Origin of the sequence: Nesterenkonia ebinurensis, from assembly GCF_008711175.1 — a bacterium.
Classification (GTDB): domain Bacteria; phylum Actinomycetota; class Actinomycetes; order Actinomycetales; family Micrococcaceae; genus Nesterenkonia; species Nesterenkonia ebinurensis.
This window is the reverse complement of the sequence record NZ_VWNF01000011.1, coordinates 230,687-287,505: the sequence shown is the minus strand read 5'-3', so window position 1 is coordinate 287,505 and position 56,819 is coordinate 230,687. Positions and strand designations below refer to the sequence as shown.

Below are 56,819 nucleotides of genomic sequence, written 5' to 3'. Positions count from 1 at the left end.
GCAACGATATTCAACAGGATCATTCCCATCACCACGCCGAAGACCAGGCCGAATGTTGCTGATCCAAGTGCGATCGAGCTCCCGTCGGCCCACCCCAGAGCGGTGTAGGCCTCTTCCATCCCTGCAGCAGTGCCATGCCCACCAGACCACGATGCCTCGAAGATCGTTGAGAAGAGCGGGTTGGTATTGAAGAAAGGCTCGAAGATGAAGAACAGCAGGAGCGCCGGTACACCCACCTGAGCAAAGCTGCTGAAGTAGGACATGAAGATATGCGGGCCGGCTTCTTGAGCAGCCTGTTTGAAACTGGGCAGTTCCTGGCCCAGCAGCAGAGGCGCGAAGACGATGGCGATCAGCACCCCTGCCAGAGCGGACCAGGTTCCCATCATGTCCTCGGGAACAACTCCGATGAAATGCGGACCGGCAATGAGTCCAATAATGCCGCCGATGAGAGAAGCGGGGATGAAAAACCTACGCAACAGGGGGATAGCCATTCTCAGAATGACTCCCAGTAGAAGGAGGATGCTCAGGCCACCTAACGCCAGCAGGAGGGAGTTGAGCATTCCACTGTCGATTTCCATGATGTCAGGCATCACAGTCTCCTCATATTAATTCGGTCGAGTGAAAATGGGGCTGTGCTTGCGGAGTGTTCGCCGGTGGTTACCAGCTGTGCGATGCGTTTCGAGGCCGCGGGAAGCAACGCCCAGCCGTGACCAGACCATCCGGTGGCGAAGTACACGCTCTGGGTTCCAGGGACTTTGTCGATGAAGGGAATCTGATCGAACGTTGCTGTTTCAGGGCGACTGGTATCTACGGCAACTCGCTGCAGGTTTCCCAGGCCTGGGAACACGGTTGAAAGCTGTGCGATATTTCCAGCCACGTTCTTTTCGATAGGAGTTCCACGTCCAGTGTGGGGGTCGAGAGCTCCTCGCCATCCGCCGCTGACCATCACCTTGCCTTCATCCACCAGCTTCACGGAGAGGACTCTGCTGTCATGCCCGGTAAGGAATGGGAGAACCGGTTCATGCTCGGCGTCAATAAGAATGGCTTGGGGAAAAACCATCCAGGCTGGTAAGCGGAGGTTAAAGTGTTCCCGGAGCAGAGTGGGTACGGCAGAGTTAGTGGCCAGCAGTACCCCATTCCGAGCTGCAAAGTTCTGCCCATTGGAGGTGGTGACTTCGTTAGGGGAACTGCTAGAGCCGGCTGTGATACCTATAACTTTGGTGTTCTCGTGAAAGTCCGTACCGTGGCAGCGGGCTGCTTCAGCGTAAGCCTGGGTCGTAGCGGAATGAGAAGCAGAGCCGTCCAAGGGCGCATACAAGGCGCCTTTGATGTTGTCTGATGCTTGCGGAACCTGCGCTCGCACCTGTTCTGCATTCCAGGTTTCGGTGGGTACCCCGAGCTGAGTTTGGGCGATGGCATGTGCCTGCATCGCCACGCGTCCCCCACGCATGCCTACCACTTCTTCTTCGACAAGAATGAGTCCACCGGTGCGGGTGTATCCGGTTTCGCTCCCCAGCTCCGCAGCAAGGTGAGGCCAGAGCTCGTATGCCTCAGCCATCAGGGGTAGTTCACGTGCGTCTCGTCGGTTTCCCCGCACACCTCTTTTGCCGTAGCCGCCTGAGGCTCCTTCCCCAATGGAGTCCTGTTCAAGCACAGTGACTGTTGCCCCGGCAGATGAGAGGTGGTAGGCGACAGCGCAGCCGTATGCGCCAGCGCCGACAACGATGAAGTCAGAGACCATGTGGCGTCCTTTCCGTGGTTGCGATTGAAGCAACTGTAAGAAATCCTCCATTTTGTGTCAACAGGAAGGAAATAATTCATCTGGCAGAATCGACTTGTGATGGAACATGAGGAACTGTGGGATTTGGACGCTGCTGGACTCAGTCAACGAGAACGTGCAGTGGCGCTCTATGCTGAGCGGGATCCACTGAGTTTTGCGACCAGCACTGCCGCGGATATTGCCCGCCACAGCTCCACAAGCGAGGCCACTGTGGCGCGGACAGCGCAGAAGTTGGGGTTCTCGGGGATCAAGGCGATGAAGCAAATCTGTGCTGGCCGTGTAGGACAGACCCAGAGCCTAGATGCCGCAATTCGTGACCAATTGGCAAATCTCCCGGGGAAGGAGGGGGAGGGGAGCCCTATTGGCACTGCTGGGGCAGTGCTGGCAGCCTCTGCCGAGTTGGTGCTGAAGCTCAACGAGTCGTTGCATACTCCTGCGTTTCCGGAGGTGCTGCGTGCCATCAGTGAAGCGCCACGGATCATGATCTACGGTCTGGGAACTGGCTTTCACATTGCAGAGTATCTGAGCCTCGGTCTCGAGAGAATCGGATTCGAAGCTCGCCCAGTAACGGGCAGCGGTCACACCATGGCCGATACCCTGCTGAGGCTCCGCTCAGATGATGTGGTTCTGGTGGTCTCACCCCGCGGCATCTTCCCAGACGTGAAAAACTTCCTTGCTCAAGCAATCAGTCGGGCGAAGACGGTAGCGCTGCTATCTCAGGTGCGTGCTCCCGAGCCGCTCAGACAGCGAGTGGTGCAGATCCTGTTTCCTCCCTCTGGCGGATCTGCTGCCTCGGAGCAGGTGTGCGCCTGGGCTTTAGCTGATGTGATCATTGCTGAGCTCGCGCGCGAACGTCCTGCTCTGGCGATCAGCGTCCGTAATCAGGTTCAGGTGCTTCGGGAGAGACTCTCACCCGATGAACAGCTCTCTGACATTGGATCAGATCAGTGAGCGCGTCGTAGCTCAGTCGGCCGCCTTCAGGGCAGCGGTGAGCTTGACCCGCTGGCCCATCTGCAGCAGCACTGTGCATGGACTGTATTCAGGCGTACCACGGACTCAAGGTTGACACCGCACTTCTGGAGAGTATTGAGCATTTGACCACGCTGTTGAACTGATCAGCACGCAGCCCTTTCTCCCCAGGCAGTTTCTACCTCTGCCCAAATCATCGGCGGATCGATGCTTAGCCGCCACATATGACTAGTTCGGAATAACGACTCCTTGACCATCTTCTGCAGCGAAAAAATTCTCCTAATGAAATTATACGAAACGTATAATTGCTCACATCGAGCGAGGAGTGACAGCTGAAACATTGTAATTATTGCTATCAAGGCCATCTTCTTGGAGCTGCTGTTGTCAGTTTACGTAACGGTTACATCTAGCTAACATCAGGCTTACGGCACAGGTCTACGGTAGCTTTCAGGCTATTCACAAGTCTGCTGATGAACTCACTCCACCTTGATCGAGTAAGGATTCTCCGATGTCTGTGTCACTTCGTAAGATGACTCTCACCACGGCCGCTGTTATGGCCACTTTCTCCCTGGTTTCCTGTGGCAACGGTGATAACGGTGATTTTGCCGAAGGTGAAGAGTGGCAGGAGGAACTGGTCACCCCTGGTGTCCTGACCATCGGCACCTCGGGCAACTACGCCCCTTATACGATGATGGACGGCGATGAAGTCGTCGGATATTCCATCGACCAGGCCACCGCCCTTGCGGAGCGACTGGATCTTGAGCCGCATTTCGAAACCCTGGAGTGGAGTGGCATCCTGGCCGGTCTCGCTGGTGGCCAGTATGACGTTACTTTCTCTGGTGAGCTGCTCCACACCGCGGAGCGGCTCGAGGATGACCTCGGCTGGTGGCTGGCTGACCCCACTATGGAGGACGGCACCGGACTGATCAAGCTGGCCGATAACGACGAGGCCGTGGATCATATCGATGACATTCCCGAGGGCGCGACCATCGCCGGGGTGCAGGGCGGTGCCCAGCCTCAGATCATCGATAACCACTTCGGAGACCACATTGAGATGGACCTATATCCGGGACTTGTGGAGGCTATGGAGGGCCTGCGCGCCGGTCGTGCCGACTACGCCACCGGCGGACGCCTGGTGTTAGCCTACTTCGCCCAGGAGAATGACGATCTCGAGGTGCTCGAAGGCGCCATAGAGATCCTGCCTGGCAGCTTCGGCGTGGCCGAGCAGGAGGCACTCTTCGACGTCCTCAACGAGGAGTCCCAGGCGATGGTTGAGGATGGCATCATCGAGGAACTGCAGTTGGAGTGGTTCGGCGAGACCTCTATGCCCGGCGAGTCCGCCGAGTAGGTAGGCTCCACGATCGCTTCTGACATCCCGGCCTTCCCCGTTATGATGAAGGGCGCTTCGTCGTGAACTTCACCGTTATCGTCGACAACGCAGATCTGCTGCTGAACGCCATATGGCTCACCACCCTGCTGACGGTGGTCTCGTTGATCATCTCCACCATCATCGGTGCGCCCCTGGCCGTGCTCGCTGAACGCGGCGGGATTCCTGCGCGGATCATCGCCGTGTTCAGCTGGCTCATGCGGGCGGTACCCGCCCTGGTGCTGCTCTACCTGGTCTTCTACGGCTTGCCTTCATTCGGCGTGACCGTCCCTGCTCTCTGGACCGCCGTTGTGGCGCTCACCGTCCAGGCCGCTGGCTACCAGCTGGAGATCATTCGGGGCGGGCTGCGGGCCGTGAGCAGCAATCAGTACGATGCCATCAAGGCGCTGGGGCTGCCACCAGTGAAGGCCTGGCTGATGGTGGTGGTCCCGCAGGCACTCCCGGCCACCATCCCGCCCTGGTTCTCTAACGCCACCAATCTGCTGAAGGCCACCTCTATCGCCTCCGTGATCACAATCATGGAGGTCACCGGGTCGATGAACAACCTCATCGCCCTGACCTTTGCCACTATCGAGCTGCTGCTGTGGGCGGCTGCAGTGTATATCGTGCTCTCCTCCATCATCATGGGGCTGCAGATTCTGGCAGAGCGGATCTTCGCGCTTCCAGGACAGGTGGGACGATGAACTCCACCCTGGGTGATCAGATGCTTAGCATCCTGAGTGCAGCCACCGGAACTCTTCAGTTGGTCTTCTGGTCCCTGGTGATCTCCACGATTATCGGGGCGCTGCTGACCCCGGTGGCCGTGCGCAAGAACATCTGGGTCCGACTGCCGATCATGGTCTACAGCTGGATCGGACGCGCCCTGCCGCCACTAACGCTGCTCATCGGCTTCTACTTCGGCTTCATCTACGCCGGAATCCGGCTGCCGGGGATGACGGCGGCGATCATCGCCTTCGTCTTTCTCAATGCCGCCTATACGGTGGAGATCTTCCGCGCCGGCTACCTCGCCGTCCCCAAGGGGCAGTTCGAAGGGGTCAAGGCCCTTGGGCTTCCGCCGTGGAGGGCGCAGCTGGGCATCATCGCACCCCAGGTGCTGCGGGTCTCCACCCCGGCGTTGATCACTAATGCCACCACCGTACTGAAGGATTCCGCACTTGCCTCGGTGATCGGCGTGATGGAGATGACTGCCCAGACCCAGCGCATCGTGCAGTCGGCCCCGGGCCACGCGATCATCCTGTACTCATACTTGGCTGTTCTCTACATCGTGCTCTGCTCGGGACTGTTCATCCTGCAGCATTATCTGGAGAAACGGCTCAAAGTGCACCGCAGACCACAAGCCCTGAGGAGAAAACCATGACCCATCCCACTGATGACACGATGCCGCTGGTTGCGCTGCGGAATATTCACAAGTCCTTCGGAGATCTCGAGGTGCTCAAAGGTGTGGAGCTGACCGTTAACCGCGGAGAGGTGGTCTCCCTGATTGGACCGTCCGGCTCAGGGAAGACTACGCTGCTGCGGCTGATCAACTGTCTAGAGATGCCTACCGCCGGCGAGGTGTGGATCGATGGCAAGCGGATCGACGCTGTGGAGAAGAACGGCCGGATCGTGCCAGCCAAGGAGAAGGAGCTTCGGGCCCACCGCGTGGAGACCGGCATGGTCTTCCAGCAGTACAACCTCTTCCCGCATATGACGGCCATGGAGAACCTCATCTACGCCCCGCGCATCGTCCGGGGCGTTTCTAAGGACCAAGCCACTGCGGAGGCCCGCACCCTGCTGACCCGTATCGGCCTGGCTGAGCGCGCCGAGCACTATCCCAATGAACTCTCCGGGGGTCAGCAGCAGCGCGTGGCCGTGGCTCGCGCCCTAGCCATGAAGCCCAAGGTGATTCTCTTTGACGAGGTCACGTCCGCTTTGGATCCCGAGATGGTGGGGGAGGTGCTCGAGGTGCTCGGCGAACTGGCCGAAACTGGCATGACCATGGTTTTAGTCACCCATGAGATGCAGTTCGCCTCCGAGGTTAGCGACCGCGTGATCTTCATGGATCAGGGAGCTGTAGTTGAGGAGGGTCCGCCCTCCCAGATCTTCGATGCTCCCCTGCAGGAGCGCACCCAGCACTTCCTGCGCCGCCTGCACGTCCGCCGCTGAACCGGCACCTGACCTTATCCCTCTTTCCCCGAAGCGACAGAAAGGCTCACTTCTCCATGTCACGTAGAATGCGGGTTTCCGTCGTCCAGCTCGGCCCTATCCCGAAGGACGATTCACGCGAGAAGACCATGCTCCGGCTCCTGAATCTCTTCGAGGACGCCACCGCTGACGACCGTACCGACCTTGTGGTCTTCCCCGAGTTAGCCTTGACCTCCTTCTTCCCGCATTGGGAGATTAGAGACTCTGAGGAGCTGCACGCTTACTACGAGTCCGAGATTCCCAGCCCGGGGATGGCTCCGCTTTTGGAGGCCTCGAAGCGCAAAGGCGTGGCGGTGACTTTCGGCTATGGCGAGCGCACCGCGGAGAACCGCCTGTTCAACACCGCCAGTCTCTTCAAGGGCGAGAAAGAGCTGTTGCGCTTTCGGAAGGTTCACCTGCCCGGCTACAACGAGGTCCAGCCCGATATTCGCCATCAGAACCTTGAGAAGATGTACTTCCGGGTCGGTGACCTGGGCTTCCCTGTTGTGGACTTCAAAAACACCCGTATCGGTCTGCTGATCTGCAATGATCGGCGCTGGCCGGAGTCCTACCGGATGCTCTCACTGCAGGGCGCGGAACTGGTGTGCATCGGCTATAACAGCCCCATTCACACACCCAGCATTGCCGAAGCCGATATCCTCACCGACTTCCACAATGAGCTGTCCATGCAAGCGGGGGCTTATCAGAACTCCATGTGGGTCATCGGCGCGGCCAAAGGCGGTGTGGAGGAGGGCGTGGACCAGATCGGCGGCTCTTGCATCATCGCTCCCAACGGCAAGATCGTGGCCCAAGCGGTCAGCAACAGTGATGAGGTCATCGGCGCCGATATCGACCTGGATATGTCCGCCCGGTTCCGGAAGCATATGTTCAACTTCACCCTCCACCGTCGGCCTGAGCTCTATCGGGCGATCACCGAGCCCATGCCGGAGGGTTGGCCCCGGCCAGCCCTCTCCTCCTAGTCCCGTGCGCGCCAGCCTGCGTAGGCAGAAGGCGGCACTACCCCGTGCGCTGACCAACGTGGGGTCCTGCAGGGGTTGGCCTTTGGCTTCGGTTCCACGCTGCTGACCAGCTCGGGTTTCGAACTGCTGATGGCAGAGGTTCGGGCTCGGGGCAGCAACTACTTCTCGATGGCCTATTCCATCCCGCTGATCTTTGCCCCACCCCTGGCTCTGTTTCTCCACCCAGCACTCCTATGCGCTGAGCTTCACTGTCACCGCAGGCATCGGTGGCTTGGGGCTGCTGCTGGTGTCCCTTATGCACTTCCCCGACCGGAACCCCGGGCCGGGTACTCTGAGCGGTTGGTTCGCCTTCCGGCTGTGGCCGCGCTGTGCTACTGGGCCCGGCCACGGCAGGAGGGCAGGAAAAGGCACGAGGCCGGCAGGCTGAGGACCGTACAGCCGTTTAGCTCAGCCGGAAGCCCGCCTTTTCGAAGACTCGGCGGATCTCGCGCCGCTTGTCATGCGCGAAGGCAGTCTCGCTGACCCGCTGGGACATCTGCGCACTCCACCTGCGATCCTTCCCATACCGGGCGAAATAGCGGGAGATGGCCTCGTCGTACTCTTCGATGGGAGCCACGGCTTCTTTCTCATCATAGGTCTCCCAGTGCAAGAAGCTACTCTGCGGAAGCCGCGGCTTGACCCCGGCCGGCTCGGCGGGATCGGGATGGCCCAGCTCCATACCTAGGAAGGGGATGACATGATCTGGAAGCTGAAGTAGCTGGGCGACTCGCTCAGCGTCATTGCGCAGTGAGCCAAGGAAGACCACGCCCAGTCCCATGGACTCTGCAGCCAGTGCCGCAGTCTGGGCGGCTATGCCTACATCGGAGGCGGCGATCATCGCCTCATTGAGATAGTTCCGCGCGGCGTATTCGGTGCCGTGACGCTGAGCGGAGGCCCGGATGCGGGAGGTGTCGATGAGCCAGACCAGCACCACTGGGGCACTGGCGATATGCCGGGCCTGTTTGGGGCCACCCACCTCAGCCAGTTCCGCCTTAGTCTGTTGATTTCGCACCGCCACCACCGAGGTCATCTGCTTATGCGAGGAGGTGGATCCGGACTGGGCCGCCGCGGCCACAGTTCGAATGGCGGCCTCACTGACCTCCTTCTCCTGCCAGAGCCGCACCGAGCGGTGGCTCAGGATTGTATCCAGCACGGGGTTCCAGGTCTCCGGGGTGAACTCCGGTTCTCGACCCCAGCGAGCTCTGAGCAGATCGTCGGGTGAAGGCCGGTCACATGAGGTGGGCCGCTCGACTGGGAAGGGGTCTGCCGCGGATGCCCTATGGTTCTCCGTCATTGCTCGGTCTCCCCTCAGGTGTTCAGCAGGCCTGCGGCGGCGGAGACGGGCTCGATCACCGGCACACCCAATGCAGCCTCCAGCTCCTGGGCCAGTCCGCCAGCCATGCCCGCGCAGCCCAGCACAACGGCATCCGCACCCTGTTGGACGCAGCGCTCGGCGGCGGTCAAATAGGGGGCGCTATCACGCTGGGGATCTACTCCGTGCAGCACGCTGGTGCCGGAGGCCTCAATAGCCGCGCAGCGATCGGCCAGACCCAGGCGGGTTACCATCTCCCATTTGCGCTGGACCGAGTCCTCCATGAGCGAGACAACCCCGAAGCGATCGGCCACCGCACAGGCGGCCAGCATTGAAGACTCCCCGATCCCGGTGATTCGGACACCTGCGCTGGCCCGCTTTCGGGCCAATGCCAGCCCAGGATCGGCATGGCAGGCCACCACCAGCCGCGCGCCTGGGTGAAGCGCGGCGGCGAACTGCGCCACCAGCGGTGCGGTGCGCTGGACATCCTCAGCACTCTCAATGGCGATCGGTGCCTCATCTAGCTGGGTGACACGGAAGTCTACGCCCAGCGCAGCATCCTGCACTGAGGACTCAATGGCTGCGGTGACGGCGGGGGAGCTGTTGGGGTTCAGCACAGTGATCATCGTATTCCTCTCTTCTGTCCAGGAATCTACCACTTATGCGCACAGGATATGATGCAAAAGATGAACATAAAGCACACTGTAACTCTTATTTATCAGTCATGAAATATGGAAGTTACACATGATAGGTAACGTAAACTTGGAAAGAAGCTCTAAGCTGTGAGGACGGCTGATGACAGTAATTATCCGTGGTGCCCGCCTCTTCGACCATGCCGCAGCAGGTCCCGTCGACCTGATGATCCAAGGTGAGATCATCGTGGGCATCACCTCTGCAGGCGCTGTGGAAGTCCCTGGGGCCGAGGTGCGGGACGCCACCGGCCTGTTGGCGCTGCCCGGTCTCATCGACATCCACACCCATATCCACCCAGCTCCCAGCGACACCGCCGACCAGGTGGGGCAGATGGCTCCACTGGGCGGGGTCACCACCTCCGGGCTGATGATCTACCCCGATCCGGGAGAGTCCTTTGGCGATGCTGTGCGCCGGGTCGAGGCACTGGCAGTCAAGGGTGCCTCCGACTTCTGTGCCCATCTACGCATCGAGGCCGACCGGGCCACTGAGGACTTCACCCCGCTAGCGGAGATCGGCGCCACAGCTGTCAAGCTGTTCATGGCCCACGGCGCACCCGGCATCCAGTCAGGACTCAAGGAGCTCACCGTAGCGGCCGCGCGCTGTGCCACACTGGACATCCCCGTGCTCGTCCACGCAGAACTTGGCGATGTGGTGGACGGTATGCTTCAGGAGGGCATCGTCTCCATGGACGAGAATCTCACCTGGGATGACATTTCCTTCCTCCGCTCCCCTGAAGTGGAGGCCGCCGCCATTGATGCGGTGGCTGCCGTGGGCAGGGCCACTGGGGCGCGGATGTACATCGTCCACGTTTCCTGCGAGGCAGCTCTTGAGGCCGCTCTACGCGCCCGGCGCAGTGGCACCCAGATCCTTATCGAAACTTGCCCCCACTACCTCACCCTGACCGACGAGGATGCGCGCAGGCTCGGCGGCTACGGACGGGTGTTGCCGCCGCTGCGGCAGCCTCGCGATGTGCAGGCGCTGCGCGCGGCCGTCCAGCAGGGCCTGGTGGATACTGTGGCCTCTGATCATTGTGGGCACTCGGATCAAGCCAAGCATGTCGATGACCTCGTCGGCTCCGCCGCCGGACTTCCTGGTGGCCAGGACCTCGGACCGCTGATGATAGACGCCGCACTGGGTGAGGATTCCTGGCTGAAGCCTCAGGATGTCACTAAGGTCCTGGCCAGCGGCCCCGCAGAGGTCTTCCAGCTGCCCGGCAAAGGAAGGCTGCTGCCCGGCTACGATGCCGATGTTACTCTCATCGACCCCGCCGCCACCACGACCGTCTCCGCGGCCACTACCCATACTGCCTCCCCCTATAACCCCTGGGAGGGGTGGCAGCTGCGTGGTGCAGTTCACCAGGTGCTCCGCCGCGGTGAGCTCATCGTCGACTCCGGTCGCCTGCAAGCCGCCGGCGGTCAGCTGATCAGAAAAGCATGATGCGCCGAGTCGTTATCATCGGGGCCGGTGCCATCGGCGCAGGCACCGCCGCTGAGCTGGCCTTGCGCGGCTGTGAGCATCTTCTGGTGGGTCGCGGTGCCCAGATCAGGCATATCGCTGAGCATGGGCTAACCTACCGCCGCCCCGATGGTGTGCAGCAGGTGCCCCTCAGCACCGTCGAAGAGATCGAGGGAGTCCAGCTGCGCGAGGATGATCTGCTCCTGATGGCCACCAAGACCCAGCATGTGGAGGATGCCGCCCAGCGGCTGGCCTTCAAAGCTGCAGGTCAGAAGATGGCCTGTCAGCTGCCGATCCTGACCCTGCAGAACGGGCTGGAGGCCGAGCGAGTGCTGCTGCGTCGCTTCTCCGAGGTCTACGGTGGTTCTATCCTCATTCCCGCCAGCTACACCCAGATCGGTGAGGTGGTCTCTGGGGCAGCCCCCAAGGTGGCCAATTTCGTACTGGGTCGGGCGCCTACCGGTCACGATGAGCGCTGCGAACAGATCGCGCAAGTTCTACGCGATATCAACTGGTCGGTCCAGACCACCGATGATGTGGTGCGCTTTAAAGCCCATAAGCTGCTGCGCAGCGTGAAGAACGGGCTGGATGTGTTGTGCGTTGAAGCGCACGAGGATGAGCGTGCCGTCGAACAGCTGGGTGAACTGCTGGTGAGCGAGGCGCACGCCGTCATCACCGCCGCCGGCATTGAACCGGCCGCCGATGAGGAGCGGGCTGAGACCCTCAGACTGGCTGTTCTGCACCAGGACTCCGAATACCGCCTGGACCAGCAGTCCACCTGGCAGTCTTTCAGCCGCGGAGCCTCTGGGCATGAGGTGGACTACCTCAATGGTGAGATTGTGTTGTTGGGTAGATTGCACGGAGTGCCCACCCCGGCTAATGCCGCCGTGCAGCGGGCACTCGGTGCAGCCTGGCTGCGCGGAGAGAAACCTGGAGCTATCCCCCCGCAGTCGCTCCTTGACGAACTGTGAATCGACTGAATATAGCGTGAAGGTAGACTGACTGCGCATGATTGAGAAAGCATCCGGGGACCAGCAAGAAGCCCAGCGCATCGATGCTGAGCTTTCCACCCCCGCCGCACGGTTCAGCGCCCGCTTCTCTGCCCGCCCCGCCACCACCCAGCTGCAGCAGCGCATCATCCGCCATGAGCGCAATCAGCTTACCGAGTTCCTCGAAGAGCTGGAGGGAACTGAGGCTATAGCTCGGGCGGCTTCCATGATTGTGGCGGCACGCCGCCGTTTCCTCGCCGGCTCCGGCCGATCCCATATCTTCGCCCGGCTGCTGGAGTTCGACCTTTCCGTGGGACTGGGTCAGGTCTCTCTGGTGGACGATACCCATATCCGGATGCTTGACGTGCTCACGGATGTGCGCTCCAGCGATGTGCTTATTGTCTTTTCGCTGCGTCGCTTCCGGTCTGAGGTCACCCGCTTCCTACATGAATACCATGCCCGCGGCGGCAAGATCGTAGTGATCACCAATTCCCAGGACTCGCCAGCGGTCCAGTACGCCGAAGAGGCGATTTTCGTGCCTACCCGCTCGGAGTCGTATACCGATAGCGGCATCGGCGTGGTCGCCGTCAGCCAGCTGCTGGCCGCCTTAGCTACCTCCAGCGCCAAAGGAGCACGACGCCGACTGGCTGAGCGGGAGGAGCTCATTGAGGCGATGGAGATCTACCGCTGAAGCACCCGTTTAGAAATAGGTCGGGCAGGGTGCCCACAATACGGCTCTGTTCGGCCAGCAGCATTGTGGGAATTTATCGAACATCGTGCAGGGATGAGAGAGCCTTAAGTGCAGCACATCTCCCGCATGCAATGTGAATGTGGGGGAATCGGCTCCAGTTCACCCACCAGCGGGAGACGGACGCCCCAGGGGCACCGGAAACCTTGCGTCATATGGCAGACCCCGGCGTCAAGTGTTTGTCCCGGCTCCGGCGCGGAGAGCACTTGCGCATAGAGTGAAGCCGCCGGCTGAAGCTGCGGACCACTGCGCCGGGCCAGGTGCAGCTGAAAGGCATTGGTAACGGTGATCCCCGCACAGCTGGCCGCCAGCTGCCAGTTCCACGCCCCTGGGGCCATCGTGGTCTTTCCGTGTGGGACAGGTCACACCGTACACCAGCTGTGCATCGCCGCCATATTTAGCGCCATCGCCACGGTGTCCAGGACCAAACGGGGTGTGGGAAGCTCCTGGAGTGCGCGCGGGTTAGTAGATCTGTCTCAGTCCCCTGACTTCAGGGCAGCGGTGAGCTTGACCCGCTGGCCCATCTGCAGCAGCGAGCGGCTGTAGATCTTGGCGGCCACCGCCATCACCAGCGCAGTGGTGGCCAGCAGGATGCCCATGGACACCAGCGGCTCCCACCAGGCGGCGTCCCCGTCGAAGAGCCGAAGCGACATCGACACCGGCGCGGTGAACGGAATGTAGGAGGTCACCATCATCGCAAAGTCGTTGTTCATGAAGATCAGCACCACAAAGTAGGGCGCCATCACAAGAATCATCGCCGGGCTCATCACCGAGCCGGAGTCCTCCTGCCGGGAGACCAGGGAGGCTGAGGCGGCGAACACACTGGCGATCAGCACAAAGCCGGGCACGAAGAACAGGACGAACCACAGCATCGGCCAGGAGAGCATCTGCAAGTACTCAGTCTGCCCCGAGACCATCAGGCCCAGCGCCGCTGAGGCACCCATTACCAGGGCCTGGCCGATCGCCACCACCGAGTTGCCCAGAATCTTGCCAGCCAGCAGGGCACGGGCCGGAATCGCCGAAAGCAGGATTTCCACAATCCGGTTCTGCTTCTCCTGGATGGTGTTCTGCAGGATCATCACTCCGGAGCCCATGGCCACTATCATGAAGACCAGGCCGAATCCCAAGGCCGCGAAATAACGCATCATTGAATCCGCGGCGTCGCCCTCCAGCACTTCCATAGTGGGCATCACCGAAAGCTGCTGGCCGGCGTCCATGGGCAGGTTGTCGAGCCCGATCAGGTGCACACCTACCGGGGAGTCCTCATCCAGGGTAAGTATGACCTCCGCCTCGCCCTCGCGCAGCAGCTCCTCGGCCTCATCCATGGAACCGGCATCGATGACCTCGAACCCGTAGGCCTCAATCTCTTCGGTGACATCGGCAGGCACTTCCACGGCCGCTGCCGGGGTCGGATCATCGTCGTCCCCACCGCCGAAGAAGCTCATCGCGAAGATGCCGCCGACAATCAGCACCACGGTGATCAGCGTGGAGATGATGAACGACTTGGACCGCACCTGGGTGGTGATCTCCCGCTCAGCCACCAGGCGGGTGGCGGCCATGGTGCCCAGCCGTGTAGCGGGCGCAGTCTGAGAGGTTGTGCTCAGTGTGCTCATCGTATGGCCTCCTGGGCAGTCTCGGCAGAGCCAGTGGAGTCTGTGGTGAACTCGCGGAAGATCTCGCTCAGGGTCGGCAGCACCGGGCGGAACGTGGTCACCGGGCCGCGCTGCAGTGCACCTTGGAGCAGCTGTTGGGCGGCAGTCTCCTCCGCCTGGAACAGAATCCGGTTCTCATCCTGGGAGTCGAGGACGACGCCGGGCCTGCCGGCTGCCCAGCTGAGGTCGGTCTGAGAGATGAGTTCGTAGCGCAGGGTGCCGTGGCGGCGTCGTAGGTCTTCCCGGTCCCCGGCGGCCAGGATCTTCCCGTCGCCGATGATCACCAGGTCGTCGCAGAGCCGCTCGACCACATCCAGTTGATGCGAGCTGAACAGCACCACTGCGCCGGCCTCGGCACGCTCCACCAGAACGTTGAGCACCAGGTCCACGGCGAAGGGGTCCAGACCAGAGAAGGGCTCGTCCAGGATCAGCACATCCGGGTCGTGGACTAGGGAGGCAGCGATCTGCACGCGCTGCTGGTTGCCCAGGGAGAGGGCTTCGAGGGGGTCCTTCAGACGCTCGCCCAGGCCGAGCTGGCCCAGCAGGGCCTCGGCGCGGCCCGTGGCTTCGGACTTGCTGAACCCGTGCAGCCGGGCCAGATAGGTGATCTGCTCGGCGATTTTCATTTTGGGGTACAGCCCCCGCTCGGAGGGCATATAGCCGAACCGGGAGCGGGCAGTGGCGCCGAGCTTGGTGCCATCGAGCTTCATGGTGCCGGATTCCGCGGCTAGCACCCCCAGGATGATCCGCATAGTAGTGGTCTTCCCAGCCCCGTTGCCGCCCACGAACCCGGTGAGCTGCCCCCGTTCAGCGGTGAAGCTGACATTGTGGAGTACTCGCTTGCCGGAGAAGCTCCGGCAGATGTCATGCAGTTCCAGCATGCGTATGAAACCCCTTGCTCGTCCCTTAATAATGGTCTGTCAATTGCTGCTTCCGGCAAGCAACTCTACTGGCGACGTCGTACCCTGTGCATCATCCCCAAGGGTGATCTGGGGCATCCGCCTCGTTGAGGAGGACGACGAGACGGCAAGAGGCTGTCAGCGTGCAGTGCAAGAGAGCGAGCCGAGGACCAGCGGCCTCGTGGGCTGTGGGAAGCGAGCGAACGAGGCATGGCTTATGGCGCGACTTCAATAGTTCGATAAGCTCATATGAGATACATCTGCACCCAAGGCACCCAGGCGAAAGGCGCGTGAACCTATGACCACCATGGTCGTTGTGGCGAGCAAGCACGGCTCCACTGCTGAGATCGGCGAGCGCATCGCCTCCACGCTCTCCGCCCGCGGGGTCAAGGCGCATGTGAAGGATGTCGGCGAGGCCGGTAAGTGGCTCTACGAGACTGACAATGTGGTGGTCGGCATGCCGGTGTACCGGCAGAAGCTGATGGGTGAGGGAACCCTGTTCCTGGAGGCCCACCGCACCGAGCTGTCCGGCAAACCGCTGTTCCTGTTCGCAGTGGGCGGCGGGCCCCGGCTCGACCAGAAACTGATGGATCAGCTGCACCGCTTTCCGCACCGCGAGCTCACCTACTTTCGGGGAGCGATGGACGAGGAGAAGCTCAGCTTCTTCGAGAAGCTGCAGCTGAAGGTGGTCAAGGCGCCCAGCGACGTTGACCTGCGCGACTGGCCGGCCATTGAAGACTGGGCGCACGGGCTTCTGGCCTACGGGGTGAACTGAGCACGGCCACCTATGAGCGTGTTTCTCGGGGCCCTGGCAGCTCACCTGAAAGCCGGCTACTGACGAGTGAGGGTGCGCGCGGCACCTGCGCCTATCCGGCGGGAAGCTTCTTCAGGATCTTGGTGACGGTGTTCCAGGTCCTGGTGGTGATCTCCTTGCTGAAGGTGCGTTCCAACCAGCCCATGTAGTCCGGGGTCTTGCTGCCTGTGGTGTCGACGACAGCCAGGATTGCGCGGGCCTCGGCGTCGTAACCTCGTATTCGCACCTGGGGCATGTCGGGTGTCGGAAACGGATCCGGACAGGGTGCAAGGTGCTCCTTGAGGAAGGTGACCGTCAGATAGGTTTCCTTGCTGTGCTCGAGGTCGCCGAAGGGTTTTCTGGCGGCAAGGGCCGCACACTCGGCCCGGCCGCGCAGGATCGTCCCGCCACTGATGCCCAGCTCACTTTGTAGTGCTGACTGAATCCGGCCTTCAATCTCAGGCGTGGGTGCGCCGTCGTCGGTGCTGAAGACGATATTGCCGCTGGAGAGTACTGAGGCGACATTGGCGAACCCGAGATGCTCGAAGACTTCCCGCAACCTGTCATTGCGCATATTCGGGTTGCTCGGCCCGATGCCTCGCAGCAGCGCGCAGTAGGATGTCATGGTCTCTGTCACCGGAGCACTCTGTCTGTCTTACCAGCACAGGCAAAAAGGGTGACCGGCCGGATCTTCGTAGACGTTGAAATCTTCGCCCTCCTGTGCGGTATGAAGCAGCTTGGCTCCCAGGGACAGGACCTGCTCATGAGCGGCGTCGATGTCCTCGACGATGAGGTCCAGGTGAATTTGCTGCGGGTTGCCGTCGGGCCACTGGGGCGGTACATGCTGTGGAGATAACTGCACCGCTAGTTCCTTGACTCCGTTGACTTCAATGCTGTGCCAATCGTGGTCACGCTCTACTGTGCCGTCCAACACTGCAGCCCAAAAGCTGCTTTCGGCCTCGATATCCGAGGCGTCGAAGACAACTGTTTTCCTGGTGATGTTCATGACTGCAGTCTCAGTGCATCCCTGGCCACGGTCAATGGTTGAGAGCCTCGGTGACTGCTAGTCCCCATCGATGATGGCCTCTAAGTGCGGACCGGAGCCGAAGCGGGCGGGGATCGTTGAGCTCCAGGCCTCCTTCAGCTCATCCAGCCCGATGCCGAAGCTTCCGCCGTGGAACGGACCGGAGACCTCGATGCCGCCGGAGACCGCGTCCACTACACCCAGACGCAGAGCGGGGAAGCCACGGGCTGTGGTCATATCGGTGAACCGCAGCTCCTCCGAACGCGGCAGGGCCACCAGCGCCCGGGCCTGGGACTCGCTGAACAGGGCGGTGAACGGGTCCACCCCGTCGCGCTCGCACAGCGCATCCAACGCAGTCCGGGAGCCGACGCCGAAGCGCAGGCTCATCTCCGCCAGTCCCGCAGCCAGCCCACCCTCGGAGAGGTCATGGGCGGCATCGATCATGCCGTCACGGGAGGCATTGATCAGAATCTCGCCCAAAGTCTTCTCCGCAACCAGGTCCACTCGCGGCGGGGTGCCGCCGAGGTGCCCGCGCAGCCGAGCGAACTCTGAGCCGTCCAGCTCATCGTGTGTGGTGCCCAGCAGGTAGATCGCCTGCCCGTCGGCCCAGCGCTGGAAGCCCGAGGGGGTTCGGCGGGCGACGTCGTCGAACCTGCCCAGCACGCCAACCACGGGAGTGGGATGGATGGCCCGGCCGGCCGTCTGATTGTAGAGAGAGACGTTGCCTCCGGTCACCGGGATGCCCAGGGCCTGGCAGCCCTCGGCCAGGCCGCGGACCGCCTCGGCGAACTGCCACATGATCTCGGGGTCCTCCGGGGAGCCGAAGTTCAGGCAGTCGGACACCGCCATCGGCACCGCACCGGCGGTGGCCACATTGCGGTAGGCCTCGGCAAGGGCCAGCTGGGCCCCGGCGTAGGGGTCCAGGTAGGCGTAGCGGCCGTTGCAGTCGGTGGCCAGGCCCACGCCGAGCCCGGTCTCCTCGTCCACGCGGATCACCCCGGCGTCGTCGGGCTGGGACAATGCGGTGTTGCCGCCGACGAATCGATCGTACTGGTCGGTGATCCAGGAGACATCGGCCATATTCGCCGAGCTCATCAGCTCCATGAGCGCCTCACCCAGCTCCTCTGCGCTGGCCGGCAGGCTCTGGCCGGCCTCCGAGGTGCGGAAGGTGTCGGCCTGCAGCTGGTCCTGCCAGGCCGGGCGGTGGTAGGGGCGCTCATAGACCGGGCCGTCATGGGCCACGGTGCGGGGATCGACGTCCACGATGGTGGCCCCGTCCCACTCGATGATCAGCCGGCCGGTATCAGTCACCTCGCCGAGCCAGGAGTACTCCACGCCCCATTTGCCCATCACGGCCTCGAAGGCCTCGACGTTCTCCGGGGTGACCACGGCCATCATCCGCTCCTGAGACTCCGACATCAGGATCTCGCCCGGGGTCAGGGTGGGGTCGCGCAGCAGCACATTGGTCAGCTCCACGTGCATACCACCCTCGCCGTTGGAAGCCAGCTCACTGGTGGCGCAGCTGATCCCGGCCGCACCCAGGTCCTGGATGCCTTCGACCAGCTCATTGTGGAACAGCTCCAGGCAGCACTCGATGAGCACCTTCTCCGCGAAGGGGTCACCCACCTGCACCGCGGGTCGCTTGGAGGGCTTGGTGTCGTCGAAGGACTCCGAGGCCAGCACGGAGGCCCCGCCGATGCCGTCGCCGCCGGTGCGCGCGCCGAAGAGCACCACTTTATTGCCCACCCCGGAGGCGTTGGCCAGGCGCAGGTCCTCGTGCTTGAGCACCCCCACAGCCAGGGCGTTGACCAGCGGGTTCTGCTGGTACACGGCGTCGAAGACCACCTCGCCGCCGATATTGGGCAGTCCGAGGGAGTTGCCGTAGCCGCCGATGCCGGAGACCACACCGGGCAGCACCCGCTTGGTGTCCGGGTGATCGATATCGCCGAAGCGCAGCGGGTCCATCACCGCTACGGGGCGGGCGCCCATGGAGATGATGTCGCGCACAATGCCGCCGATTCCGGTGGCCGCACCCTGATAAGGCTCCACATAGGAGGGGTGGTTATGCGATTCGATCTTGAAGGTCACCGCCCAGCCATCGCCGAGGTTGGTGACCCCGGCGTTCTCGCCGATGCCGACCATCAGATCCTTCTTCATCTGATCGGTGACCTTTTCGCCGAACTGGCGCAGATGCACTTTGGAGGACTTGTACGAGCAGTGCTCAGACCACATCACCGAGTACATGGCCAGCTCCGCCGCCGTGGGGCGACGGCCCAGGATCTGCACGATCCGGTGGTACTCGTTCTCCTTCAGGCCCAGCTCTGCCCAGGGCAGCTCGGTGTCCGGGGTGGCGGCTGCGTTGACCACGGTGTCGATGTTGAACTGGGTCTGCTGCACCTGATCCTCCGGGGCGGTGGGCTGATCTGTGGCGTGCTCGGTCACTGGTTACCTCCTGCCAGGGACGAGACCACCGAGGTGAAGATAGTCAGCCCGTCGGTGCCCTCCCGTACGCCTGTGGCGTCGTCGGGCCCGTAGCCGGCTTCTACTGCGTGCTCAGGGTGCGGCATCAGACCCACCACATTGCCGCGCTCATTGGTGACCCCGGCAATATGGTTGCGCGAGCCGTTGGGGTTCTCACCCACATAGCGGAACACCACCCGGCCCTCAGCCTCGATGGCCTCCAACTCCTCGGCGGAGATCACGTACTGGCCTTCCTGGTTCTTCATCGGCACAGTAATCAGCTCATCGGCGGTGAACTGGGCGGTCCAGGTGGTCTCGGTGTTCTCCACCCGCAGCACCTGGTCCTTGCAGATGAACTTCAGGTGATCGTTCTTGATCATCGAACCAGGCAGCAGGTGGGCCTCGGTGAGTACCTGGAAACCATTGCAGATTCCCAGTACCGGCAGTGGAGAGGACGACGCCGCGTCCGCACCTGCCTCTTTCACCACTGTCTCCATCACCGGGGCAAAGCGGGCGATCGCACCTGCGCGCAGGTAATCGCCGTAGGAGAAGCCGCCGGGCAGGATCACCGCGTCCACCCCGTGCAGGGACTGATCAGCGTGCCAGAGGGGCACCGGGGTGCCGCCGCCGAGGCGAACGGCCCGGGCGGCGTCGCGGTCATCGAGGGTGCCGGGGAAGGTGACTACACCGATGCGGGCACCGTCCAGGGGCTGTGCGGTCGGGGCGGCGGTGAAGTCGCCGATCAGGGGAGTCTCAGTGGGCGTCGTCGTCATCTCTGTGCTCAGATGTCCTCTGCCACGGTCACAGAGACCACGTCTTCGATCACCGGGTTGGAGAGCATCTCCGCGGCAGCTTTGCGGGCCGAGTCGAGCAGCTCATCGGTGATCTCGCCCTGCACTTCCAGTTCGAAGCGCTTGCCCTGGCGCACCCCGGAGAATCCGGTGAAGCCCAGGTGGGGAAGCGCGTTGGCGATGGCTTTGCCCTGCGGGTCGAGGATCTCGGGCTTGGGCATGACCTCGACGACGATCGTAGGCACAGATGTCTCCTGCATGAAGTAGGTGGCGCGAAACTGCTGGACCAGTCTACCGGGGATGAGCCAGATGCTGGTTCGGTGAACTCTTGCAGAAAATGCACGAGTTCACCGTGCTTGAAAGAACTGTTGCAAAAAACTGAGATAGCTCATCCGCCTTGGCACTGGTCCCAGCCGGGCACCGGTGAACCTACAAGGTGTCCTCGTGAGTTCGTATGCTTGAGACATGATACCCACGCCGGGAGACGGGTGGCTGTTGGGGATAATCCTCATCGGCCTGGTCGGCCTGGTCGTGATTGCCGCTATCGTCTTTCTGATCTTCATGCTGGCCGGCAGCATCAGGCTGCGGCGGCAGAACCGCGATCAGGACCAGGCAGAGGACGGCTCGGCCTCAGCATGACCAACCCTGGCTTGCCGTTCGGGGCGTCGGGGCCATGACCCAGGTTCTCGAAGCCGCGGGAGGTGTAGAGCCGGCATACTCGGAGCCCGGTGAGCGTCAGCACGCCCCGGCGGTCAAGAGTCAGTGCCTGGACGAGGGGGATCCGGGAGGTCCCAGTTCCGGGAGAGGATCCACAGGAGGATGTGGAGCACGCAGGCGATCAGGGCCAGGGTGACAAATACCCATAGCGTGGGCACCAGCCCGATGGTTTCCCCCAGCAGGCCGCCGACGATGGCGACGATGGGAATAGGGCCCCTGGCGATCAAACGTCTGAAGGCCTGGACCCGGCCCATCATGGCGCTGGGCACCAGAGCAGCCATGAGTCCGTACTTCCCGGCTGCGGCGATGACCGCGGTGATATTCCACAGGATATTGAATGCGGTGATCAGGGGCAGCGTGAATACCAGAGAATCCGGGTTGAGTGCAGTGAGCGGAAACAGCAGGGCTGACAAGGTGGCGATCACGGTAGCAACACATGCGGTGGAGAGTCCCCGGAACCGCTGCAGCAGGCGCACTGCGAGCAGGGAGCCGATGAAGCCTGATGCGCCGATCACTGTTCCCTGCACAGCGATGAGTGAGGGGCTGAAGCCGAGTTCTCGTACGAGATAGACCGTCTGGACTGCCATCAGCAGAGCCAGTGCTGAGTTTGCCACAGCGGCGGCGCAGGTGGACAGCAGGATAGGTGTCGAGCGCACAGTGAAATGGAATCCCTCTGAGACGCCGGCCCAGAATTTCAGGGGTTCGGCCTCATCCTCCGGCTTCGGCGCCGGTGGCCCCGTGAAGAGGATCAGCCCGCCGATGATCTTGGCCGCGCCGGCGAAGAAGAGGGTCAACGGGGCGGCCAGGACCAGGAGTACGGCCCCGGTGAGGCCTGGAATGACGAGTCCGGTGGCGGTTTCGACCGACTGGAGCTTGCCGAATGCTGAACCCGCTGCACGCTTGTCGACAACGCTGGGCAGGATAGAGCTGAGCCCCAGGCCCCAGACCATTCCCGCTGTGCCGACGAAGAAGGATGCCACGGCCAGGTGCGAGAACGTGAGACTGTCGAGCAGCCATGCCACCGGCACCGAGACCACGGCGATGGTGGCGATCGCCTGAATCCAGAGCAGTGCCTTCTTCCGGTCTATTCGGTCCAGCAGCCAGCCGGCAGGCACAGACAGGGCCAAATAAGACACCGACTCCAGAGCGTTGAGCACGCCAATTTGGGCTGGTCCGGCGTCCAGTGCCAGCACGGCCACCAGGTCGTTGGCCACGCTGAGGATGCTGGTGCCTGCTGCTCCGAAGCCTGCCGCCCAAAGAATGCGGCGAACAGAAGAGCCGTCGGCGGGCAGGGGTGCTCGCCCCTGCTGGTCAGGCATTCAGGCGATGGTAGCCGTAGAGGTCGTCCATGGTCTCGTTGATGTAGAGCTGCTGGTCGTCCGGCTGGGTGACGCGCAGCGACCGGCCGTAGGATTCGTCGATCACCGTGGCCTCCTGCCCCCTGTCTTCCAGATCTGAAGCGAGGCCGACGACGTCGCCCGTCTCACCGAAGACCTGCACCACAGGTTGATTCGGCGCGTCGTTGGAGACTGTGTGCAGTTCGCTGTCGTGGAAGGCGAGGACTCCATTGCCGGTGAGATCTGTCCACCCGCCATTGTCGGAAGCGATCCGCGGGCTCAGGCCGTAGGGAGCCAGCTGCTGTGCCCCCGCAGCCACCATTTCGGTGGGGCAGTAGAGCAGGGCGCCGATGTTCAGGCCCGCGGGGTCGAAGAGCGTGGCACCGGCGGTGGTGAGATGTTGGCCGATGTGCACCCGGCCCTGAGGGAGATCGAGTGCGATATTGGATTGGTCCCGGTGTGCCAGCTGAACCCTGGGGGCTGCTGTGCCCGCCTTCTCCAGAGCTTCCGCATGGGCATCTACATCCGGAACGGTGAACTCCACCAGGCGCACGCCGTCGAGCCGATGGTCGGCCGGTACCTCGGCAAGCATCAGCTGTCCGGAGTCGGCCGCCAGAATGGTGACCATGGGGTCGTTCGCTGTGGTGGGATGCAGGCCGAGCTTCAGGTAGAACTCGCGCCAGATTGCGTAGTCCGAGGTGAAGTGGATGGGCTGGACGGTGAGCGGGGCGGGGGAGGGCATGGTCACTGTCCCTTCTGCTGGTCGGTGTCAGGTGCGGCGTCGTTCAGGTAGTCGGAGAGGATGTTCTCCACAAAGGCGGAGAGGGAGAGTCCCTCGTCGATGCAGCGGTGCTTGACTGCGCGCACCAGCTCCGGGGGCAGGTAGACGTTGAACTGCTGCTTTCTTTTCTCAGCCATGCAAGTATGCTAGCAAATTAGTGAGAAGCCTGTCATGCCCCACTCCGTTCGGTGGCCCCATATGACGATAGTTTTGGCCGAAAACAGGCCGAAACGTCGTCAAACGTGGCCACCGTATGAGATGTGCTGCGCTGATGAGGAGGGGTTGTGCGGAGAGGTGGCAGGTGGTGTTGGGCACGACGGCGTGGTGTTGAGCACAATGGGGTGGTGGCGGGAAGAGGTTTCGGTGATGCGGTGTTGGCCATGGTGATACTTCAAATTTGAATCACCCAAGATTCGATACACCCGCAGGAGAGGCAATGGCTCAGCAGCTCAGCATTGGAATCCTTGGCGCCGGGCGAGTCGGCACTGCCGTGGGGCGGCAGACCGTCCGTGCCGGACACACCGTGAAGATCGCCACGGACAAGCCCGCCGAGGAGATCAAGCTGCTCACCGAGGTGATCGTGCCAGGTGCTCAGGCGGTCAACAGCTCCGAGCTGACAGGCTCAGACATCATCATTGTGGCCGTGCCGCTGCACAAATACCGCAGCATTGACACTGCTGTGCTGCAGGGGCACGTGGTGATCGACGCGATGAACTACTGGTCCGAGGTGGACGGGGTGATTGAGGAGTTCGAGACCGCCTCTTCCACATCTGAGGTCATTGCAGAGCATTTCGGCGATGTGCAGCTGGTCAAGACGCTGAACCACATCGGCTACGGTGACCTGGAGGTGGACTCTCATCCGGCAGGTGCCCCCAACCGGCGGGCGCTGGCCGTAGCTTCAGATCACCACGAGGCCAAGCAACTGGTGGCCGTCTTCATTGATTCCTTAGGCTACGACGCCGTGGATGCTGGGCAGCTGGCAGCAGGGAGAGCCTTTGAGAACGGTACAGAGATCTTCAACGGCCGGCACACGGCCGAACAGATGCGTGTACTGCTGAACGAGTGCGCCAAGGTTCTGGTCACGGTCTAGTGCCGTCAGTCACCGCTCAGGCGTTCGGGAATTGCCCAGAAACCAGATCTAATCCGGAAAACAGCTGACGCTGAGCTGATGCCGCGCTACACTGGGAGGCGTAATCTCGCACCTGAAACTGAGGGCGGCAGGGTTCCTTCACCGGAGACCTGCCGCCCTCAGCCGTTGTGAGATCTGTTCGTCAGCGCCGGGTTGTAGGCAGCGCCTTTCCTCGCTTTAGCAGGCATGTACGAGCCCCTACACCGGCATCCGATCAACGATCCCCGGCCGCGCAGTACTCACATCTGTTCCTATAACCCGCCGCTACCCCCTATAACCCGCATCTACCCAGTCGATGTTGCACAAACCGGGCAAAAACAGCTGAGATCTGCAACATCGACTGGGCAAATCGCCTCGGGCGGGGCGGGGAGCTGCACCTAGCGCCCGGTGCCGGCGTAGACCTTGGCCTCTTCGTCGGAGTCCAGGTCGAAAGCGGTGTGGATGGCCTGGACAGCCTTGTCCAGCAGCTCCACGTCGGTGATCACGGAGACCCGTATCTCAGAGGTGGAGATCAGCCCGATATTGATCCCAGCATCGCGCAGGGCGGTGAAGAACCGGGCAGAGACCCCGGGATGGTTGCGCATACCGCCGCCGACCAGCGAGACCTTGCCGACCTGCGGCACGAAGTCCAGGTTCTTGAAGCCGATGGTCTCCTTGTTCTCCAGCAGGATCCGCTGCGCCTTCTCTCCGTCAGCACCGGGAAGGGTGAAAGAGATATTGGTGGTCTGGGTCTCCAAGGAGACGTCCTGGACAATCATGTCGATGTTGATGCCGGCCTCGGCGATCCGATTGAAGATCTCTGCGGCCTTGCCGGGCACATCCGGCACACCAGTGATGGTCAGCTTGCCTTCGGAGGAGTCGTGGGCGATGCCGGAGATGATGGGCTGTTCCAAGGGTTCGCCTTCCTTGATGGTGACTTTGTCGGACTCGTCGGGGATGACCCAGGTGCCCTCCTTCTCCGAGAAGGAGGAGCGCACATGCAACTTCACACCGAAGCGGCGGGCGTACTCCACGCTGCGCAGGTGCAGCACTTTGGTGCCGGCTGCGGCCATCTCCAGCATGTCCTCACTGGAGATGACGCTGATCTTCCGCGCGGTCTTGACCACGCGGGGGTCGGCGGTGAACACTCCGTCCACATCGGTGTAGATCTCGCAGACATCCGCGCTTAGGGCTGCGGCCAGGGCCACTGCGGTGGTGTCTGAGCCACCGCGGCCCATGGTGGTGATGTCCTTGGACTCCCGGCTCATCCCCTGGAAGCCGGCCACGATGCCCACATGCCCGGCGTCGACCGCTGCCTGGACTCGCCGCGGGGAGACCTCGATGATGCGGGCCTTGCCGTGGATGGCATCGGTGATCATTCCGGCCTGAGACCCGGTGAAGGACTGGGCGGTTTCGCCGAGCTCATGGATGGCCATCGCCAGCAGCGCCATGGACATGCGTTCCCCGGAGGAGAGCAGTATGTCCATCTCACGCAGCGGAGGGGCACTGGAGATATCGGCGGCGAGGTCCAGCAGGTCGTCGGTGGTGTCACCCATTGCGGAGACCACCACCACTACCTGGTTCCCGGCCTTCTTGGTGTCCACGATCCGTCGGGCCACCCGCTTGATGGACTCGGCGTCCTGGACGGAAGAACCGCCGTACTTCTGGACGATCAAGCTCACAGCGTCCCACTTTCTCCCGCAGGGCTCGTCTGCTTCAGGTGTGAAGGTCGTGACAACGCGGTTGGCAGCCGTGACGTCAGAGCCCGGTGCGATTGCCAGAGCAATGGTGCGGACCACGTCACGGCGAGGCGAGAGTGAACAGGGCCTATGACGTTGGGGACCTGTGCACGCGCCGCAGAGGTTGTGCGAGCCATGTCTGGGAGGCGCGCCGCCGGGACTAGCCCAGCTCCGCCGTATTTTTGGACAATCAGACTCATAGAGGTATCTGCTCACTCCCGGAGAGGAATTGAAGGTGTCGGGGGTTCTCTTCGGCGCGACGGTGCGCTGCCCATCAGTTTACGCGGCAGGGGCAGTCGGCGTCGTTGTCGTTTGTTTTAGTGTCCCAGTACGGCGCTGAGGAATTTCTGGGTGCGTTCGTGGCTGGGGTTGGAGAAGATCTTATCCGGGGGTCCTTCTTCTACTACGCGGCCACCGTCGAACATCATGACTTTGTGGCTGACGTCGCGGGCGAAGCCCATCTCATGGGTGACGATCAGCATGGTCACGTTGGTGGTGTCGGCGACCTCGCGCAGGATGCCCAGCACATCGCCGACCACCTCGGGGTCCAGGGCGGAGGTGACCTCGTCTAGCAGCAGGATCTGGGGGTCCATGGCCAGGGCGCGGGCGATCGCCACCCGCTGCTGCTGGCCCCCGGACAGGGAGGTGGGGTGGGCATTGGCCTTATCCGGCAGTCCCACCTGCTCCAGCAGCGAGTGCGCTTTGGCCACCGCATCCTGCTTAGGCCGGCCCAGGACGTGAATGGGGGCCTCGATGATGTTCTCCAGCACCGTCATATTGGGGAAGAGATTGAACTGCTGGAAGACCATGCCGATGCGAGTTCTAAGCGACTTCTGCTGCTTCTTAGACACCGGCACCCGCTTGCCGTCGCGGTTCTCGTGGGTCAGTGGTTGGCCGTCGATGTAGATATAGCCTCCGGTGAGCTCCTCCAGAGTCATCACCAGGCGCAGGATGGTGGTCTTTCCCGAGCCGGAGGGACCAATGAGGGTCACCCGCTCGCCTCGGGTCACTTGGAAGTTGAGATCCTTGAGCACGATGTTGTCGCCGAAGCGCTTCTCGACGTCGACGAATTCGATCACCGGCTGGTCCGAGGATGATGACGACGAGGGGGCAGGGGCCGGCTGAGTGCCGGCAGCGTCAGTGGGCGTAGGCAAGACGCTTCTCCAATCGGTTGACGAGAACGGCTGTGGGGTAGCTGGCAGCCAAGAAGATGAGGCCCGCGATGGTGAACACCTCGGTGTAGCGGAAGGTCGGGGCGCCGATCTCACCGGCGACCGTTACCATTTCTGCCACTGAGATGACCAGGAGAAAGGGCGTGTCCTTGAACATCGAGATCGCATAGTTGCCCAATGAGGGGACGGTGGAACGCAGCGCTTGGGGGATGACCACCTTGCGCCAGGTGCGCACTGCAGACATCGACAGGGCGGTGGTCGCCTCCCACTGCCCCTTGGGGACCGAGTCGATGCCGGCGCGGTATACCTCGGACATGTAGGTGGCGTAGTGCACCCCGAAGACGATGATGCCCACGGTCAGTGCGTCCATCCACAGGAAGGTCCAGAAGACGAAGATCAGCTGGACCACCAGGGGTGTCATGCGGATGAAGTTGGCCACCCAGCGAACGATCCAGGCCAGTGGTCTGGGGAGTACTCGCAGCAGAATGGCGATGACCAGACCCAGCACTGCGGCGATGATGGTGCCGAGAACGGTGACCAGCAGAGTGACCTGCAAAAAAGCCATGAACATCTCAGGGAATGCCTCGAAGGCGAAATCCCAGTCCCAGAAGGGGCTCTGGCGCACTTCCTCTTCGTCGACGAGGGTCGGGTCGTCGATGGTCTCAGCGAGGAGCGTTCCGGAGACGGTGATCATCGGATACCTCCAGGCTGGGCCCCAGCGCCGGAGGCTGGTTGCTTCGGCCCGCCTCCGGGCCCGGTCATGTCTTTGGGATCAGGGGGTGAATCAGGGAGTGAGGCGTCCGGTGGGGCTGTTTTAGGGTCCGGCGAGAAGATCTCGCGCAGTGAGGGGCCGCGGCCGAGTTTGTTTTTGGCCCGTGCCTCAAGCACCTGCATGAACAAGGTGAGGATGAGGGCGAGGATGAAGTAGACCACCAGGCCGATGAAGGCATGAGAGAACCAGATGTCGGTGGGGCGGCGGAGATTATTGAGCTCGAAGGTGAAGTCGTTGACGAAGGGAATGATATAGGCGATCGCGCTGCCTTTGAGCAGGTGCACCCAGAGATTCGTCAGCGAGGGCAGCATCAGAGCCCAGGCCTGGGGAAAGATGACTCGCCGGATCTTATGCGGCCAGGACATGGACAAGGCTGTAGTGGCTTCCCACTGGCTCTTGGGAACAGTGGTCAGCGAGGCACGGACAGCTTCGGCACCGTAGGCTCCGTAGTTAATGCCGAGGGCTATGACCGCGAGCAGGAAGGTGTTTCTCACCAGGCCCTCGAACGGGAGGTCCGGGTTCCGCATCCACAGCTGCGGCAGCACATACAGCAGAAGGAACAGCAGCACCACCAGGGAGATCCCGCGGAAGAACTCGATGATGACCCGGGCTGGCCCGCGTAGCCACAGGCTGGATGACCCCGCCAGGAGTCCCAGCACAATGGCGATGACGAAGGCCAGTGCTCCGCCGAATATCGTCAGCTGGATCGTCGTCCAGAGACCCTCGAGGAGTCGGTCTGACCAGTTGATCACCACCTCGAAGTAATCTGGCCAGTCTTCGAAGAAGTCCATGGGCCCCTCTCGGATCAGTGCGGTGAGAGACTCTGCGGCCGATCCCCGGGGGAAAGCGGCCGCAGAGTCTCCAGTGGTTTGCGAGGATCAGTCGTCGAGGCCGTACTCTGCGGCCACCTCATCAGCGTCCTGCTCGCAGAGTTCCTGAGCGGTCAGCTCGATGGGCGGGATCTGGTCCTCGGTGAATCCGAACTCACCGACGATGTCGAGGTACTCGCCAGACTCCATGAGGTCGGCGAGTTCCTCATTGAACTCATCGATCAGATCCTGGTCCTCAGTGCGGAACGTATGCGCGCCGACGGAGAATTCGTGGGTGAAAGGATCAGTGACCTCTAGGCCGGGGCTGTCTCCTGCCATCGCTTCCAATGAGGCGGCTGTCAGGGCGAAGACATCTGCACGACCCCCTTCGACGAAGTCAATGCCGTCCTGGGCGTTGTCCACGGTGTCATGGTCGACACCGACTTCCTCCAACCACGGGGACTCGACGCCGCCGCTGAGTGCAACGACGTCAAGGTCGGCATCGAGCAGATCCTCGAAGGTATGGACATCAGCGGGATTGCCCTCTTCAAGCAGGAACGCGGTCTGGTAGATGAGTTCGGGCTCACCGAAGGCAGCCTCTGCGCAGCGCTCGGCATTGATGGACATACCGGCCGAGACCACATCCCAGTGGCCGGCGTTGAGTCCGGTAATGAGGTTGCCCCAATCAGTCTGTTCGACCTCAAGGTCGTAGCCGAGGCGGTTGTTGAAGATCTCCTCAGCCACAGCAATGGTTGCTCCGGTGGGTTCACCGTTTTCGTCGAGCCAGGAGTAGGGCTCCTCGCCGAACAGGGCGAGAGTCAGGGTATCGCCCTCGGCAGCAGCCTCGCCGTTGTCGCCGTTCTCTTCGGCAGCGCCGTTCTCTTCAGCGGCACCGTTGTCACCGTCAGGCTCGTCTCCGTTGTCGTCGCCGCAGGCGGTCAGGACGAGCAGGGTGGCAGCGCTGAATGCACCAGCGCGCAGTGCGTGAGTTTTGAAGCTCATCAGTTGATACCTCTTGTTTCCTCGTTATGGATTATGCGAGAGGATGCGCCTTACCTCACGTAAGGTTGTCAACAATCCTACGACTGTCGATCAGCAACATCTACCTCTACGCTAAGGTTTTACAGAGCTTTTACAAGCTGGATTCTTTCGCTCGGTGGAAGAAACGGCACGTGAGCGCCTTCTCTGGAGATGTTGTGGGATTTTCCCCGCCCAAGCTCGCATCCCCGCGATGTATGGCGAGGGGGGCAGTGGCATATGCAAGACAGAAACCTATCCACCGGTCCCAGATCACAAGTCGATAAATATTTCACCGATGCTTCCGTTGTGACGTCGATCGCATGATTCTTGGCTGCAGGGCTCCGGTCCTGGCGATGCGCGCTTGGTCCACCGCTGCCACTTGCTGGCAGGGTGCGGTGGAGCTCAGCCCACCGAGGTGCGGCCTTCGAAAGCACGCCCCAGGGTGACATCATCGGCGTACTCGAGGTCCCCGCCCACCGGCAGCCCGGAGGCCAGGCGGGTGATCCTGATGCCTAGGGAGCCGAGCATCCGCACCAGGTAGGTGGCGGTGGCCTCGCCCTCCAGGTTCGGGTCAGTGGCGATGATGACCTCCTGGATGGTCTCATCGGAGAGCCGGTTCAGCAGCTCCCGGATATGCAGCTGGTCCGGGCCGACTCCAGCGATCGGATTGATCGCCCCGCCGAGCACGTGGTACCGGCCGCGGAAGCTGCGGGTGCGTTCGACGGCCATGACGTCCTTGGACTCCTCCACCACGCAGAGTACTGAGTCCTCACGGCGAGTGTCCTGGCAGATGCGGCACTTGGCCTCCTCTGAGACGTTGAAGCAGATCTCGCAGAACTGGACCTTCTCCTTGACGGTGCGGATCGCCTCGGCCAGCCGGCGCATATCATCGGAGTCTGCCTCCAAGATATGGAATGCCACCCGCTGGGCTGATTTGGGACCGATGCCGGGGAGCCGGCCGAGCTCGTCGATCAGGTCTTGGACTGCGCCTTCATACACAGTGGTTCAGTCTACGGCGTGGGGTCGTCCAGGCGGCGCTCTTCGATCAGCACGCCGTCAAGGATACGTTCGATCGCCTTGCGGCCGAACACTCCTGAGTACTCCAAGTCAGCGTCGTCCTCACTGGGCACATCCTCGTCCTCCGCAGCCGGCGTAGGCGCCTCAGCCCAGTCCGGCGGGGGAGAGGAGTCGAAGGCCTCAGCTGCTCCGGAGGGCTCGTCCCAGGAGGGAGCGGCAGATTTTTTGCGGGAGGCCAGGCGGCTGCGCAGTTCAGCCCCTGGTCCCGCAGCTGCCGGTGAGCTCGCAGCAGGCTCCGGCTCAGCAGCGGGCTCACCGGTGTGTGTCGCGGGCACGAAGGAATGTGAACCCCGCGCACTGCGCCGGGCGAAAGCAGGGACCACCGGCTTCTCCGGGACCCGCCGCTCAGCAGGCGATGCATGCTCTGCCGACTCTGCGGGCTGCTGTGCAGCCGGCTCTTCGTTCGGTGGGCGTTGTTGCCCATAATTTGCGCCGGATTCGGCCTCAGATGCGGGAATTTGTGCCCACCGAACGTGGGGGGAGGGTGGCTGCTCGGCTCCGGGCCGGGAGCGCGGAGCGTAACCCGGTTCAGCCGGCGGGAGATCCGGCGGCTCCTCGGTGGGCGGAACCCACCCGTCGTCAGGGGGCTGTGGGACCCGATCGTGCTCAGCAGCCGGGTCATCTGCAGGGGAAGAACCATGCCCTGAGGCGGACTTGGGTGCAGGTCCAGACTCGGGTGCGGCTCCAGCTTCCGGTTCCGGACTGGCTGGGGGCGCCGGGCGTTCAGGGGACGCAACAGCCTGGGGAGCCTGCAGAGACGGGGCCGGAGCTTCATCCTGGCTCCGGCCCTCAGCTTTTGGGGGCGCCCCACCGCCCGGCGGTGGGGCGGAGCGTCCCCCGCCTGAGCCCGGGTCAAGGTCCAGTCGCACCTGGATGCCGACCACCTCCTGGACCGACTCGGTCAGCGCCTGCTCACCGCCACGGTTGGCGAAGGTGCTGTGAGCTCCTTCATTGTTGAAACGCAGAGCAAGGGTCTGACCGTCGAAGCCGGAGACCTGGGCATTATTGGTCATCAGCATCCACAGCATCCGGGACCGAGACTTCATTGCCTCCACCACATCCGGCCAGGCCTGCTGCATCCGCTGGGTGCTGCTCCCCCCGGCAGCCTGCACAGCGGCCTGCTGCGGCTGGGCAGGGGCACCGGCGGTCGGCTTCTCGGGCTGCGAGGGGGCTGCCTCGGTTGGAGGCGGTGCTTCCTGCACAGCTTCAGCGGAATCAACACCGGGGGTGGCCCATCGTCCGGCTGGGCTTTCCGTAGCAGGAGCACTCCTCTCCTGTACCTCAGATGCGGTGGCAGGGTCTGGCTGTGGCGGCGCAGAAGGGGTGACGGGCGTCGTCGTCGGCTCTGGGTGTCCGCTGACCGGCGCCTCACCGGGCGGAGTGGTCCCGGCACCAGAGGTGAAGTCCATACGGCGTTCCAGGCGCTCCAGGCGGGCAGCGATGCTGGCCTGGCTGGACTCGGCATGGGGCAGCAGCAACCGGGCCATCAGCAGCTCCAGGTGCAGCCGCGGACTGGTGGCACCGACCATCTCAGTCAGCGCAGTCGCAGTGATATCAGCGGCCCGGGAGAGCTCGGCGGAGCCGATGTTCCCGACATGGGTCTGCATCACCCGGATCTGGTCCTCCGGGACCCCACGCAGAATGACCTGAGGGGAGTCCGGCACCGACTTCACGATGATCAGATCGCGCAGCCGCTCCAGCAGATCCTCCACAAACCGGCGCGGATCCTGGCCAGACTGGACCACCTGGTCCACCACGGAGAACGCCTTGGCCCCGTCCAGAGCAGCCACCGCATCCACGACCTGGTCCAGCAGGGCGGCATGGGTGAAGCCCAACAGCGCCACCGCCCGGTCATAGTCCAGCCCGGACTCACCGGCCCCGGCGATCAGCTGGTCGAGCACGCTGAGCGTATCGCGCACCGAACCGCCGCCGGCCCGCAGCACCAGCTGCAGCACCCCGGGAGCCACCTGCACATTCTCCGCAGAGCAGAGCCGCTCCAGATACTCCAGCAGGGGCTCGGGGGGCACCAGCCGGAACGGGTAGTGGTGGGTGCGGGAACGGATCGTCCCTATCACTTTGTCCGGCTCAGTGGTGGCGAAGATGAACTTGATGTGCTCCGGGGGCTCCTCCACGATCTTCAGCAGCGCGTTGAACCCTGCGGCGGTGACCATATGGGCCTCATCAATGATGAAGATCTTGTACCGGTCACGCACCGGGGCGAAGGTAGCGCGCTCACGCAGATCACGGGCATCGTCTACACCGCCGTGGGACGCGGCGTCGATCTCTATGACATCCAGGGATCCGGGGCCGCCGGTGGCCAGGTTGCGGCAGGATTCACATTCCCCGCAGGGAGCGCCGGTGGGGCCCTGCTCGCAGTTCAGACAGCGGGCCAGAATCCGTGCGGAGGTGGTTTTGCCGCAGCCGCGCGGACCGGAGAACAGGTAGGCGTGGGAGACCGCATCCTTGCCCAGCGCGGTGACCAGCGGACCGGTGACATGCTCCTGCCCGATCACATCGGCGAAGGTGTCGGGCCGGTAGCGTCGGTACAGAGCGGTGGTCACGGATACGACCTTACCGCGTGGCCTCCAGATGCCGCGAGACTGCCAGCTGCCTCAGGCAGACCGGCGCAGATCTGCGACCGCCTCGAGCCGCGGCACACTGAACTCACCGGGCCGGTGGTGTCGGCAGAACCCGCCCTCGGGCACCTGCTGCAGGTAGGCGGCCATCTGTGCCAGCTCAGCCGCAGTGAACTCCTCAGGACGACGCCGTCGAGGCGCCTGCCTGCGGGCACTCTCCTCGGTTGCCGCCTGGATCCCGAACAGGGTCTCCAAGGCAGCGATGTACTCATCCCCGCGTCCCTCGGCCGCCAGCTCCCGGGCCCGCACAGTGGGGGTGTGCAGCAGCTTGCGCACTATCCGGCGCAGTCCGAACTCGACCTCCTCGGAGGCCGCCGTGCAGCCGTGCTGCTTCCGCACCTTCTCCATCTCCTCGTCCAGCAAGGATTGGACATGCTTGCGCAGGGTGACGATGGCATCGTCCGCGGAGCGTTGGGCCCGCTCGGCCAGATACTGCTTGACCGAGTCGTCCACCACCACCCGGGCCTGCTCCAGGGAGGCGGAGGCCTCCTCCGGGGCGGCGATCTTCACTGACTCCAGGGTGATCAGGTCCACCCCGGCAAGGGCGGCCACCTCTGGGGCAAAGTCATGGGAGAGTGCTAAGTCGATCACAGCCAGCGGGCGCTCGCGGTCATCCGTACCAGCCAGCGAGCGGATCTCTCCGGCAGTGATCTGCCGGTTCCCGCCCGAGCAGCCGATGATCAGGTCAGCGGAGCGGAATGCCTCAGCCAACTGGTCCATCCGCAGCGCCCGGGCCCCGCCGCCGCGCTCGGCCACGAACTGTTCGGCCCGCCCGGAGCCGGAGAACACCGCGATATCCGGCACTCCGCGCTCATTCAGCTGGGCCAATGCGGTCCCGGCATAGGCGCCGGTGCCGATCAGCACTGCCTTGGCGCCTTTGTAGAACGAGGGTCCGTGGCCGCGTATATCGCCGGTGATATCCAGGGCGACTGAGACGATTGAGCGTCCCCGTGCGCCCAGCGCGGTCTTGGCCCCCACATCCTTGGCGGCCCGGGTGGCGGACTCAAACAGCTTGGTCAGCGACCCGGAGACCGTACCGGCAGCCTGCGCCTCAGCCAGCGAGCGGCGGACCTGTCCGGCGACCTCGCGTTCGCCGACCACTGCGGAGTCCAGCCCCGCGCCCACTTCGAAGAGGTGCCTGGCGGCGTCGTCGTCAATGAGTGTTTTGAACGAGGCGGCCACGGTGTCCCGGTCCAGACCGGAGGACTCGGTCACCGCCTGGATGAGCTTCTGGCGCCCGGCCTCCAGGTCAGCGGGAGAGTCGGAGGTGGACTCGGCGTAGATCTCCAGGCGGTTGCAGGTGGCCAGTGTCACGGCAGGCAGATCGACAGAAGCGGCGACATTGGCCGCTCCTGAGGAGAGGATTCCGACGGTCTCGAGGTCGAGGTCGGAGTGGGTTGCGACTAGTGAAAATAGAACCACGGCGCCACTGATTCTACAACGTGTCGGTGCTGGTCCCGGCGGTGCGCCCATGGCGCGCTCGTCTCACTGTGATGCAACCCGCACATTCGCCTCCGGGTTTGCACGGGTCCCCAACGCCAGTGGCCCATGTGTCACACCTACGGTGCTCCAACCCTCAATCGCCTCAGAAGGCTCGAGCAGGCTGGAGTCTGCACTCGGCTCAATCGGGTCGTCCGCCCGTCTCTCGGCTGGCTTAGGCCAGCCTTCACACCCAAAGAGCCTGGCAGAATGGGGACCATGACGACGACGCCTGCCGCCCTGCTGCCCACCGACCACCCTTTGGCCAGTGGGCTGACCGCCGAAGCCCCCCTGCTGAACCAGTACCGGGGCGGCCTGGACTCCGCAGGGCGGGCCGCGAAGCCTGTCCGACGGCCAGTGTGGTTCATGCGGCAGGCTGGGCGTTCGCTGCCGGAGTACCGGAAACTGCGTGAGGGCACCACCATGCTGGACAGCTGTCTTCAGCCCGAGCTGGCCTCCGAGATCACCCTGCAGCCGGTGCGCCGCCACGATGTGGACGCCGCGATTTTCTTCTCCGATATTGTCATTCCGCTGAGGCTGGCCGGAGTGGGTGTGGAGATCGTGCCCGGGGTGGGGCCGGTGCTGGATTCCCCAGTGCGCACCGCTGCCGATGTGGCCGCCCTGCCGGAGATCGATGAGTCTGCTTTCGCCCCGATCGCGGAGGCGGTTCAGCGCACGGTGGCTGGGCTGGCAGAGCTCTCAGCTGAGGCTGGCCGGGATTGGGCGACGCCGCTGATCGGCTTTGCCGGGGCGCCGTTCACCCTGGCCGCCTACATGGTTGAGGGCCGGCCCTCCCGGGACCATCTGGGTCCGCGCACCATGATGAAGGCTGATACTGAGACCTGGAACGCCTTGGCGGGTTGGGCGGCACGGGCCTCCGGTGCGTTCATGCGCGCCCAGGTGCTGGCCGGCGCCTCGGCCGCTCAGCTCTTCGACTCCTGGGCGGGGGCGCTGGGCCGGGCGGACTACCTGGAGCATGTGGCCGGCCATTCCACCGAGGCGCTGCGGCATGTGGCGGATTTGGGAGTGCCGCTGGTGCACTTCGGCACCGGGACCGGACAGATTCTGGACGTGATGCGTGCGGTGGTGGAGGACGCGCTGCCCGACCCCGCTGCTGGGCACCCCGTACTGGGTGTGGACTACCGGATGAACCTGCACCAGGTGGCCGATGAGCTGGGCACCGGTGCCCACGGTCGCGGCATCCCCCTGCAGGGCAATATCGACCCCGCCCTGCTGTTCGCGGACTGGTCTACTCTGGAGGCCCATGTCCGGCAGGTGGTGGAGGACGGCGCGGCCGCCGGCGGGCACGTGGTCAACCTGGGCCACGGGGTGCCTCCCGAGACCGACCCCGAAGTGCTCACCCGGATAGTGGAGCTCATCCACTCCATCGCCCCATGAGCAGCGTCGCTGTTGTAGGCGGGGGCATCGGCGGGCTGACCGCAGCCTGGGAGCTGGTCCGCGCCGGTGTGCAGGTGGATCTCTATGAGGCTGCCGACCGGCTCGGCGGCTCCATCGCCCCGGCGACGCTTTGCCCCGGTGGCGGGATGGAAGCCGGTGAGCTGCCAGGGCAGCGGAGCAGCGACTTTAGGCGTGAAGACCACGACAAGGCGGCCGGTGGTGGCGAGGGAAACCGCGAGGTCAGGGACCCACGCGAACGTGGTGGCGTTGGTGCCGGCCATGCCACGGCGCAGCTCGCCAGCGGGATAAACACTGTGGTGGTCGATGCAGGAGCGGAAGCCTTCGCCACCCGGACCCCTGCGGTGCGTGAATTCCTTACCGAACTGGGTCTGGACGGGCAGATTGTCTCACCCAACCCCGCCGGCGCCTGGCTGCAGCTGCCCGATCTGGCCGCCCCCTTGCCTGCCACCGGCATCCTGGGCATCCCCGGTGATCCGGAGGCCGACGACGTCGTCCGTATCCTCGGTGCAGACGAGGCCGCCCGAGCTGCCGAGGACCTCACCGCTCCCATGACCTGGAGCCCCGCCCAAAGCCCCAGCCTGGGCGAGGTGGTGGCTGACCGGATGGGGCCGGCCGTGCTGGCGAAACTGGTCGCTCCGATCACCTCAGGGGTGCATTCCGCTGACCCGTATGATCTGCCGATCAGCACCGCCCATCCCAAGCTGTTCTCCTTCATGCTGGCCGAAGGCTCCTTGGCCCGGGCGGTGGAAAAGCTCCGCGCCGCAGCCCCTGCGGGATCGTCTTTGGGCGTGAAGGCCGCGGTGACTGCGCACCGCCGAGAGGCGAGCGGGGTTTCCCCGCCGGGATCGGCCGTGCAGTCCCTGCATGGCGGGATGAACACCCTGATCAGTGCCCTGGAGACGCAGCTGCGCGAGTTTGGCGCCCGCATCCACCTTTCGCAGACGGTGTGTGAAATTCCCTCGAATGCTGGCAGTGACACGGTTATTTCGCTGAATTCAACACACCGTCCTGGGGCAGAGGGCAAGCCGGACCTGGTGGTGCTGGCAGTGGATGCCGCCCAGGCCGCCGGACTTCTCGCCGAACCCGTCGCCGCCCAGCGCCCGGCCGCCTCCGGTGTGGCCCTGGTGACCTTGCTGGTGCATGCCCCGGAGCTGGACGCCCACCCCCGGGGCACCGGAATTCTTGTAGCCCCCGCCGTGGAGGGCATCGGGGCCAAGGCCATGACCCATATCTCGGCCAAATGGGCCTGGACGGCGCAGGCACTTCAGGCCCGGCTGGGGCCTGGCCACCATCTAGTGCGGCTCTCCTACGGCCGGTTGACCCGAGCGAAGACCGGCGCGCGTGCCGAGTCTTCCGAGACCCGACTGGCATGCGGCGCTTGCGGTGCACTGCCGGAGGCGACTGAGGGTTGCCCGCAATGCGGGCAGGCGATTGAGGGCCGTGCGCAAAGCGACCGAGGTACAGGAGACGACGCCGCCCCGCTCGGCTATCACACCGACGACGGCGCCCTGTACCGCGCAGCCCTGGAGGACATCTCGCGGCTTACCGGTATCAGTATCGGTCCCGATCAGGTGCTGGACCACACTGTGGTGCGCTGGCGGCGCAACGCAGTCAGTCCGCAGACTCACCAGCTGCAGGAGGCTGCAGCCGCCTGGGCTGGGTGCGGCGGCCCCCGGATCGCCCTGGTGGGGGAATCCTTCGCCGGCACCGGGTTGGCCCAGGTGATTCCGCACGCCCGCCAGGCGGCTCGGCAGCTGCTTGAGAAGGGACGCGGAGGGTAGACCCGGCGTCGTCGTCATCTTCTACGCGATGTAGAAGTCGGTTGCTGGGCGCGATAAGCTGGAACCCATGAGCTATGGCCGCAACCCTGTGCGAACCCCGGAGGACGTCAACACCTCCGGCAAGGATTGGTTCACCCTCTTCACCGTGTTCAAGCGGATCCAGCAGTCCTCCGCCTGGGACTGGTGGGAGCCCAAATCACGCAGCGACGTCCCGCAGAACCGCAAGGCTGCCAAGATCGTCGGTGAGTTCGACGAGGTTGTGACCGAGCTGCCTGCCGGCGGCCTGGGCACCAATGAAGACGCTGTGGAGCTGCGCGGGGTCTACGACGTCTCCGGGTTCCGCGCCGAGGCCGATATCATGCTCTGGCTCACCGGCCATAAGGCTGAGAATCTGCAGGCCGCACTGCGCAGCCTGCACCGCACCGAGCTGCTGAGCACCACTGAGATCGCCTTCTCCGCGATGGGTGTGCACCGCACCGCCGAGTTCGCCCGCGGCCATGTGCCCGCCTTCAGCCGCGGGGTCGAGGCTGAGGACTGGCTGGTGGTCTACCCCTTCAACCGCAGCTACGACTGGTATCTGATGGACCCGGCCAAGCGCGGGAAGATGCTGCGCGAACATGGCCAGCTGGGCCAGGAGTTCCCCTCCGTGCTGGCTAACACCACCAGTGCCTTCGCGCTCAATGACTGGGAGTGGCTGCTGGCCCTGGAGGCCCCCGAGCTCACTGAACTGGTGGACATGATGCGCAAGCTGCGCGAATCCGAAACCCGCTACCACGTCCGGGACGAGACCCCGTTCTACACCGGACGCCGACTGCCCCATACCGACGACATCCTTGAGGTTCTTGCTTGACCATGAGCGCCCAGAACACCCTGCCCGCCCCGATGCCCACCGAGTACATCGCCCAGCAGCCTGCTGAGCATGAGCGCACCAGCTATGACGCGATCCTGCTGGCCAGCTTCGGCGGTCCTGAGGGTCAGGATCACGTGATTCCCTTCCTGCGCAACGTCACCCGCGGCAAAGGCATCCCGGACGAGCGGCTCGAGGAGGTGGCCACCCACTACCGGGCCAACGGCGGGGTGAGCCCGATCAACCAGCAGAACCGTGACCTGATCGCCGCCCTGGAGGCCGAACTGGCCACGCGGCAGATCGACCTGCCGATGTACTGGGGCAACCGCAACTGGGCCCCCTACTTCGCCGAGACGTTCCAAGAGATGTACGACGCCGGCCACCGGAAGGTGCTGGTGCTGGTCACCTCTGCCTACGCCGGCTACTCCAGCAACGACCAGTACCTGGAGGACTTCGAGCACACCCTGGCCGAGACTGGGCTGGAAGGCAAGCTGGAGCTGGTGAAGATCCGCCAGTTCTTCTACGACAAGGCTTTCACCCGCCCCAATGAGGAGTTCCTGGCCGCCGGGATCCAGGACGTGACTTCCCAGCTGGCCGAGGCCGGAAAGACTGACGGGAGGATCAAGGTCCTCTTCGTCACCCACTCGATCCCCACCGCAGTAGCCGAGCGCCAGGGCCCGGCCCGGATCAAGGAGCTTTTCGGCACTGACGTCTACACCGCCCAGCATCAGGCGATCGCCGACTACCTGATGGCGGCGGTGCCTGAGGCTTCAGGCATCGAGTATCAGGTGGTCTTCCAGTCCCGCTCCGGCAGCCCGTCGACCCCGTGGCTGGAGCCGGACATCAACGACCAGATCGAAGAGGACGCGGCAGCCGGGTACACCGGCGTGGTGGTGATGCCCTTCGGATTCATCTCCGACCACATGGAGGTGATCTGGGACCTCGACACCGAGGCCAAGGAGACCGCCGAGGAGAACGGCTTGGCCTTCCACCGAGCGCCCACTGTGGGCACCCATCCGCAGTTCGTAGCCGGACTGGTCGACATCATGGGCGAGTGCATCGCCGGGGAAGGCGGAGTGCCGCTGGCCCACGGCGAGCAGACAGTGCCTGGCGACTGGTCCGACCTGACCACTGACGGCGGCTGGGGCACCCCGCTGAAATGAGCACTGCCTGAGATGAGCACTGTGCGAGTCGGCACCCGAGGATCGCAGCTGGCGCTGACCCAGACTCGGACTGTGGCGGAGGCTCTGGCCACCCTCGCCGGGCTCGACTACGAGCTGGTCACCATCAAGTCTGAGGGCGATGTGCTCACCGGCCCGCTGAGCCAGCTCGGCGGCACCGGGGTGTTCGCCGCCGCGCTGCGCCAGGCACTGTTCGACGAGCGGGCGGACGTGGCCGTGCACTCACTGAAGGACCTGCCGGCCAAGGACCTGGAGGGACTGAGCATCGCGGCGGTGCCTGAGCGTGCCGATGTGCGCGACGCCCTGTGTGCGGCCGATGACCTCACCTTGGAGCAGCTGCCGGAGGGAGCCAAAGTGGGTACCGGATCTCCTCGCCGGGCCGCCCAGCTCCTGGCAGCCCGCCCGGACCTGGAGATCGTGGACATCCGCGGCAATGTGGGCACCCGGCTCGCCCGGGTCCGTGGACGCGAGGGTGCGGCGGAGGCCTCCAGCCAGGCGCCCGACGCCGCCCGTGGAGACTTGGATGCCGTGGTGCTCGCCGGGGCCGGGCTCGCCAGACTGGGGCTTGAAGAGCATATCTCCGAGCTGCTTGCCGCTGAAGTGATGCTCCCCGCCCCAGGCCAGGGGGCGCTCGCCGTGGAGGTGCGTGCTGAGGAGGCTGCTCCGAGCGCGGCCCTGGGGATTGGGCTGGCCCAGCTGGACCATCTGGAGACTCGCCTGGAGGCCACTGCCGAGCGTGCCCTGCTGGCCCGGCTCAACGCCGGATGCGCGGCACCGATAGGCGGACTGGCCCGTTGCGAGGATGAGCCCGACGGCGGGGTGAGGCTTCGTCTGGACACTGTGGTCTGCGCCCCCGACGGCTCAGCGGTCCAGCGTGCTGGGGCTGAGCTCACCATCGAGGCCGGTGCTGACCGCGCTGACGGCATCGGCCAGGCCGCCGAGCTCGGCCAGCAGGTCGCTGAGACTCTCCTCGCTGAGGACCAGGGCCTGCTCAAGCACGTCGTGGACACATAAGCTTTAGGAGCTCCCGCAGAGGAGGTAGTCGACAGCGGTGGCAGCCAGCAGATAGGCGCCGTCGGTGACGGCTCTGTCGGCATCGGGTGTGGTGACAGTATCTGCGAACTCCTTTTGATGGTTGACTGCTGGTAATGAGTTGATGGACAAGTACGGGTGGATCGCCCGGATCTCCAGCGAGACATTGCCCATATCCGTGGAGGCAGTGTTCATCCCGCCCTCGCGCCGCTCCTCGGGATCCATATCCCGACCCAGGGATGAGGCGTTCTCCTGGAAGAAATCGGCCAACTGCTCATCATTGCGGAACTGGGAGTAGCGCGGGCTGGTCTCCTCTATGCTCAGCTCGCAGCCACTGGCCAGTGCGCCGGCCTCGAAGCATCTGGTGACCTTGTGAAAGATCACCTCAAGCTCATCGAGATCGGCCGCCCGGACATACCAGGAGCCTCGTATTCGCTCGGGAATCGCATTGGGGGCGGTGCCGGCCTCACGGAGGATCCCGTGTACCCGCACCGACTGCGGCAGCTGCTGTCTCAGAAGCCCGATACTGACCTGCGCGATGGTCATCGCATCGGCGGCGTTGACCCCCAAGTGCGGGTAGGCGGCGGCATGGGCAGCCTTCCCGGCGTAGCTGACGTCGAAGTGAGAGACCGCGAGGGGCCGGGCCCACAGTACATCGGCAGGGCCGGGGTGGACCATCATGGCGACGTCAAGCCCGTCGAAGACCCCGTTCTCCATCAGGCGGATCTTGCCCCCACCCCCCTCTTCGGCAGGCGTGCCGAGGACCTCGATGGTCGCATCAAGCTCCTGGGCTAGGGGAGCCAGGGAAAGCGCGGCTCCCACGCTTGCCGCGGCGATGATGTTGTGCCCGCAGGCATGGCCGATCCCCTCCAAGGCATCATACTCAGCGACCAGGCCGATCCTGTGGGCACCGTTTCCGAACGTGGCGCGGAAGGCCGTGTCCAGCCCTCGCACAGGTGTCTCGACAGCGAAGCTGTTCTCCCGCAGCAGGGAGGTGATGACCTGCACCGAGCGGTGCTCCTGCCACCTGGTCTCCGGATGCGCATGAAGGTCATGGCTGAGCGCGATGAGGGCACCAGCTCTGCCGGAGACTGTGCGCTGAGCAGCTTGCTTATACTCCGCTGTTCTCCCGACCATCAGAGATCTCCGGGCACCCCGTAGTTGGGCGCCTCTTCAGGGTTGAGCGCACGTGTCCGGTAGTCGGCCTTCTGTGGTGCCCACAACTCCCAGAGCCGCTGCAGCTCAGCGATGGGTTCATCGGCGTCATCCACCCGCAGATCGGTCACAGCCCAGGGCAGGTTCTCGACTATCTTGATTCCTGCCGAGCGAACGGGACCGGCCTCGCCTCCTGCGGCCATAGCAGCGGTCAGGCCGTCCAGGAGGCGGCCCTCGAATGTCTCGGCGGAGCTCTCGGCATACCCGCTGAGCAGCTCCTCGACAGTCTCCTCGAAGGCCAGCAGATTGCCTGCGGCCACGGCAGCCTCGCCGAGTATCCAGTGTGTGGTGCCCAGGGAGTTCGCCCCCGAGTGGTGGGCCGTACTGCCGGAGGAATCCACCACGGAAATCTGCCGGTACGCAGGGTGCTTCTCCTCTCCCAAGGCTGCCTCCAGCGCCGCGGCGCTGTTCTTCCCGGCGGCGAGGGAGTCGAGGATCGCCGTCCCCAGGACGGGATTGGTGACGTTCTGGCTGGCTACCACCCCCACTCCCGGACGGAGGTGGATGCACCGGGAGGCCACGGCCGGTGAGGAGGATGAGACCACCATGCCGAAGGCGCCGGTCTGCGGATCGCGCGCTGTCAGGGAGAAAGTCATCGCGATCGCCTCTCAGCTCTGGGCCAGCACGGCAGTGACGTCGATCTCCACCAGCCACTCGGGGCGCGCCAGGGCGTCGACGACGATCCCGGTGGAGGCAGGGAAGACACCTTTGAGGTAGCTGCCCATGACCCGGTACACCGGCTCCCGGTACCTGATGTCGGTCAGGTAGACGACCACTTTGACGATGCACTCCAGGTCGCCGCCTGCCTCCTGAAGCAGCATCTTGATGTTCTCCATGGCTTTGGCGGCCTGGGCCTCCACATTGCCGGTGCCCACTGACTCGCAGGTCTCCAGATCCTGGCCGATCTGACCGCGCAAATAGACCACACCGCCGGCGACCACAGCCTGGCAGAGGTCGTTGTCGAGATTCTGCTCGGGGTAGGTGTCCTTGGAGTTGAAGGGGCGAATCCGTGTGTGTTTCACAGTCTCTCCGTACTTGTCAGGCGGGTTGGACGCCGACGGCGTCGGGGGAGCTCCGGGTGGGCCTTCTGCTCGGCGCGGGGCGGGGTCCCGGTACCTGTCGGTAGGTGTGGTATACGCGCTGCATCACAATATGGTCAGCCACATATTTTGCATCGTGCCATACGCCCCAGATGAAGCTGGACCCACGACGGGACTGCCAGGGCAGCCCCAGGAAGTAGACGCCGGGCTCGGAGGAGACACCCCGCTGGTGGGATGGCTTGCCGGCGTCGTCGAAGGCATTGACATCCAGCCATCCGTAGTCCACTGCGTATCCGGTGGCCCAGACCACCGAGCTCACCCCGGAGGCTCCCAGGTCAAGCTCCAACACCGGGTCGAGTGCGGCGTCCGGGTAGTCGCCCAGCACGTGGGCTTCCGGCGCCTCGGGCAGGTCGAGGCCGTTGCGCTCAATATAGGCATCGGCCTCCTTCAGCAAGGAGAGGTAGTTGGCGTCTCCGGTAGCGATATTGGTTTTCAGGTCATCATTGAACCGGACGGTGCCGGTCTCGTACCCGGCCGTTCTGCCGACCAGGGTGATGCCGCCTACTGCGAGGTCGCGGAAGTCAACGGTGTGCCCTCCCTGCGCTCCGCTGACCGCGATGGTGACATGCTCGGCTCCGGCGGGCGGGGTGGCGGCCTCCCATTTGCCCAGCACTCCCAGCCACCAGACGAAGTCTCGGCTCCGGTAGTTGCGCGGCGGACGGTCGTGCGGACCCACGGAGAGGTAGACCTGACGCCCGGATTTTTGGATTTCGTCTGCGATCTGCACCCCTGAGGACCCTCCGCCGACTACGAGCACCGTCCCCTCAGGCAGCTGCTGCGGGTTCTTGTAGGCGCTGGAGTGCAGCTGCACATCCACTGCGGTCTGCGGGATGATCGGAGGGATCACCGGAGCCTGGAAGGGGCCGGTGGCTGCCACGACATAGTGTGCGGCGTAGGTTTCCTCGGAGGTCTCGACTGTGAACCCACGCCTGCCGGGCCTCTTCTTCACGGATGTGACCTCCACGCCGCAGCGGATGGGGGCGTTGAAGTGGGCGGCGTAGTTGGTGAAGTACTCGGCCACCTGGTCCTTGGAGGCGAAGTCGTCGGGCCTGATGCCTGCGAACTGAAGATTGGGGAACCGGTCGTGCCAGGCAGGGCCGTTAGTCACGAGGGAGTCCCAGCGCTCAGTGCGCCAGCGCTCTGCGATCCGGTGCCGCTCCAGGACCACGTGGGGAATGCCGTAGTTGGTCAGATGCTCGCTGATGGCCACTCCTGCCTGTCCGGCGCCGACCACGAGCACTTCGATTTCCTGCGTAGACATCCTCACCTTCATTTCTTGTCCCAACGGCCCAGCCGGTTCTGGCCACGTGTTCCACAGTCTGGATTCGCCGGGAGAAAAGGAGCAAATAGAAAATGAATGGGTCTATTATCTGATATGGAGATGCAGTGCGCAGTGAAACATCCCTGAAATATATCTGTAACGAAAGGTGTGATGACTATGCCGAAGGGAGCGGGCGATATTACCCTCGCGCAGCTGCGCTATTTTGTGCGTACTGCGGAGTTGGGCTCTATGACGGAGGCGGCCGGCGAGCTGTTCATCGCCCAGTCGGCGATCTCCACCGCCATCGCCCATCTTGAGGAGGCCGTGGGCTACACCCTGCTGGTGCGTCTGCGTTCCAAGGGGGTTGCCCTTACGGAGCAGGGGAAAAACTTCTACGCCGCCTCCCAGCATGTGCTGAACTCTGTGGATGAAGCGATCGACTCCCTGCATCCGGGGCGGCTGGGAGGATCGCTCATTGCCGGATGCTTCACCACACTCGCACCGTCCTGGTTGCCGGAGGTCTATGACAGCCTGACCACGGTGCATCCTGATCTCGATGTGCGCATCCGGGAGATGACGGCGGAACAGATCGAGTACTCGCTGCTCAGGCGGGAGCTCGAGGTGGCCTTGACCTACGACTTCGATTACGGCAGGGAGATCTCCTTCGAGCAGCTGTGCGAAGCCCCCATCTATGCCGCCGTCCCTGAGCACAGCCACCTGGCAGGCAGGAAGAGCGTCATCCTCCAAGAGCTCGCCAAGGAGCCGCTGATCCTTCTGGATATGGGAAAGTCCACCAACTACTTCCTCTCGCTGTTCCGGCACGCTCAGCTGCAGCCGCGGATTCACCAGCGCTTTGAAAGCGTTGAGGTGCTGCGTTCGATGGTCGCGAGGGGCCACGGCTACACGATTCTCAATCAGCGGCCTGCCCATGACCTGACCAATGACGGCGGCCGGATTGTCCGCTTGGAGATCGAGGACGCTACCTCGCAGTTGGAGATCGGGGTCGCACACCGGGCAGGTGAGCAGCTTTCCCGGAAGGGCCAGGCGTTCATCGACGAGTGCCGAACCATCTTCGCCGATTAACGTTGGCGTTACATTCGGCTTGCATCGCTTTTAGTGATGGAGTTCACCGTTTTTATTTCGTTGAAAACCGATAAGCCTCCTTGGAGGATGAACGACAACCTGCACCGGCGAGTGATGATGCCGGCGGGCCGCTCAGCTCAGAGAACTTCGCACCACGAGGACAGGACAACAGCTGTGATCAAAAAATCCACCAGCAGAGTGAAGACGTTGGCAGCGCTGGCTGCAGTGACGGGTCTGGCAGCCGCCTGCGGCAACGGTGACACTGCCGAAGAGACCAACGGCAACGGTGCCGCGGATACCGGCGAGCCGACAGAACTGACTCTCGCCACCGTCGTCGACATCTCCTCCTACGACCCCGCTGAGCTCCGTTTCGAGGGTGAATGGCCGCAGTTGTGGATGCCGGTGTACGACACGCTGCTGAAGTGGGAGACGGACGGGTCCGTCAGCGAGAACCTGGCCACCAGCTGGGAGTACAACGAGGACAACACTGTCCTTTCCATAGAGCTGCGCGATGACGTGACATTCATCGACGGAGAGCCCTTCAACGCCGAGGCAGTCCAGGCCAATATCGAGCACTTCCTGGACGGCACCGGGGTGAACCGCTTCCGCGCCAACGCGATCGAATCAGTCGAAGTCACCGGAGACTACTCCGTGGATATCATCCTCAACGAGCCGGACCCCACGCTTCTCAACGACCTTGGCTCCTCTGTGGGAGCGATGGCTTCGCCTGCGGCCCTCGACGATCCGTCCATTGATCTGGAGCCGGTCGGCTCCGGCCCCTACACCCTCAATTCTGAGGAGACTGTGCGCGGCGACCAGTACGTGTTCGAGCGTAAGGAGGACTACTGGGACCCCGAGAGCTGGGCGTATGACCGTATCGTCATCCGTGTCATGAGTGACCTCCAGGCCCGCATGAACGCGTTGTCCTCCGGTCAGGTCCAGGGCGGCCGTATCGACATTCCGCTCATCGAGCAGGCTGAAGGAGCTGAACTCACGGTTCACCCCAATCGTGTGGACTGGTTCGGACTGGCCATCCTTGACCGCGAAGGTGAAGTAGTGCCCGCCCTGGCCGAGCTGGAGGTCCGCCAGGCGATCAACATAGCCTTCGACCGCGCCGGCATGCTGGAGTCCATTGAGCAGGGACAAGGTGTGGTCAGCAGCCAGATTATCGGCCAGTCGAGCCCTGCCTATGATGAATCCCTCGATGAGTACTATGAGTACGACCTGGACCAGGCGCAGGCTCTTATGGAAGAAGCAGGCTACGCAGACGGATTCACGGTCCCGATGATGGACTATGACCGCTACAGCCCCTACCAGCCCTATGTTGAGCAGGCATTCGCAGAGCTGAACATCGAGATCGACTGGGTCCCGGTCCCCACAGATGACGGCCCGGAGGAGCAGCTGACCGGAGACTATCCCATCCTCATCATGGGTCAGCAGGCGCCGGAGTCCGCTTGGGACGGTCTCAACTTTGCCTATGAGGACAGCTTCAACGTCTTCGAGGTCTACGACGATGAGCTTACCGAATATATGGAAGCCGCCCGCGCGACGGACGGCGATGAGCAGGTCGAAGCCTTCCGGGCCGCAAATGAGTGGTTGGTGGAGAACGCCTGGTTCTCGGTCTGGTACCACCGTGATCTGGTCTATGCCACAGCCGATGATGTCGAGGTCGACATCCAGCCCGGTCACGCAGGTCCCCAGATCCGGAACTACCGCCCGGCGGAGTAGCACAAGCCTGACACTGACCGCAGGAGAAGATCCAGACAGGGGGACGTTGCATGCCGCATGATGTGCAGCGTCTCCCGTCTCCGCCCGAAGAAACGAGAAAGACCGCCGCGTGATCACATACATCCTCCGCCGCGCAGCGTCAGGAGTCCTGCTCATTCTGGCAGTGAGCGTGGTGACTTTCCTGATCGTCTTCAGCGATACGCAGCGGATTGTGCGCTCTCTGGTAGGAGAACGGGCCACGGCGGAGCAGCTGGCTCAGCGAACCGCAGAGATGGGGTTGGACAGGCCCCTGTTCCAGCAGATGATCGATTGGTTCGCCAATGCATTCACCGGGGACTTCGGTGCTTCATGGCTCACCTCGGAACCGGTGGCCCAGGTCATCATCAATAGGCTCCCCATCACTCTGTCCCTGGTGATCTGCTCCATCGTCGTCTTGGCACTGATCAGCGCAGTTCTGGGAACATTCGCAGCAGTTCGCCAGGGGGGTGCGGCTGACCGGATCATCCAGATCGGCACGGAGATCCTCAGCGCCCTGCCGAAGTTCTGGCTCGCGCTGATGCTCGTCATCGTCTTCGCCATACAGTTCCCGCTCTTCCCAGCCACCGGATATGTGTCTCTTCAGAATGACGTCATCGGATGGGCCACTGCCGTGACGCTTCCGGTTGCCGCAGTGGTGATGGGGGAACTGCGTGTGACGTCCATGGTCCGCGGGGCGATCGCCGACGAACTGAACAAGGACTACATCCGGACGCTTCGTTCCCGGGGCCTTCCCTCCCGCGAGGTCCTGTTCAAACATGTGCTCCGCAACGCAGCCGAGCCCTGGGTGTCTCTGCTGTCGATGAAGATCGTGGGCATCTGGACAGGTGTGGTGGTCATTGAGGCTGTCTTCGCTCTGCCCGGTATCGGCACTCTGGCCACCAATGCGGCCACCAGGGGTGACGGCCCGGTCCTGATGGGTGTCGTGGTGGCCACCGTGATCGTCATCGTCTTCGTCTACCTCATCTTCGACCTCCTGCAAGCTTGGCTCAACCCGAAGGCGCGTCTGACATGAGTATCGAAACCCCACAGGCGGCAGAAAAGACGTCGGTGCGCCCCGGGGCGTGGAAACGGCTCATCAGCAATCCGCTCGGCGTCACCAGCGTCATTGTGCTGCTGCTGGTCATCCTCATGAGCATCCTCGCGCCATGGATCGCTCCCCACGATCCCCGCTATGCCCTCCTCGACCAGATCAACGCCTCGCCGAACGCAACCTATTGGCTGGGCGGCGACGTCTCCGGACGTGACATCCTGAGCCGTCTGATCTGGGGAGGGCGCACCACGCTGGTCGCAGCCCTCATCGTCATAGTCGTGGCCGTCGTCATCGGCATCAGCACAGGTCTGGTTGCTGCCTATGCGGGGAAGATCTCCGACACGGTGCTCAGCTGGATCGCCGATGCCCTGCTGGCGATCCCCTCCATCATCGTGCTGATTGCCGTCTATGCCGCATTCGGGCCCCGCATCGCGCTGTCCATGTTCATCTTCGGCATCCTCATCTCCCCGTTCCTCTTCAGACTGGTACGAGCTCTGGCCATCAGTGTGAAGAACGAAGCCTATGTGGAAGCAGCGCGCGTCTCCGGAGTTCCTCCGGTGCGGATTATCTTCCGGCACATTCTTGTGGTGATCCGTGGGCCCATCATCGTCATGATGGCTGACATCACCGCCACGGCGATGACGATCCAGGCAAGCCTGGAGTTTCTGGGCCTGGGAAGCATCAACACCGTCACATGGGGCGGGATGATTGAACAGGGCTTTATCGCGATATACCAGGCCCCGCTGAGCGTGGTCTGGCCGGGCCTGCTGCTGACTGTCACCATCGGTTCCGTGGCGCTGCTCGGCAACGCAGTGCGTGACGCCCTCGTCCCAGGGCGGGCATCAGCCCGGCGGCGCAGACACAGTGTGAAGACTCCCACCCGCACGGGCGGTGCGTGGAAGAAGCACCAGGACACTGGACCCTCCGCTTTTCTGACCGTCAAAGATCTCACCGTCTCCTATCCGCACGGCGAGGAGCTTCGCAACGTTGTCGAAGGTGTCTCCTTCTCGGTCGACCGGGGAGAGGTGCTGGGACTGGTCGGGGAGTCCGGTTCGGGAAAGAGCCAGTCCGTCTTCGCAGTGCTGGGCCTGCTTCCTGAAGCCGCGCAGGTGACAGGTGGACAGATCACCCTCGACGGTGCGCCGCTGCCCCTGGACGGACAGGGCAGGCACAGACCTCGGCGTATGGCCTATGTTCCGCAGGAGCCGATGTCCAACCTCGACCCGGTCTACACTGTCGGCTACCAGCTGACGGCTCCCATGCGCCGGGTGCTCAAGCTCTCGATGCGTCAGGCCCGGGCACATGCCATGGAGCTGCTCTCCCGGGTCGGGATCCATGAGTCTGAGAAGGTCTACGAGCTCTATCCTCACCAGGTTTCCGGTGGCATGGCTCAGCGTGTTCTGATCGCAGGAGCGATCTCGATGGACCCGGAGCTGTTGGTCGCCGATGAGCCCACCACCGCTCTGGACGTCACGGTGCAGGCGGACATCCTGGACCTGCTGCGCGACCTGCAGATGGAGAGGAACATGGCGATGCTGATGGTCACCCACAACTTCGGCGTCGTCGCTGACATCTGTGACAACGTGGCGGTCATGCGCTCCGGAGCGGTGGTCGAAGCCGGAGGTGTGGACAAGATCTTCAACGCGCCCGAGCACCCCTACACCCAGGCCCTCCTGAAAGCCTCCTTGGAGGGGGCGCCTACGCGTGACTTCACCACAGGAGGTGGTCATGACTGATCAGCAGCCTTTGCTGGATGTTCGCAACCTCTGTGTGGACTATCCGAAACGAGGAGCCTGGCGTCAGAAGGCCAGAGTCCTCGACGGTGTGAGCATTGATGTCCGGCCGGGCGAAACGGTCGGGCTCGTCGGAGAATCAGGGTCGGGCAAATCCACCCTCGGGCGGGCGGTGCTGGGTCTCAGCCCGGTGTCAGAAGGTGAGGTTCACTTCGACGGCGAGGACATCTCCCGAGCCTCTGCCGCACGGCGGCGGGAGCTGGCCAGCGCTCTCCAAGTGGTCTTCCAGGATCCCTACGGCTCACTAAACCCTGCTATGACTATCAGGGACACTGTTACCGAACCGCTGCGCACCGCTGGAATCTCCCGTGCCGAAGCCGTGCAGCAGGCGGAGATCCTCATGGACCAGGTTCAGTTGCCCTCCGACAGCCTGGACAGATACCCCAATGAGTTCAGCGGCGGCCAGCGCCAGAGAGTTGCCATCGCCCGCGCCCTCATCCGCCGGCCCCGGCTGATCGTCTGCGATGAGATTGTCAGTGCGCTCGACCTTTCGACCCAGGCCAGGATTCTCGATCTGCTCATGGAGATCCAGCAGGAGAGTGGGGTTTCACTGCTCTTCACCTCCCACGACTTGGGGGTGATCCGGGCTGTCTCGCACCGTGTGGCAGTCCTCTACCGCGGCAGGCTTGTGGAGTTTGACGACGTGCGCAAAGTCACTGAAGACCCTACGGATCCGTACACCCGGCGGCTGCTGATGGCCTCTCCGGTTCCGGATCCTGAACGGCAGCGCGAACGCCGGGTGGCGTACCGCCGGGAGTTCCCCGGCGCCGTGACCGCCTAATGCCCGCCAGTCCGACTTCCGAAACACAACAGAGAAAGGGGCAGAGTGAGCCGATACCGGAAGCTTCTCGAGGAGCTCACCACCCAGGAGAAGGTCTCCCTGGTGTCCGGCCATGGAATGTGGCGGACGCCGGCAGTCAAGCGCCTGGGCATTCCTTCGCTGGTGATGGCTGACGGGCCCAATGGTCTCCGCTATTCCCCCAGCCAGGCTGATGAGAATGCCGACGCCGACTTCAGTGACTTCATCTCCATGGTCAACGAACGCCGCGCCAAAGCCGCCGAGGTGCGGAAGACGGAACCTGCAACCTGCTTCCCCACCGCTTCGCTGGTCGGCACGGCATGGGATCCCGACCTGGCGTTCCGACTCGGCCAGGCGATGGCCGCCGAGGCTGCCCTCTTCGATGTCGGGATTCTTCTGGGACCGGGGATGAACCTGCGTCGCACTCCGCTGGCCGGAAGAACATCTGAGTACTACTCCGAGGACCCGATTCTCACTGCCGTCATGGCCGCAGGCACAGTGGAAGGGCTACAGTCCCGGGGAGTCGGCGCGTGCATCAAGCACTTTGCGGCGAACAACTCCGAAGTGGAGCGCACCTCTATGGACTCAGTCATCGAAGAACGGGCCCTCCACGACGTCTATCTGCGGGGATTCGAGCTGGTCATCAAGCAGGCGAGGCCCTGGATGGTCATGAGCTCCTACAACCGGCTCAGCGGCATCCAGGCGGCACAGAACCGCTGGCTCCTCAGCGAGGTGCTCCGGGACCTCTGGGGATTCGAGGGCGTCGTCGTCTCCGACTGGCACGGGATCACCGACCGTCCCGCGTCGCTGATCGCCGGAAATGATCTCGATATGCCCCAGAGCCGAAACAGGACCGCCAAGCTGGAAGCAGCGGTCAATGCCGGTGAAGTGCGGCAGGAGCCTCTTGACCAGTCGGCTGGCCGCATCCTCTCTCTGATCAGCACCGTGGAGGAGAACCAGGGGCTGAGGCCATCGCACTCGATACCGGACGAAGTGTTCAAAGACAGCCACGAGGTCGCGCACGAAGCGGCTGCGGCAGGTTCTGTGCTGCTGGCCAATGACGGCACTCTCCCCTTCGACAAGATGAAGGGTCAGAGACTCCTGGTGCTCGGAGAGGGTGCCGCAGAGCCGATCATCCAGGGCTTCGGCAGTGCCCGGATGACGCCGGTCCATCTCGACATCCCGTTGGAGGAGATCAAGTCTCTGGCTGGTGCAGAGCATGTCGACTACCTGCCCGGAGTGGTGCGTGAGGGGGATACCGTCATTGTTCAGGGGCAGGAGCTGCGAGCGGCCGCTCACCAAGCAGATGCCGCTGTGGTCTTCGCCCACGCTCCGCAGAGCAAAGGAGGAGAGAACTCCGACCGCAAGGACCTCTCCCTCGACACCGGGTACGACGAACTTATCCGCCAGGCGGCTCGGACGGGCCTGCCGACCGTCGTCGTGCTCACCGTTCCCGATGCAGTGACTATGCCGTGGCTGGAGGAGGTCAGCGCTGTGCTCGTTCCCTTCTATGCCGGGCAAGCAATGGGACGTGCCGTTGCCCAGCTGCTCTTCGGCCAGGTCAATCCATCAGGGAAGTTGGCGACGACCTTCCCCCAGAGGGTCGAAGATATTCCCGGGTTCCACACCTACCCCGGTGAGGCCGGGGAGCACTTCTACTCGGAAGGACCGTATGCCGGGTACCGCTCCTACCAGGTACGCGGGGTGGAGCCGCTGTTCCCGTTCGGCTTCGGGCTGAGCTACACGACCTTCGAGATTTCACATCTGCGTATGGCCTCTGGGGCGGTGAAAGCAGGGGAAGAGCTGCGGCTTATGGCCGACATCGAGAACACCGGCAACAGAGACGGCGCGGAAGTGGTGCAGGTCTATTTCATCCTCCCCTGGGCGAACCGCCCGACGGTCCCTCAGCTGGCTGCGTTTCAGAAAGTCCACCTGGAGGCTGGGGAGAAGAAACAGCTCTCCATCGCTGTTCCCATGGACCGCTTCAGCATCTGGGACTCCTGGCGTCATCGCCGAGTCCTCCCGCCAGGGCCTGCCACCCTGTACGTCGGGAACTCTTCACAGAGCTTGCCGCTCACAGGGGAGGTCGCAATCGCGGAGACCGGCCCGGCATGGAGGCCACTGCGCAGGCAGACAGAACCCGCCTTCGCTCTCGAAAACCCGTTGGCGAGGGAAGCTGTCACGGCATTCATCGTGGGAAAGCTCCAGATGCCTACGGCGGAGGCGGATGCGGTGCTGCAGGAATGTGCCAAGTCATTCGTCAACGTTTTCGACACCCTCGCCAACCGCTTCGACCTGGTGCTGGACGAAGCGGAGATAGAGGAGCTCATCCAGAATGTGCAGGCTCAAGAGCAGGAACTGTATCCGCCAGCCACTACCCATGAGAAGAGGTGCCACGGGCGGCCGCGGAGCAGGTGAGCCGTCTTAGCTCCGTAAGCGCCAATCCAGCACACACTGCAATCCTCAGATTTCACATGGCAAAGGCTAATGTGGATGGATGGACGGATCTGAGGCTCCGCATAGGCTGCGGCGGGTTGTGATGACGCGCCATCCCGCGCAGACTGGCGCGCTGGAGGACCGCCTGCGGGATGCCGGCTTCGACGTCGCCTTCCTGCCGCTGACCCAGCAGGTGCTGCCCGAGGATCTCAGCGAACTGACCACGACGATTCAGCGCCTTGAGCGCGGAGACTTCCACTGGCTGCTGCTCACCAGCGGCAACACGGTGCGAGCCCTGAGGGACTGCGGCTGGGACGGGACTGTTCCGGAGCGAACCCAGGTGGGCGTCGTCGGCTCTGGCACAGCTCGAGTGCTCAACGAACTCTCAGAGGCTCACCACCCCTGGATGCCCCAGGACCACAGTGCAGCCGGGGTCCTTGCCGAACTGCCGACTCCGGCGGAGGGATCGCGACTGCTGCTTCTGCAGTCTGCCAAGGCCCGCCCTGAGCTGGCGGAGGGGCTGACCACCGACGGCTGGAGCGTCACCCGAGTCACCGCCTATGACACTGTCCCGCTGGACCCCGCTGCCCCTGAGACTCTGCAGCCCATCCATATCACCGGCGGTGATAGCGGCGATCTGCTCACCCCGCGGGACTTGGCTGAGGGCGACATAGTGCTCATCACCAGCTCTTCCGCCGCACGGGTGTGGGCACAGCTGAGCGCCCCACCAGTGACCACATTAGCCATGGGCCAACCCACAGCTGAGGCCCTCACGTCGCTGGGTCGCCTCCCCGACAGCGTACTTCCTGAGCCGACGGCCGTCGGAGTGCTGCGGGCACTGGGTTCCTCATAGCGTCTTGAACGCCTGGGCGCCCGTGAATCAGCCGATCTTATAGGACTTCGCGCCGGTGCCGGCGAGTTCGCCGCCGTCGACGATGATGTACTCATCCCGGATGCTGTGCCCGGCGAAATAATCCTCCAGGATCTCCCGGGTTCCCGCCGCATATCGCGCCTGAGCCTGTATTGAGGTCCCGGAGACATGCGGGGTCATCGCGTTGTGCGGCATGGTCCGCCAGGGGTGGTTCTCCGGAGGAGGCTGGGGGTACCACACGTCCCCGGCGTAGCCGGCCAGCTGGCCGGACTCCAGGGCGCGGACCACAGCGTCACGGTCCATAATGGCCCCGCGGGCGGTGTTGACGATATAGCTACCGCGGCGCATGGAGTTCAGCAGCTCCTCGTCGAACAGTCCCTTGGTCTCGGCGGACAGCGGTGCATGGACCGAGACCACATCGACGCTGCGGACCAGGTCCTGGGCGGAGTCATGGAAGGTGAGGTTCAGCTCCTTCTCCACGTCATAGGGCAGCCGGTTCTTGTCGAAGTAGTGCAGGTTCACGTCGAAGGGCTCCAGACGTTTGAGCACCGCATACCCGATCCTTCCGGCAGCCAGGACGCCTACGTCCATCCCCTCAAGGTCGAAGGACCGGTAGGCGGAGTCAGCGATATTCCATCCCCGCTCCTCGGTGACCCACTTGTGACTCGGCGCAAAATTGCGCACCAGGTTCAGGATCAGCATCACCGCATGCTCAGAGACGCTGATGGAGTTCGAATAGGTGATCTCGGCGGTGATGGCCAGCTTGAGGTTCTCGGCGTGTTTGAGCCGCTCGGCGTCCAGATAGGCCGGCCAGAACGGCTGGGAGATGACCACCTCGGCATCGGGCAGGTGCTGGTCGAAGACCGAGCCGGGCCCCCTCCTTGTCCGTGGTGACCACCAGCTTGTGGCCGGTCTCCTCCAGGAACGTTCTCAGACCAAGCTCCCCGGACTCGGAGCCCAGCAGCTCACCGGGGGAGAAGTCCACCGAGGACGGGGTCGGCAGGGTCTGTCCTCCCGGATACTTCTCGATGCGCGGCAGAGCGTCCCGGGCGTATTCGGGCGGGTATCCGTCCACCGGGTCGGGATAGAGGACGCAGAGTATCTTTGCCATGACTGACTCCTTACGGTGCGTTGTGTACCTTGTGTCTGCGGCTTGGTTGACGTCTGCCGCTTCCACCGTGACCGCCCCCGATGCTTCAGGTCAAGGGTGTGCGCCTGGATGCCCGGTGAGAATTCGCAGTGCATCGGCTCGGAGCGCCTCCGCAGGAGGCGCTGAGTGTTGATCTTCGCCTCGGGTCCTGTTAGAACAAAAAGAACGGTGACAACTGAAGAAACTTGGTGCATGAATGATGACGACGCAGATCGAGACGAACACGGAAGCGGCTGCTCCCGAGCCCACTGCGAAGCCTCGGCCGCTGGGACAGCCGCATGGTCATATCGCGGCGATGCTGCTGATTCTCAGCGCAGCTGCTCTGCTCTTCTTCTCCGGAGTCCACAGTGGCGGTGGCGAATTCCTATGGGGCGGTATAGTGACTGCGGTTATCGCCGTGATGGCAGCACAGTCCTACTACATCCGCTCCTATACCCCCCGGGTTCACTCTCTGGCGGTTTCGGCTGCCCACGCTCCCGACCCTGGCTGTGGGCGGGGCCTTCGGGTTGACGGTCTCACTGGTCAGCGGCGCACTCTATCGAGGTACGGAGACTGATCTGGTGCCCTTTGGTTTGGGCTGCTTGGCGATCGCCGTGCTCAGCGTTCTTCCTGCGCATATGATCCTGAACGCTGTTTCCCGGAAAAAGTGCAGATCGGGTGGGAGTCACTGTCGGTCCCCGGTAGAGTTGAGGGTGGTCCACTTCTCTTCAGGAGCCCTTTGACGTGACTTTCCCTGCACAACGCCCTCGTCGGCTGCGGCGTACCCCTGCACTGCGCCGGCTGGTGGCCGAGACCCGGCTGCACCCTGCAGACTTCATCCTCCCGCTCTTTGTCCGGGAGGGGCTGGCCGAACCGGCTCCCATCACCTCTATGCCCGGGGTTGTGCAGCACACTGAGGCCACGTTGTTGGACGCCGCGGCAGAGGCCTCCGACCTGGGCCTGGGCGGCATCATGCTCTTCGGCATCCCCGCCCAGCGCGACCCGCAGGGTTCAGCCGGGCTGAACCCGGAGGGCATCCTCAACCGCAGCATCCGCGCAGTCAAAGACGCCGTAGGCGATGACCTGCCGGTGATGAGCGACCTCTGCCTGGATGAGTTCACCGACCACGGACACTGCGGGGTGCTCACGGCTGCCGGAGAGGTGGACAACGACGCTACCCTGGAGATCTACGGCCAGATGGGAGCCGAGCAGGCAGAGGCCGGGGCCGACGTCGTGGCCCCCTCCGGCATGATGGACGGGCAGGTCGCAGTGATCCGGGAAGCGCTCGACGCCG

At 63.5% G+C, this 56,819-nt stretch carries 54 protein-coding genes (2 of these 54 running past the window's edge); 26 read left to right on the top strand and 28 right to left on the bottom strand.

The genetic code is table 11. From position 1 onward, the window contains the following. Together F0311_RS05130 and F0311_RS05125 are read right to left on the bottom strand one after the other, a co-directional pair. Window positions 1-590: the 5' portion of a sodium/glutamate symporter gene (locus tag F0311_RS05130; protein ID WP_150460867.1), read on the bottom strand. It extends 781 nt beyond the left edge of the window; 590 of the gene's 1,371 nt are visible here — the first part of the coding sequence; the start codon lies at window positions 588-590; its stop codon lies beyond the left edge, outside the window. Beyond that, window positions 590-1,741 carry an NAD(P)/FAD-dependent oxidoreductase gene (locus F0311_RS05125; RefSeq protein ID WP_191089749.1) on the bottom strand — a complete coding sequence of 384 codons (1,152 nt, stop codon included), beginning with the start codon at window positions 1,739-1,741 and terminating at the stop codon, window positions 590-592. The genes F0311_RS05130 and F0311_RS05125 overlap by 1 nt, the downstream gene beginning before the upstream one ends. 99 nt (window positions 1,742-1,840) lie before the next feature. Between F0311_RS05125 and F0311_RS05120 the strand changes: the two genes are divergently transcribed. The 6 genes from F0311_RS05120 (at window position 1,841) to F0311_RS05095 (ending at window position 7,279) form a co-directional block, all read left to right on the top strand. Further along, on the top strand, window positions 1,841-2,731 hold the full coding sequence (locus tag F0311_RS05120) for a MurR/RpiR family transcriptional regulator (protein WP_150460865.1): 891 nt from the start codon (window positions 1,841-1,843) through the stop codon (window positions 2,729-2,731). Between the two features lie 526 nt (window positions 2,732-3,257). After that, window positions 3,258-4,097: a substrate-binding periplasmic protein gene (locus F0311_RS05115; RefSeq protein ID WP_150460864.1), complete on the top strand. Its 840-nt coding sequence runs from the start codon at window positions 3,258-3,260 to the stop codon at window positions 4,095-4,097. A gap of 62 nt (window positions 4,098-4,159) precedes the next feature. Next, complete coding sequence (locus F0311_RS05110; RefSeq protein ID WP_150460863.1) at window positions 4,160-4,819, top strand: amino acid ABC transporter permease; 660 nt, start codon at window positions 4,160-4,162, stop codon at window positions 4,817-4,819. Then, window positions 4,816-5,493 (top strand): amino acid ABC transporter permease, encoded by a 678-nt coding sequence (locus tag F0311_RS05105; RefSeq protein WP_150460862.1) that lies wholly within the window; start codon window positions 4,816-4,818, stop codon window positions 5,491-5,493. The genes F0311_RS05110 and F0311_RS05105 overlap by 4 nt, the downstream gene beginning before the upstream one ends. Further along, complete coding sequence (locus tag F0311_RS05100; protein ID WP_317982563.1) at window positions 5,490-6,281, top strand: amino acid ABC transporter ATP-binding protein; 792 nt, start codon at window positions 5,490-5,492, stop codon at window positions 6,279-6,281. Before F0311_RS05105 ends, F0311_RS05100 begins: the two co-directional genes overlap by 4 nt. Window positions 6,282-6,337: 56 nt before the next feature. Further along, window positions 6,338-7,279: a nitrilase-related carbon-nitrogen hydrolase gene (locus F0311_RS05095; RefSeq protein WP_150460861.1), complete on the top strand. Its 942-nt coding sequence runs from the start codon at window positions 6,338-6,340 to the stop codon at window positions 7,277-7,279. A 442-nt stretch (window positions 7,280-7,721) separates the two neighbouring features. Here the strand turns inward: F0311_RS05095 and F0311_RS05090 are convergent, their stop codons facing one another. Both F0311_RS05090 and F0311_RS05085 read right to left on the bottom strand, forming a co-directional pair. Then, window positions 7,722-8,612 carry a nitroreductase family protein gene (locus F0311_RS05090; RefSeq protein WP_150460860.1) on the bottom strand — a complete coding sequence of 297 codons (891 nt, stop codon included), beginning with the start codon at window positions 8,610-8,612 and terminating at the stop codon, window positions 7,722-7,724. Between the two features lie 14 nt (window positions 8,613-8,626). Further along, window positions 8,627-9,256, bottom strand: a complete 630-nt coding sequence (locus tag F0311_RS05085; protein WP_150460859.1) for an aspartate/glutamate racemase family protein — start codon at window positions 9,254-9,256, stop codon at window positions 8,627-8,629. A 169-nt stretch (window positions 9,257-9,425) separates the two neighbouring features. Between F0311_RS05085 and F0311_RS05080 the strand changes: the two genes are divergently transcribed. The 3 genes from F0311_RS05080 to F0311_RS05070 are packed head-to-tail and all read left to right on the top strand — an operon-like array spanning window position 9,426 to window position 12,458. Continuing rightward, window positions 9,426-10,760, top strand: coding sequence for a dihydroorotase (locus F0311_RS05080; protein ID WP_150460858.1), 1,335 nt, complete (start codon window positions 9,426-9,428; stop codon window positions 10,758-10,760). Further along, on the top strand, window positions 10,760-11,749 hold the full coding sequence (locus F0311_RS05075) for a ketopantoate reductase family protein (RefSeq protein WP_191089748.1): 990 nt from the start codon (window positions 10,760-10,762) through the stop codon (window positions 11,747-11,749). The genes F0311_RS05080 and F0311_RS05075 overlap by 1 nt, the downstream gene beginning before the upstream one ends. A gap of 37 nt (window positions 11,750-11,786) precedes the next feature. After that, window positions 11,787-12,458 (top strand): MurR/RpiR family transcriptional regulator, encoded by a 672-nt coding sequence (locus F0311_RS05070; RefSeq protein WP_150460856.1) that lies wholly within the window; start codon window positions 11,787-11,789, stop codon window positions 12,456-12,458. 533 nt (window positions 12,459-12,991) lie between these two features. On the opposite strand, the gene F0311_RS05065 is transcribed toward F0311_RS05070, so the two are convergent. Beyond that, complete coding sequence (locus tag F0311_RS05065) at window positions 12,992-14,128, bottom strand: ABC transporter permease (RefSeq protein ID WP_150460855.1); 1,137 nt, start codon at window positions 14,126-14,128, stop codon at window positions 12,992-12,994. Further along, window positions 14,125-15,048: an ABC transporter ATP-binding protein gene (locus F0311_RS05060; RefSeq protein WP_150460854.1), complete on the bottom strand. Its 924-nt coding sequence runs from the start codon at window positions 15,046-15,048 to the stop codon at window positions 14,125-14,127. Before F0311_RS05060 ends, F0311_RS05065 begins: the two co-directional genes overlap by 4 nt. A 316-nt stretch (window positions 15,049-15,364) precedes the next feature. Here F0311_RS05060 and F0311_RS05055 point away from each other — a divergent pair, with 316 nt between their 5' ends. Then, window positions 15,365-15,841, top strand: a complete 477-nt coding sequence (locus tag F0311_RS05055) for a flavodoxin domain-containing protein (RefSeq protein ID WP_150460853.1) — start codon at window positions 15,365-15,367, stop codon at window positions 15,839-15,841. Between the two features lie 91 nt (window positions 15,842-15,932). Here F0311_RS05055 and F0311_RS05050 read toward each other — a convergent pair whose 3' ends face one another. The 5 genes from F0311_RS05050 to purS are packed head-to-tail and all read right to left on the bottom strand — an operon-like array spanning window position 15,933 to window position 20,379. Further along, window positions 15,933-16,496, bottom strand: a complete 564-nt coding sequence (locus F0311_RS05050; RefSeq protein WP_223881147.1) for a DUF1697 domain-containing protein — start codon at window positions 16,494-16,496, stop codon at window positions 15,933-15,935. A gap of 18 nt (window positions 16,497-16,514) precedes the next feature. After that, window positions 16,515-16,865, bottom strand: a complete 351-nt coding sequence (locus F0311_RS05045) for a VOC family protein (protein ID WP_150460852.1) — start codon at window positions 16,863-16,865, stop codon at window positions 16,515-16,517. A 57-nt stretch (window positions 16,866-16,922) separates the two neighbouring features. After that, the gene (purL, locus tag F0311_RS05040; RefSeq protein WP_223881146.1) at window positions 16,923-19,325 is read right to left on the bottom strand and encodes a phosphoribosylformylglycinamidine synthase subunit PurL; all 2,403 of its coding nucleotides are present in this window, start codon (window positions 19,323-19,325) and stop codon (window positions 16,923-16,925) included. Further along, window positions 19,322-20,116 (bottom strand): phosphoribosylformylglycinamidine synthase subunit PurQ, encoded by a 795-nt coding sequence (gene purQ / locus F0311_RS05035; RefSeq protein WP_150460851.1) that lies wholly within the window; start codon window positions 20,114-20,116, stop codon window positions 19,322-19,324. The genes purL and purQ overlap by 4 nt, the downstream gene beginning before the upstream one ends. An 8-nt stretch (window positions 20,117-20,124) precedes the next feature. Continuing rightward, window positions 20,125-20,379 carry a phosphoribosylformylglycinamidine synthase subunit PurS gene (gene purS, locus F0311_RS05030; RefSeq protein WP_150460850.1) on the bottom strand — a complete coding sequence of 85 codons (255 nt, stop codon included), beginning with the start codon at window positions 20,377-20,379 and terminating at the stop codon, window positions 20,125-20,127. A 220-nt stretch (window positions 20,380-20,599) separates the two neighbouring features. Between purS and F0311_RS17920 the strand changes: the two genes are divergently transcribed. Continuing rightward, window positions 20,600-20,773 carry a hypothetical protein gene (locus F0311_RS17920; RefSeq protein WP_191089747.1) on the top strand — a complete coding sequence of 58 codons (174 nt, stop codon included), beginning with the start codon at window positions 20,600-20,602 and terminating at the stop codon, window positions 20,771-20,773. A gap of 113 nt (window positions 20,774-20,886) precedes the next feature. Here the strand turns inward: F0311_RS17920 and F0311_RS05025 are convergent, their stop codons facing one another. The 3 genes from F0311_RS05025 to F0311_RS05015 are packed head-to-tail and all read right to left on the bottom strand — an operon-like array spanning window position 20,887 to window position 23,106. Further along, window positions 20,887-22,170 carry an MFS transporter gene (locus tag F0311_RS05025; RefSeq protein ID WP_150460849.1) on the bottom strand — a complete coding sequence of 428 codons (1,284 nt, stop codon included), beginning with the start codon at window positions 22,168-22,170 and terminating at the stop codon, window positions 20,887-20,889. Beyond that, window positions 22,163-22,930, bottom strand: a complete 768-nt coding sequence (locus tag F0311_RS05020; RefSeq protein ID WP_191089746.1) for a VOC family protein — start codon at window positions 22,928-22,930, stop codon at window positions 22,163-22,165. Before F0311_RS05020 ends, F0311_RS05025 begins: the two co-directional genes overlap by 8 nt. A 2-nt stretch (window positions 22,931-22,932) precedes the next feature. Next, window positions 22,933-23,106 carry a ribbon-helix-helix domain-containing protein gene (locus F0311_RS05015; RefSeq protein WP_150460847.1) on the bottom strand — a complete coding sequence of 58 codons (174 nt, stop codon included), beginning with the start codon at window positions 23,104-23,106 and terminating at the stop codon, window positions 22,933-22,935. A gap of 299 nt (window positions 23,107-23,405) precedes the next feature. On the opposite strand from F0311_RS05015, the gene F0311_RS05010 reads away from it, so the two are divergent. Beyond that, the gene (locus F0311_RS05010; RefSeq protein WP_150460846.1) at window positions 23,406-24,059 is read left to right on the top strand and encodes an NADPH-dependent F420 reductase; all 654 of its coding nucleotides are present in this window, start codon (window positions 23,406-23,408) and stop codon (window positions 24,057-24,059) included. 416 nt (window positions 24,060-24,475) lie between these two features. On the opposite strand, the gene F0311_RS05005 is transcribed toward F0311_RS05010, so the two are convergent. From F0311_RS05005 to F0311_RS04970, 8 genes are all read right to left on the bottom strand, one after another. After that, on the bottom strand, window positions 24,476-25,759 hold the full coding sequence (locus tag F0311_RS05005; RefSeq protein ID WP_150460845.1) for an aspartate kinase: 1,284 nt from the start codon (window positions 25,757-25,759) through the stop codon (window positions 24,476-24,478). A gap of 374 nt (window positions 25,760-26,133) precedes the next feature. After that, window positions 26,134-26,970 (bottom strand): amino acid ABC transporter ATP-binding protein, encoded by an 837-nt coding sequence (locus tag F0311_RS05000; protein ID WP_396897420.1) that lies wholly within the window; start codon window positions 26,968-26,970, stop codon window positions 26,134-26,136. Continuing rightward, window positions 26,954-27,682, bottom strand: a complete 729-nt coding sequence (ehuD, locus tag F0311_RS04995; protein WP_150460844.1) for an ectoine/hydroxyectoine ABC transporter permease subunit EhuD — start codon at window positions 27,680-27,682, stop codon at window positions 26,954-26,956. The genes F0311_RS05000 and ehuD overlap by 17 nt, the downstream gene beginning before the upstream one ends. After that, on the bottom strand, window positions 27,679-28,551 hold the full coding sequence (locus F0311_RS04990; protein ID WP_150460843.1) for an amino acid ABC transporter permease: 873 nt from the start codon (window positions 28,549-28,551) through the stop codon (window positions 27,679-27,681). Before F0311_RS04990 ends, ehuD begins: the two co-directional genes overlap by 4 nt. Window positions 28,552-28,638: 87 nt before the next feature. Further along, entirely contained in the window at window positions 28,639-29,571 is a 933-nt protein-coding gene (locus F0311_RS04985; RefSeq protein WP_150460842.1) for a transporter substrate-binding domain-containing protein, read from the bottom strand. 420 nt (window positions 29,572-29,991) lie between these two features. Further along, window positions 29,992-30,588: a recombination mediator RecR gene (gene recR, locus F0311_RS04980; RefSeq protein ID WP_150460841.1), complete on the bottom strand. Its 597-nt coding sequence runs from the start codon at window positions 30,586-30,588 to the stop codon at window positions 29,992-29,994. Window positions 30,589-30,599: 11 nt separating this feature from the next. Next, complete coding sequence (locus F0311_RS04975; protein WP_150460840.1) at window positions 30,600-33,227, bottom strand: DNA polymerase III subunit gamma and tau; 2,628 nt, start codon at window positions 33,225-33,227, stop codon at window positions 30,600-30,602. Between the two features lie 51 nt (window positions 33,228-33,278). Next, complete coding sequence (locus tag F0311_RS04970; protein ID WP_223881145.1) at window positions 33,279-34,724, bottom strand: glutamyl-tRNA reductase; 1,446 nt, start codon at window positions 34,722-34,724, stop codon at window positions 33,279-33,281. A 267-nt stretch (window positions 34,725-34,991) separates the two neighbouring features. On the opposite strand from F0311_RS04970, the gene hemE reads away from it, so the two are divergent. The 5 genes from hemE (at window position 34,992) to hemC (ending at window position 41,023) form a co-directional block, all read left to right on the top strand. Next, a complete protein-coding gene (gene hemE / locus F0311_RS04965; protein ID WP_191089745.1) occupies window positions 34,992-36,179 on the top strand; it encodes a uroporphyrinogen decarboxylase in 1,188 nt (395 codons plus the stop codon). After that, window positions 36,176-37,981: a protoporphyrinogen/coproporphyrinogen oxidase gene (locus F0311_RS04960; protein ID WP_150460837.1), complete on the top strand. Its 1,806-nt coding sequence runs from the start codon at window positions 36,176-36,178 to the stop codon at window positions 37,979-37,981. Before hemE ends, F0311_RS04960 begins: the two co-directional genes overlap by 4 nt. A 67-nt stretch (window positions 37,982-38,048) precedes the next feature. Beyond that, window positions 38,049-38,831, top strand: a complete 783-nt coding sequence (gene hemQ / locus F0311_RS04955) for a hydrogen peroxide-dependent heme synthase (RefSeq protein WP_150460836.1) — start codon at window positions 38,049-38,051, stop codon at window positions 38,829-38,831. 32 nt (window positions 38,832-38,863) lie between these two features. Then, window positions 38,864-39,991 (top strand): ferrochelatase, encoded by a 1,128-nt coding sequence (locus F0311_RS04950; protein WP_150461187.1) that lies wholly within the window; start codon window positions 38,864-38,866, stop codon window positions 39,989-39,991. A gap of 12 nt (window positions 39,992-40,003) precedes the next feature. Next, on the top strand, window positions 40,004-41,023 hold the full coding sequence (gene hemC, locus F0311_RS04945) for a hydroxymethylbilane synthase (RefSeq protein WP_150460835.1): 1,020 nt from the start codon (window positions 40,004-40,006) through the stop codon (window positions 41,021-41,023). A gap of 3 nt (window positions 41,024-41,026) precedes the next feature. On the opposite strand, the gene F0311_RS04940 is transcribed toward hemC, so the two are convergent. The 4 genes from F0311_RS04940 to F0311_RS04925 are packed head-to-tail and all read right to left on the bottom strand — an operon-like array spanning window position 41,027 to window position 44,617. Further along, on the bottom strand, window positions 41,027-42,178 hold the full coding sequence (locus tag F0311_RS04940; RefSeq protein WP_150460834.1) for a M20 family metallopeptidase: 1,152 nt from the start codon (window positions 42,176-42,178) through the stop codon (window positions 41,027-41,029). Beyond that, entirely contained in the window at window positions 42,178-42,852 is a 675-nt protein-coding gene (locus F0311_RS04935) for a DUF1028 domain-containing protein (RefSeq protein WP_150460833.1), read from the bottom strand. Before F0311_RS04935 ends, F0311_RS04940 begins: the two co-directional genes overlap by 1 nt. Window positions 42,853-42,864: 12 nt before the next feature. Further along, entirely contained in the window at window positions 42,865-43,278 is a 414-nt protein-coding gene (locus F0311_RS04930; RefSeq protein WP_150460832.1) for a RidA family protein, read from the bottom strand. 16 nt (window positions 43,279-43,294) lie between these two features. Continuing rightward, on the bottom strand, window positions 43,295-44,617 hold the full coding sequence (locus F0311_RS04925) for a flavin-containing monooxygenase (protein WP_150460831.1): 1,323 nt from the start codon (window positions 44,615-44,617) through the stop codon (window positions 43,295-43,297). 177 nt (window positions 44,618-44,794) lie between these two features. Here F0311_RS04925 and F0311_RS04920 point away from each other — a divergent pair, with 177 nt between their 5' ends. From F0311_RS04920 to F0311_RS04890, 7 genes are all read left to right on the top strand, one after another. Continuing rightward, the gene (locus F0311_RS04920) at window positions 44,795-45,700 is read left to right on the top strand and encodes a LysR family transcriptional regulator (RefSeq protein WP_150460830.1); all 906 of its coding nucleotides are present in this window, start codon (window positions 44,795-44,797) and stop codon (window positions 45,698-45,700) included. Window positions 45,701-45,874: 174 nt separating this feature from the next. Further along, window positions 45,875-47,428 carry an ABC transporter substrate-binding protein gene (locus tag F0311_RS04915; RefSeq protein ID WP_191089744.1) on the top strand — a complete coding sequence of 518 codons (1,554 nt, stop codon included), beginning with the start codon at window positions 45,875-45,877 and terminating at the stop codon, window positions 47,426-47,428. Window positions 47,429-47,537: 109 nt separating this feature from the next. Then, window positions 47,538-48,479 (top strand): ABC transporter permease, encoded by a 942-nt coding sequence (locus F0311_RS04910; RefSeq protein WP_150460828.1) that lies wholly within the window; start codon window positions 47,538-47,540, stop codon window positions 48,477-48,479. Further along, a complete protein-coding gene (locus tag F0311_RS04905; protein WP_150460827.1) occupies window positions 48,476-50,233 on the top strand; it encodes a dipeptide/oligopeptide/nickel ABC transporter permease/ATP-binding protein in 1,758 nt (585 codons plus the stop codon). Before F0311_RS04910 ends, F0311_RS04905 begins: the two co-directional genes overlap by 4 nt. After that, a complete protein-coding gene (locus F0311_RS04900; RefSeq protein ID WP_150460826.1) occupies window positions 50,226-51,071 on the top strand; it encodes an ATP-binding cassette domain-containing protein in 846 nt (281 codons plus the stop codon). The genes F0311_RS04905 and F0311_RS04900 overlap by 8 nt, the downstream gene beginning before the upstream one ends. A 45-nt stretch (window positions 51,072-51,116) precedes the next feature. After that, a complete protein-coding gene (locus tag F0311_RS04895) occupies window positions 51,117-53,507 on the top strand; it encodes a beta-glucosidase family protein (protein WP_150460825.1) in 2,391 nt (796 codons plus the stop codon). Window positions 53,508-53,628: 121 nt separating this feature from the next. Further along, a complete protein-coding gene (locus tag F0311_RS04890; RefSeq protein ID WP_191089743.1) occupies window positions 53,629-54,378 on the top strand; it encodes a uroporphyrinogen-III synthase in 750 nt (249 codons plus the stop codon). 27 nt (window positions 54,379-54,405) lie between these two features. On the opposite strand, the gene F0311_RS04885 is transcribed toward F0311_RS04890, so the two are convergent. After that, window positions 54,406-55,224 carry an NAD-dependent formate dehydrogenase gene (locus F0311_RS04885; protein ID WP_223881177.1) on the bottom strand — a complete coding sequence of 273 codons (819 nt, stop codon included), beginning with the start codon at window positions 55,222-55,224 and terminating at the stop codon, window positions 54,406-54,408. After that, window positions 55,109-55,507 carry a hypothetical protein gene (locus F0311_RS18400; protein WP_223881144.1) on the bottom strand — a complete coding sequence of 133 codons (399 nt, stop codon included), beginning with the start codon at window positions 55,505-55,507 and terminating at the stop codon, window positions 55,109-55,111. Before F0311_RS18400 ends, F0311_RS04885 begins: the two co-directional genes overlap by 116 nt. Window positions 55,508-55,742: 235 nt before the next feature. On the opposite strand from F0311_RS18400, the gene F0311_RS04880 reads away from it, so the two are divergent. Both F0311_RS04880 and hemB read left to right on the top strand, forming a co-directional pair. Then, window positions 55,743-56,102 carry a hypothetical protein gene (locus F0311_RS04880; protein WP_150460823.1) on the top strand — a complete coding sequence of 120 codons (360 nt, stop codon included), beginning with the start codon at window positions 55,743-55,745 and terminating at the stop codon, window positions 56,100-56,102. A 167-nt stretch (window positions 56,103-56,269) separates the two neighbouring features. After that, window positions 56,270-56,819, top strand: partial view of a porphobilinogen synthase gene (gene hemB / locus F0311_RS04875; RefSeq protein WP_150460822.1) — the 5' portion only. 431 nt of this gene lie beyond the right edge of the window; the window shows 550 of its 981 coding nt (coding positions 1-550); the start codon lies at window positions 56,270-56,272; its stop codon lies off the right edge, out of view.

Coding starts and splice junctions, on each gene's coding strand:
- F0311_RS04985 (WP_150460842.1), bottom strand. CDS start 29,571: ATGAGCTTCAAAACTCACGCACTGCGCGCTGGTGCATTCAGCGCTGCC.
- F0311_RS17920 (WP_191089747.1), top strand. CDS start 20,600: ATGATACCCACGCCGGGAGACGGGTGGCTGTTGGGGATAATCCTCATC.
- F0311_RS05075 (WP_191089748.1), top strand. CDS start 10,760: ATGCGCCGAGTCGTTATCATCGGGGCCGGTGCCATCGGCGCAGGCACC.
- F0311_RS04950 (WP_150461187.1), top strand. CDS start 38,864: ATGCCCACCGAGTACATCGCCCAGCAGCCTGCTGAGCATGAGCGCACC.
- F0311_RS04990 (WP_150460843.1), bottom strand. CDS start 28,551: ATGGACTTCTTCGAAGACTGGCCAGATTACTTCGAGGTGGTGATCAAC.
- F0311_RS05115 (WP_150460864.1), top strand. CDS start 3,258: ATGTCTGTGTCACTTCGTAAGATGACTCTCACCACGGCCGCTGTTATG.
- hemE (WP_191089745.1), top strand. CDS start 34,992: ATGGGGACCATGACGACGACGCCTGCCGCCCTGCTGCCCACCGACCAC.
- F0311_RS04925 (WP_150460831.1), bottom strand. CDS start 44,617: ATGTCTACGCAGGAAATCGAAGTGCTCGTGGTCGGCGCCGGACAGGCA.
- hemC (WP_150460835.1), top strand. CDS start 40,004: ATGAGCACTGTGCGAGTCGGCACCCGAGGATCGCAGCTGGCGCTGACC.
- F0311_RS04960 (WP_150460837.1), top strand. CDS start 36,176: ATGAGCAGCGTCGCTGTTGTAGGCGGGGGCATCGGCGGGCTGACCGCA.
- F0311_RS05060 (WP_150460854.1), bottom strand. CDS start 15,048: ATGCTGGAACTGCATGACATCTGCCGGAGCTTCTCCGGCAAGCGAGTA.
- F0311_RS04940 (WP_150460834.1), bottom strand. CDS start 42,178: ATGGTCGGGAGAACAGCGGAGTATAAGCAAGCTGCTCAGCGCACAGTC.
- purQ (WP_150460851.1), bottom strand. CDS start 20,116: ATGACGACGACGCCCACTGAGACTCCCCTGATCGGCGACTTCACCGCC.
- F0311_RS05070 (WP_150460856.1), top strand. CDS start 11,787: ATGATTGAGAAAGCATCCGGGGACCAGCAAGAAGCCCAGCGCATCGAT.
- F0311_RS05090 (WP_150460860.1), bottom strand. CDS start 8,612: ATGACGGAGAACCATAGGGCATCCGCGGCAGACCCCTTCCCAGTCGAG.
- F0311_RS05125 (WP_191089749.1), bottom strand. CDS start 1,741: ATGGTCTCTGACTTCATCGTTGTCGGCGCTGGCGCATACGGCTGCGCT.
- F0311_RS04905 (WP_150460827.1), top strand. CDS start 48,476: ATGAGTATCGAAACCCCACAGGCGGCAGAAAAGACGTCGGTGCGCCCC.
- F0311_RS04880 (WP_150460823.1), top strand. CDS start 55,743: ATGATGACGACGCAGATCGAGACGAACACGGAAGCGGCTGCTCCCGAG.
- F0311_RS05085 (WP_150460859.1), bottom strand. CDS start 9,256: ATGATCACTGTGCTGAACCCCAACAGCTCCCCCGCCGTCACCGCAGCC.
- F0311_RS05120 (WP_150460865.1), top strand. CDS start 1,841: ATGGAACATGAGGAACTGTGGGATTTGGACGCTGCTGGACTCAGTCAA.
- F0311_RS05080 (WP_150460858.1), top strand. CDS start 9,426: ATGACAGTAATTATCCGTGGTGCCCGCCTCTTCGACCATGCCGCAGCA.
- F0311_RS04920 (WP_150460830.1), top strand. CDS start 44,795: ATGCCGAAGGGAGCGGGCGATATTACCCTCGCGCAGCTGCGCTATTTT.
- F0311_RS05100 (WP_317982563.1), top strand. CDS start 5,490: ATGACCCATCCCACTGATGACACGATGCCGCTGGTTGCGCTGCGGAAT.
- ehuD (WP_150460844.1), bottom strand. CDS start 27,682: ATGATCACCGTCTCCGGAACGCTCCTCGCTGAGACCATCGACGACCCG.
- F0311_RS04900 (WP_150460826.1), top strand. CDS start 50,226: ATGACTGATCAGCAGCCTTTGCTGGATGTTCGCAACCTCTGTGTGGAC.
- F0311_RS04935 (WP_150460833.1), bottom strand. CDS start 42,852: ATGACTTTCTCCCTGACAGCGCGCGATCCGCAGACCGGCGCCTTCGGC.
- F0311_RS05015 (WP_150460847.1), bottom strand. CDS start 23,106: ATGGCTGAGAAAAGAAAGCAGCAGTTCAACGTCTACCTGCCCCCGGAG.
- F0311_RS05095 (WP_150460861.1), top strand. CDS start 6,338: ATGTCACGTAGAATGCGGGTTTCCGTCGTCCAGCTCGGCCCTATCCCG.
- F0311_RS05025 (WP_150460849.1), bottom strand. CDS start 22,170: ATGCCTGACCAGCAGGGGCGAGCACCCCTGCCCGCCGACGGCTCTTCT.
- F0311_RS18400 (WP_223881144.1), bottom strand. CDS start 55,507: ATGGCAAAGATACTCTGCGTCCTCTATCCCGACCCGGTGGACGGATAC.
- F0311_RS05105 (WP_150460862.1), top strand. CDS start 4,816: ATGAACTCCACCCTGGGTGATCAGATGCTTAGCATCCTGAGTGCAGCC.
- F0311_RS04890 (WP_191089743.1), top strand. CDS start 53,629: ATGACGCGCCATCCCGCGCAGACTGGCGCGCTGGAGGACCGCCTGCGG.
- F0311_RS05020 (WP_191089746.1), bottom strand. CDS start 22,930: ATGCCCTCCCCCGCCCCGCTCACCGTCCAGCCCATCCACTTCACCTCG.
- F0311_RS05055 (WP_150460853.1), top strand. CDS start 15,365: ATGACCACCATGGTCGTTGTGGCGAGCAAGCACGGCTCCACTGCTGAG.
- F0311_RS05045 (WP_150460852.1), bottom strand. CDS start 16,865: ATGAACATCACCAGGAAAACAGTTGTCTTCGACGCCTCGGATATCGAG.
- F0311_RS05065 (WP_150460855.1), bottom strand. CDS start 14,128: ATGAGCACACTGAGCACAACCTCTCAGACTGCGCCCGCTACACGGCTG.
- hemQ (WP_150460836.1), top strand. CDS start 38,049: ATGAGCTATGGCCGCAACCCTGTGCGAACCCCGGAGGACGTCAACACC.
- F0311_RS05010 (WP_150460846.1), top strand. CDS start 23,406: ATGGCTCAGCAGCTCAGCATTGGAATCCTTGGCGCCGGGCGAGTCGGC.